At 64.1% G+C, this 56,636-nt stretch carries 63 protein-coding genes and 1 pseudogene (2 of these 64 cut by a window edge); 31 read left to right on the forward strand and 33 right to left on the reverse strand.

What is annotated here, in order from left to right; genetic code table 11:
• The 3 genes in view from K7711_RS38075 to K7711_RS38085 are tightly spaced (at most 43 nt apart) and all read left to right on the forward strand, a layout consistent with a single transcriptional unit that may run on beyond the window.
• Positions 1 to 656 carry the 3' portion of an AMP-binding protein gene (locus K7711_RS38075; protein WP_222976143.1) on the forward strand. The gene continues 892 nt to the left of window position 1, outside the view, so the window shows 656 of its 1,548 coding nt (coding positions 893-1,548); the start codon falls outside the window, past its left edge; its stop codon occupies positions 654 to 656.
• Between the two features lie 43 nt (positions 657 to 699).
• Positions 700 to 2,328, forward strand: coding sequence for an MFS transporter (locus tag K7711_RS38080; RefSeq protein ID WP_222976145.1), 1,629 nt, complete (start codon positions 700 to 702; stop codon positions 2,326 to 2,328).
• A complete protein-coding gene (locus tag K7711_RS38085) occupies positions 2,303 to 2,689 on the forward strand; it encodes a hypothetical protein (RefSeq protein WP_222976148.1) in 387 nt (128 codons plus the stop codon). The genes K7711_RS38080 and K7711_RS38085 overlap by 26 nt, the downstream gene beginning before the upstream one ends.
• A 166-nt stretch (positions 2,690 to 2,855) precedes the next feature.
• On the opposite strand, the gene K7711_RS38090 is transcribed toward K7711_RS38085, so the two are convergent.
• Genes K7711_RS38090 through K7711_RS38105 form a run of 4 tightly spaced genes read right to left on the reverse strand, consistent with a single transcriptional unit; the run spans position 2,856 to position 6,432 of the window.
• Positions 2,856 to 3,584, reverse strand: a complete 729-nt coding sequence (locus tag K7711_RS38090; protein WP_222976150.1) for a GntR family transcriptional regulator — start codon at positions 3,582 to 3,584, stop codon at positions 2,856 to 2,858.
• 10 nt (positions 3,585 to 3,594) lie between these two features.
• Positions 3,595 to 4,866, reverse strand: a complete 1,272-nt coding sequence (locus K7711_RS38095) for a CaiB/BaiF CoA transferase family protein (protein WP_308015131.1) — start codon at positions 4,864 to 4,866, stop codon at positions 3,595 to 3,597.
• 4 nt (positions 4,867 to 4,870) lie between these two features.
• Positions 4,871 to 6,052 carry a thiolase family protein gene (locus tag K7711_RS38100; protein WP_268929640.1) on the reverse strand — a complete coding sequence of 394 codons (1,182 nt, stop codon included), beginning with the start codon at positions 6,050 to 6,052 and terminating at the stop codon, positions 4,871 to 4,873.
• A complete protein-coding gene (locus K7711_RS38105; protein ID WP_222976154.1) occupies positions 6,013 to 6,432 on the reverse strand; it encodes a Zn-ribbon domain-containing OB-fold protein in 420 nt (139 codons plus the stop codon). Before K7711_RS38105 ends, K7711_RS38100 begins: the two co-directional genes overlap by 40 nt.
• A 229-nt stretch (positions 6,433 to 6,661) precedes the next feature.
• Here K7711_RS38105 and K7711_RS38110 point away from each other — a divergent pair, with 229 nt between their 5' ends.
• The 4 genes from K7711_RS38110 to K7711_RS38125 are packed head-to-tail and all read left to right on the forward strand — an operon-like array spanning position 6,662 to position 9,703.
• A complete protein-coding gene (locus K7711_RS38110; protein WP_222976156.1) occupies positions 6,662 to 7,213 on the forward strand; it encodes a type II 3-dehydroquinate dehydratase in 552 nt (183 codons plus the stop codon).
• Positions 7,214 to 7,224: 11 nt separating this feature from the next.
• On the forward strand, positions 7,225 to 8,547 hold the full coding sequence (locus tag K7711_RS38115; RefSeq protein ID WP_222976158.1) for an MFS transporter: 1,323 nt from the start codon (positions 7,225 to 7,227) through the stop codon (positions 8,545 to 8,547).
• Entirely contained in the window at positions 8,548 to 9,384 is an 837-nt protein-coding gene (locus tag K7711_RS38120; protein ID WP_222976159.1) for an alpha/beta fold hydrolase, read from the forward strand.
• Positions 9,371 to 9,703, forward strand: a complete 333-nt coding sequence (locus K7711_RS38125; protein WP_222976160.1) for a DUF4286 family protein — start codon at positions 9,371 to 9,373, stop codon at positions 9,701 to 9,703. Before K7711_RS38120 ends, K7711_RS38125 begins: the two co-directional genes overlap by 14 nt.
• Before the next feature lie 329 nt (positions 9,704 to 10,032).
• Here K7711_RS38125 and K7711_RS38130 read toward each other — a convergent pair whose 3' ends face one another.
• The 5 genes from K7711_RS38130 to leuC all read right to left on the reverse strand — a co-directional run bounded on the left by K7711_RS38130 (position 10,033) and on the right by leuC (position 16,786).
• Complete coding sequence (locus tag K7711_RS38130) at positions 10,033 to 10,263, reverse strand: hypothetical protein (protein WP_222976161.1); 231 nt, start codon at positions 10,261 to 10,263, stop codon at positions 10,033 to 10,035.
• Positions 10,264 to 10,457: 194 nt separating this feature from the next.
• Positions 10,458 to 13,967: an indolepyruvate ferredoxin oxidoreductase family protein gene (locus tag K7711_RS38135; RefSeq protein WP_222976387.1), complete on the reverse strand. Its 3,510-nt coding sequence runs from the start codon at positions 13,965 to 13,967 to the stop codon at positions 10,458 to 10,460.
• Between the two features lie 27 nt (positions 13,968 to 13,994).
• Positions 13,995 to 14,768, reverse strand: a complete 774-nt coding sequence (locus K7711_RS38140) for an RraA family protein (protein ID WP_222976162.1) — start codon at positions 14,766 to 14,768, stop codon at positions 13,995 to 13,997.
• Entirely contained in the window at positions 14,761 to 15,378 is a 618-nt protein-coding gene (gene leuD / locus K7711_RS38145; RefSeq protein WP_222976163.1) for a 3-isopropylmalate dehydratase small subunit, read from the reverse strand. Before leuD ends, K7711_RS38140 begins: the two co-directional genes overlap by 8 nt.
• Positions 15,379 to 15,382: 4 nt before the next feature.
• On the reverse strand, positions 15,383 to 16,786 hold the full coding sequence (gene leuC / locus K7711_RS38150; RefSeq protein ID WP_222976164.1) for a 3-isopropylmalate dehydratase large subunit: 1,404 nt from the start codon (positions 16,784 to 16,786) through the stop codon (positions 15,383 to 15,385).
• Positions 16,787 to 16,991: 205 nt separating this feature from the next.
• On the opposite strand from leuC, the gene K7711_RS38155 reads away from it, so the two are divergent.
• The 3 genes from K7711_RS38155 (at position 16,992) to K7711_RS38165 (ending at position 20,041) form a co-directional block, all read left to right on the forward strand.
• A complete protein-coding gene (locus tag K7711_RS38155; RefSeq protein ID WP_222976165.1) occupies positions 16,992 to 17,465 on the forward strand; it encodes an Lrp/AsnC family transcriptional regulator in 474 nt (157 codons plus the stop codon).
• A 340-nt stretch (positions 17,466 to 17,805) separates the two neighbouring features.
• On the forward strand, positions 17,806 to 19,257 hold the full coding sequence (locus tag K7711_RS38160; protein WP_222976166.1) for an MFS transporter: 1,452 nt from the start codon (positions 17,806 to 17,808) through the stop codon (positions 19,255 to 19,257).
• 85 nt (positions 19,258 to 19,342) lie between these two features.
• Positions 19,343 to 20,041, forward strand: coding sequence for a DUF8020 domain-containing protein (locus tag K7711_RS38165; RefSeq protein ID WP_222976167.1), 699 nt, complete (start codon positions 19,343 to 19,345; stop codon positions 20,039 to 20,041).
• Positions 20,042 to 20,305: 264 nt separating this feature from the next.
• Here K7711_RS38165 and K7711_RS48065 read toward each other — a convergent pair whose 3' ends face one another.
• A complete protein-coding gene (locus K7711_RS48065; RefSeq protein WP_222976169.1) occupies positions 20,306 to 20,734 on the reverse strand; it encodes a MarR family transcriptional regulator in 429 nt (142 codons plus the stop codon).
• A gap of 198 nt (positions 20,735 to 20,932) precedes the next feature.
• Here K7711_RS48065 and K7711_RS38175 point away from each other — a divergent pair, with 198 nt between their 5' ends.
• On the forward strand, positions 20,933 to 22,819 hold the full coding sequence (locus K7711_RS38175) for a hypothetical protein (RefSeq protein ID WP_222976171.1): 1,887 nt from the start codon (positions 20,933 to 20,935) through the stop codon (positions 22,817 to 22,819).
• Positions 22,820 to 22,933: 114 nt separating this feature from the next.
• Here K7711_RS38175 and K7711_RS38180 read toward each other — a convergent pair whose 3' ends face one another.
• From K7711_RS38180 to K7711_RS38190, 3 genes are all read right to left on the reverse strand, one after another.
• Positions 22,934 to 23,695, reverse strand: a complete 762-nt coding sequence (locus K7711_RS38180) for an SDR family NAD(P)-dependent oxidoreductase (protein ID WP_222976173.1) — start codon at positions 23,693 to 23,695, stop codon at positions 22,934 to 22,936.
• Positions 23,696 to 23,774: 79 nt separating this feature from the next.
• Positions 23,775 to 24,611 carry a mycofactocin-coupled SDR family oxidoreductase gene (locus tag K7711_RS38185; RefSeq protein ID WP_222976176.1) on the reverse strand — a complete coding sequence of 279 codons (837 nt, stop codon included), beginning with the start codon at positions 24,609 to 24,611 and terminating at the stop codon, positions 23,775 to 23,777.
• 70 nt (positions 24,612 to 24,681) lie between these two features.
• On the reverse strand, positions 24,682 to 25,509 hold the full coding sequence (locus tag K7711_RS38190; RefSeq protein WP_222976177.1) for an SDR family NAD(P)-dependent oxidoreductase: 828 nt from the start codon (positions 25,507 to 25,509) through the stop codon (positions 24,682 to 24,684).
• 402 nt (positions 25,510 to 25,911) lie between these two features.
• Between K7711_RS38190 and K7711_RS38195 the strand changes: the two genes are divergently transcribed.
• From K7711_RS38195 to K7711_RS38210, 4 genes are all read left to right on the forward strand, one after another.
• A complete protein-coding gene (locus tag K7711_RS38195; RefSeq protein ID WP_222976180.1) occupies positions 25,912 to 26,472 on the forward strand; it encodes a nuclear transport factor 2 family protein in 561 nt (186 codons plus the stop codon).
• Between the two features lie 24 nt (positions 26,473 to 26,496).
• Positions 26,497 to 27,267: an enoyl-CoA hydratase/isomerase family protein gene (locus K7711_RS38200; RefSeq protein ID WP_222976182.1), complete on the forward strand. Its 771-nt coding sequence runs from the start codon at positions 26,497 to 26,499 to the stop codon at positions 27,265 to 27,267.
• 10 nt (positions 27,268 to 27,277) lie between these two features.
• Positions 27,278 to 28,030, forward strand: a complete 753-nt coding sequence (gene fabG / locus K7711_RS38205; RefSeq protein WP_222976184.1) for a 3-oxoacyl-ACP reductase FabG — start codon at positions 27,278 to 27,280, stop codon at positions 28,028 to 28,030.
• A 69-nt stretch (positions 28,031 to 28,099) separates the two neighbouring features.
• Positions 28,100 to 29,137, forward strand: coding sequence for a phosphotransferase family protein (locus K7711_RS38210; protein ID WP_372460230.1), 1,038 nt, complete (start codon positions 28,100 to 28,102; stop codon positions 29,135 to 29,137).
• Between the two features lie 50 nt (positions 29,138 to 29,187).
• Here the strand turns inward: K7711_RS38210 and K7711_RS38215 are convergent, their stop codons facing one another.
• Positions 29,188 to 30,420: a CaiB/BaiF CoA transferase family protein gene (locus tag K7711_RS38215; protein WP_222976189.1), complete on the reverse strand. Its 1,233-nt coding sequence runs from the start codon at positions 30,418 to 30,420 to the stop codon at positions 29,188 to 29,190.
• Positions 30,421 to 30,938: 518 nt separating this feature from the next.
• On the opposite strand from K7711_RS38215, the gene K7711_RS38220 reads away from it, so the two are divergent.
• From K7711_RS38220 to K7711_RS38230, 3 genes are read left to right on the forward strand one after another with little or no spacing between them, the layout of a single operon-like run.
• Positions 30,939 to 32,651, forward strand: coding sequence for a tannase/feruloyl esterase family alpha/beta hydrolase (locus K7711_RS38220; protein WP_222976191.1), 1,713 nt, complete (start codon positions 30,939 to 30,941; stop codon positions 32,649 to 32,651).
• 36 nt (positions 32,652 to 32,687) lie between these two features.
• The gene (locus K7711_RS38225) at positions 32,688 to 34,034 is read left to right on the forward strand and encodes an alpha/beta hydrolase domain-containing protein (RefSeq protein ID WP_222976193.1); all 1,347 of its coding nucleotides are present in this window, start codon (positions 32,688 to 32,690) and stop codon (positions 34,032 to 34,034) included.
• A gap of 26 nt (positions 34,035 to 34,060) precedes the next feature.
• Complete coding sequence (locus K7711_RS38230) at positions 34,061 to 35,158, forward strand: phosphotriesterase family protein (RefSeq protein ID WP_222976195.1); 1,098 nt, start codon at positions 34,061 to 34,063, stop codon at positions 35,156 to 35,158.
• A gap of 533 nt (positions 35,159 to 35,691) precedes the next feature.
• Here K7711_RS38230 and K7711_RS38235 read toward each other — a convergent pair.
• Positions 35,692 to 36,318, reverse strand: coding sequence for a transposase (locus K7711_RS38235; protein WP_222976197.1), 627 nt, complete (start codon positions 36,316 to 36,318; stop codon positions 35,692 to 35,694).
• A gap of 64 nt (positions 36,319 to 36,382) precedes the next feature.
• A pseudogene (locus tag K7711_RS48070) lies at positions 36,383 to 36,577 on the reverse strand (transposase); the annotation flags it as partial.
• Here K7711_RS48070 and K7711_RS38240 point away from each other — a divergent pair.
• Complete coding sequence (locus tag K7711_RS38240; protein ID WP_222976200.1) at positions 36,485 to 36,679, forward strand: hypothetical protein; 195 nt, start codon at positions 36,485 to 36,487, stop codon at positions 36,677 to 36,679. The pseudogene K7711_RS48070 and the gene K7711_RS38240 sit on opposite strands and share 93 nt — an antisense overlap.
• 139 nt (positions 36,680 to 36,818) lie before the next feature.
• Here the strand turns inward: K7711_RS38240 and K7711_RS49425 are convergent, their stop codons facing one another.
• Both K7711_RS49425 and K7711_RS38250 read right to left on the reverse strand, forming a co-directional pair.
• Positions 36,819 to 37,298, reverse strand: coding sequence for a DoxX family protein (locus K7711_RS49425; RefSeq protein WP_222976202.1), 480 nt, complete (start codon positions 37,296 to 37,298; stop codon positions 36,819 to 36,821).
• Positions 37,299 to 37,350: 52 nt separating this feature from the next.
• Positions 37,351 to 38,019, reverse strand: coding sequence for an SDR family NAD(P)-dependent oxidoreductase (locus K7711_RS38250; protein ID WP_308015133.1), 669 nt, complete (start codon positions 38,017 to 38,019; stop codon positions 37,351 to 37,353).
• Positions 38,020 to 38,163: 144 nt separating this feature from the next.
• Between K7711_RS38250 and K7711_RS38255 the strand changes: the two genes are divergently transcribed.
• Positions 38,164 to 38,550, forward strand: coding sequence for a winged helix-turn-helix transcriptional regulator (locus K7711_RS38255; RefSeq protein ID WP_222976204.1), 387 nt, complete (start codon positions 38,164 to 38,166; stop codon positions 38,548 to 38,550).
• A gap of 175 nt (positions 38,551 to 38,725) precedes the next feature.
• On the opposite strand, the gene K7711_RS38260 is transcribed toward K7711_RS38255, so the two are convergent.
• Complete coding sequence (locus tag K7711_RS38260; protein WP_235748444.1) at positions 38,726 to 39,916, reverse strand: IS701 family transposase; 1,191 nt, start codon at positions 39,914 to 39,916, stop codon at positions 38,726 to 38,728.
• Between the two features lie 310 nt (positions 39,917 to 40,226).
• On the opposite strand from K7711_RS38260, the gene K7711_RS49430 reads away from it, so the two are divergent.
• Together K7711_RS49430 and K7711_RS38270 are read left to right on the forward strand one after the other, a co-directional pair.
• Positions 40,227 to 40,664: an effector-associated constant component EACC1 gene (locus K7711_RS49430; RefSeq protein WP_372460226.1), complete on the forward strand. Its 438-nt coding sequence runs from the start codon at positions 40,227 to 40,229 to the stop codon at positions 40,662 to 40,664.
• Positions 40,606 to 42,159, forward strand: coding sequence for an EAL domain-containing protein (locus tag K7711_RS38270; protein WP_222976207.1), 1,554 nt, complete (start codon positions 40,606 to 40,608; stop codon positions 42,157 to 42,159). The genes K7711_RS49430 and K7711_RS38270 overlap by 59 nt, the downstream gene beginning before the upstream one ends.
• Positions 42,160 to 42,168: 9 nt before the next feature.
• Here the strand turns inward: K7711_RS38270 and K7711_RS38275 are convergent, their stop codons facing one another.
• From K7711_RS38275 to K7711_RS38315, 9 genes are all read right to left on the reverse strand, one after another.
• Positions 42,169 to 42,558 (reverse strand): hypothetical protein, encoded by a 390-nt coding sequence (locus K7711_RS38275; protein ID WP_222976209.1) that lies wholly within the window; start codon positions 42,556 to 42,558, stop codon positions 42,169 to 42,171.
• A 170-nt stretch (positions 42,559 to 42,728) separates the two neighbouring features.
• Positions 42,729 to 43,061 carry a WhiB family transcriptional regulator gene (locus K7711_RS38280; protein ID WP_222976211.1) on the reverse strand — a complete coding sequence of 111 codons (333 nt, stop codon included), beginning with the start codon at positions 43,059 to 43,061 and terminating at the stop codon, positions 42,729 to 42,731.
• A 41-nt stretch (positions 43,062 to 43,102) separates the two neighbouring features.
• The gene (locus tag K7711_RS38285; RefSeq protein ID WP_222976213.1) at positions 43,103 to 43,984 is read right to left on the reverse strand and encodes a helix-turn-helix domain-containing protein; all 882 of its coding nucleotides are present in this window, start codon (positions 43,982 to 43,984) and stop codon (positions 43,103 to 43,105) included.
• Positions 43,985 to 44,136: 152 nt separating this feature from the next.
• Positions 44,137 to 44,871, reverse strand: coding sequence for a hypothetical protein (locus K7711_RS38290; protein WP_222976215.1), 735 nt, complete (start codon positions 44,869 to 44,871; stop codon positions 44,137 to 44,139).
• Complete coding sequence (locus K7711_RS38295) at positions 44,864 to 45,049, reverse strand: hypothetical protein (RefSeq protein ID WP_222976217.1); 186 nt, start codon at positions 45,047 to 45,049, stop codon at positions 44,864 to 44,866. Before K7711_RS38295 ends, K7711_RS38290 begins: the two co-directional genes overlap by 8 nt.
• Entirely contained in the window at positions 45,049 to 45,315 is a 267-nt protein-coding gene (locus K7711_RS49435) for a cold-shock protein (RefSeq protein WP_372460227.1), read from the reverse strand. Before K7711_RS49435 ends, K7711_RS38295 begins: the two co-directional genes overlap by 1 nt.
• Before the next feature lie 34 nt (positions 45,316 to 45,349).
• Complete coding sequence (locus tag K7711_RS38305; RefSeq protein ID WP_222976220.1) at positions 45,350 to 45,652, reverse strand: hypothetical protein; 303 nt, start codon at positions 45,650 to 45,652, stop codon at positions 45,350 to 45,352.
• Positions 45,653 to 45,684: 32 nt separating this feature from the next.
• Positions 45,685 to 45,930: a hypothetical protein gene (locus K7711_RS38310; protein WP_222976222.1), complete on the reverse strand. Its 246-nt coding sequence runs from the start codon at positions 45,928 to 45,930 to the stop codon at positions 45,685 to 45,687.
• A gap of 359 nt (positions 45,931 to 46,289) precedes the next feature.
• Positions 46,290 to 46,655: a hypothetical protein gene (locus K7711_RS38315; protein WP_222976224.1), complete on the reverse strand. Its 366-nt coding sequence runs from the start codon at positions 46,653 to 46,655 to the stop codon at positions 46,290 to 46,292.
• Positions 46,656 to 46,991: 336 nt separating this feature from the next.
• Between K7711_RS38315 and K7711_RS38320 the strand changes: the two genes are divergently transcribed.
• Positions 46,992 to 47,870, forward strand: a complete 879-nt coding sequence (locus K7711_RS38320) for a helix-turn-helix domain-containing protein (protein WP_222976225.1) — start codon at positions 46,992 to 46,994, stop codon at positions 47,868 to 47,870.
• A complete protein-coding gene (locus K7711_RS38325; protein ID WP_222976228.1) occupies positions 47,867 to 48,079 on the forward strand; it encodes a DUF397 domain-containing protein in 213 nt (70 codons plus the stop codon). The genes K7711_RS38320 and K7711_RS38325 overlap by 4 nt, the downstream gene beginning before the upstream one ends.
• Positions 48,080 to 48,244: 165 nt before the next feature.
• Here K7711_RS38325 and K7711_RS38330 read toward each other — a convergent pair whose 3' ends face one another.
• Both K7711_RS38330 and K7711_RS48675 read right to left on the reverse strand, forming a co-directional pair.
• Entirely contained in the window at positions 48,245 to 49,147 is a 903-nt protein-coding gene (locus K7711_RS38330) for an aKG-HExxH-type peptide beta-hydroxylase (RefSeq protein WP_222976230.1), read from the reverse strand.
• 77 nt (positions 49,148 to 49,224) lie between these two features.
• The gene (locus tag K7711_RS48675; protein ID WP_268929652.1) at positions 49,225 to 49,359 is read right to left on the reverse strand and encodes a hypothetical protein; all 135 of its coding nucleotides are present in this window, start codon (positions 49,357 to 49,359) and stop codon (positions 49,225 to 49,227) included.
• Between the two features lie 53 nt (positions 49,360 to 49,412).
• Between K7711_RS48675 and K7711_RS38335 the strand changes: the two genes are divergently transcribed.
• From K7711_RS38335 to K7711_RS38360, 6 genes are all read left to right on the forward strand, one after another.
• Positions 49,413 to 49,853 (forward strand): hypothetical protein, encoded by a 441-nt coding sequence (locus tag K7711_RS38335; protein ID WP_222976232.1) that lies wholly within the window; start codon positions 49,413 to 49,415, stop codon positions 49,851 to 49,853.
• Complete coding sequence (locus K7711_RS38340) at positions 49,850 to 50,329, forward strand: GNAT family N-acetyltransferase (protein WP_222976234.1); 480 nt, start codon at positions 49,850 to 49,852, stop codon at positions 50,327 to 50,329. The genes K7711_RS38335 and K7711_RS38340 overlap by 4 nt, the downstream gene beginning before the upstream one ends.
• 542 nt (positions 50,330 to 50,871) lie before the next feature.
• Positions 50,872 to 51,204: a WXG100 family type VII secretion target gene (locus K7711_RS38345; RefSeq protein ID WP_222976236.1), complete on the forward strand. Its 333-nt coding sequence runs from the start codon at positions 50,872 to 50,874 to the stop codon at positions 51,202 to 51,204.
• Positions 51,205 to 51,206: 2 nt separating this feature from the next.
• A complete protein-coding gene (locus K7711_RS38350) occupies positions 51,207 to 51,515 on the forward strand; it encodes a WXG100 family type VII secretion target (RefSeq protein WP_222976238.1) in 309 nt (102 codons plus the stop codon).
• 4 nt (positions 51,516 to 51,519) lie between these two features.
• Entirely contained in the window at positions 51,520 to 52,812 is a 1,293-nt protein-coding gene (locus tag K7711_RS38355; protein WP_222976240.1) for a hypothetical protein, read from the forward strand.
• An 18-nt stretch (positions 52,813 to 52,830) separates the two neighbouring features.
• Entirely contained in the window at positions 52,831 to 53,202 is a 372-nt protein-coding gene (locus K7711_RS38360; protein WP_235748415.1) for a hypothetical protein, read from the forward strand.
• A 103-nt stretch (positions 53,203 to 53,305) separates the two neighbouring features.
• Here K7711_RS38360 and K7711_RS38365 read toward each other — a convergent pair whose 3' ends face one another.
• Positions 53,306 to 55,099, reverse strand: coding sequence for a recombinase family protein (locus K7711_RS38365; protein WP_222976242.1), 1,794 nt, complete (start codon positions 55,097 to 55,099; stop codon positions 53,306 to 53,308).
• Between the two features lie 38 nt (positions 55,100 to 55,137).
• On the opposite strand from K7711_RS38365, the gene K7711_RS38370 reads away from it, so the two are divergent.
• Positions 55,138 to 55,275, forward strand: coding sequence for a hypothetical protein (locus K7711_RS38370; RefSeq protein ID WP_222976244.1), 138 nt, complete (start codon positions 55,138 to 55,140; stop codon positions 55,273 to 55,275).
• Positions 55,276 to 55,448: 173 nt separating this feature from the next.
• On the opposite strand, the gene K7711_RS38375 is transcribed toward K7711_RS38370, so the two are convergent.
• Complete coding sequence (locus K7711_RS38375) at positions 55,449 to 55,829, reverse strand: hypothetical protein (protein WP_222976246.1); 381 nt, start codon at positions 55,827 to 55,829, stop codon at positions 55,449 to 55,451.
• A gap of 254 nt (positions 55,830 to 56,083) precedes the next feature.
• Positions 56,084 to 56,636: the 3' portion of a hypothetical protein gene (locus K7711_RS38380; RefSeq protein ID WP_222976248.1), read on the reverse strand. 359 nt of this gene lie beyond the right edge of the window; only the last 553 of its 912 coding nucleotides appear in the window; its start codon lies off the right edge, out of view; it ends in the stop codon at positions 56,084 to 56,086.

Genomic DNA, 56,636 nt, shown 5'->3' on the forward strand with positions numbered 1-56,636 from the left:
TGGGCGGCGCCTCGGTACCGATCCCGGTCGTCGAACAGCTGACCGAGTTCGGCGTGATCGTCTACCGCTCCTACGGCAGCACCGAACACCCCTCCATCACGGGTTCCTACAGCACCGACCCGGCGGCCAAACGCCTCTACACCGACGGTCCGCCATTTCCCGGTGTCGAGATCCGTCTCACCGGAGACGGCGAAATCCTCAGTCGTGGACCAGATCTGTGCCTCGGATACACCGACGACGCGCTCACCGCGAAAGCCTTCGACGCCGAGGGCTGGTACCACACCGGCGACATCGGCGTCCTCGACGAGGACGGGTTCCTCACCATCACCGACCGCACGGCGGACCTGATCATCCGCGGTGGCGAGAACATCAGCGCGCTGGAGGTCGAGGAGGTACTGCTCACCATGTCCGGCATCGCCGAAGCTGTCGCCGTCGCCGCACCCGACCATCGGCTGGGCGAGCATGTCGCCGCCGTGGTGCGGCTGAAACCGAACGCCACCACTCCCACCCTGGAAGATTTGCGCGCGCACTTCGCCGAGTCGGGCCTGGCCAAGCAGAAGTGGCCCGAGGAGATCCATACCGTCGAGGAACTCCCGCGCACTCCCAGCGGCAAAGTACAGAAATACCGCATCCGCCAAGGCTTCTCCGAAGCGTGAGCAAGTCGTAGCTCTCTCCCCCGACCCTCGCGATGGAGTTCCCATGTCCACTACCGAACCCAGACCTACCCCGGACAGCCTCGACACCCCGGTCGACATCGACACCGGCAGACTGGATCACGCATCCCGCAGACGTGTCTTCGCGGTGCTAGCGATCATCATCCTCTACACCGAGACCGTCCCGCTGCAGTACGCCATGGTGGCCCCCGCGCTGCAGAAGATCTCCGGCACCTTCCCCACCGTCGGCGCCAACATCAGCTGGTCGATGATCATCCTCGGTCTCGTCGGCGCCGCCGCAACTCCACTGCTGGGCAAGGCCAGCGACATCTGGGGAAAGCGGCGTCTATTCCTGATCTGCGGGGTCCTGTTTCTTGCCGGCTGTGTCATAGACGCGCTCACCAGCAATTGGACCCTGTTCTTGATCGGCCGTGGCCTATCGGCCTTCTCGGTCGCCACCCAGGCGATCGCCTATGGCCTGATCCGAGACCTGATTCCCCGCAGATACATTCCCGTCGGCATCGCCATGGTCGGCGCCGGCTTCGGTTTCTCCGGCGGCATCGCCCCACTGCTCAGCGGCGTCCTGGTCGACCACTTCGGCTGGCGTTCGATGTTCTGGTTCCTGGCGATCTTCACGCTCGTCCTGACTCCATTGGTGCTGGCCGTGGTGCCGGAGACCAAGATTCGCGTGCGGGAACGAATCGATCCGCTCGGCGCGGTTCTCCTTTCGGCAGGCGCCTTGTTCACGCTGCTCTATCTCGACAACGGTGGGCATTGGGGCTGGACTCGACCCGCCACGCTCGCATGGCTCATCGTCGGACTGCTGCTGTTGGCACTGTTCTTCGTCGTCGAACTTCGTGTCAGCACACCCATCATGGACATGCGGCTGCTGCTCAACCCGAAAGTCAGCCTCGTACTGTTGATGACGCTCTTCGGCTGCGGATTCACCGGTGTGCAGCCGGTGGTAGTTGGTTACATGACTCAGACTCCCGATGCCGACAGTCTGCGCCAAAACATTGTCGCAAGCACCGTCGCCCACACCCAGCAGGCAAGCGGCACCGTCCTGCCCCCGCATCTCGTGCATGTGAGCTTCGACCCCGGCTACACGTACGGCAACGGATTCACACTGCTGCAGTTCGGCCTGCACATCGGCATATGGGTCGGTGTGATCGGCGCGATAACGGGCCTGCTGGGCGGCGCGCTCGCCCGCCGCATCGGCGCCCGCATCCCCGCCATCATCGCATTCGCGCTGCTCGTCCTCTCCGCGATCGGATACATTGCCGCCGAATATAGCTGGTCCACCTACCTCGTTCTCGCCCTCATCGGCAGCGCCGGGTTCGGCTTTTTCTACGCCGCCGTCCCCAATCTCATCGTCGAAGCCGTACCTCCCCAGCAACAAGGCGTCAGTGCGGGAATGCTCGGCGTCACCATGAGTCTGGGCACAGCCAGTGCCATCGCGATCACTTCCGCCATGCTGAACAGCCCGGTCGTCGCACATATCGAGGTAGCGGGCCACACCACCGCGCAAGCCCTCCCTCAGGTATTCACCGACTCCGGCTACACGCACGGCTTCATATACCTGCTGGTAACCGTCGCGATCGCTCTGACCATCGCCATTCTGATGCGCCATGGCCGAACACCGACCACAGGTGGATCCACGACCGGAAGTCCTTGATGTTCGTGTCGGATGTCGTTGCCGTGTCACCGACCACGAATCGTTGCGGGAGATCGGCCGCGACGATTCGTGGTCGCGGCCCTGCCCCGATCCCACCGGCGCCGCACTGGCCGGGTTGCTCGCCTTCCGCGCCAGCCGCGTGCGGAAACTGATCACGTTGCAGGTCACTCATATTCGCGACGGCCGCCTGCACCTGGCCGACCGCATCGTCCCTCTTGCGGAACCTGTCCGACAACGACGACCAGTATTTGACCTCCGGAAGCTCGACAAACTCAACCTCGCGCCCGCTCGCATCGAGGCCGTGGTCCTCGCTGTTTTTCAATATCAGGACCGGAGACGAGCACCACGAAATCGCCGTTGACCGCGGTGATCTCGGGCACCTCGACCACGTTGGGATTCTCGACGGAAGCGACGAACTCCGGAGAACGCGATACTCACGGGAGCTCAGTTCCGTCCGTAGCCGTCAAACCGAAGCGTTTGTGTAGCGGGTCAGGTTGGATACGAGGACGTGGGCTCTGCCGCTGGACTCAGATGAGGGAAGACTTCAGAGCGCGAAGCGAGCTGCGGACAAGAGATCTGGCCAAGGCGCCGGCGAGTTCGCTGTCCTCCTCACGGAATGCCCGGACAAGCCGGGCGTGATCCTGCGCCGAAAGCGTCAGCTGTCCCGGGAGGGCGAGCGTCAGGTAACGGAATCGCAGTACTCGCAGCCCGAGTGAGTCGACTGTTCGCTTCAGCAGGGGGTCGCGGGCCAGCTCACCGCACGTGTCATGAAAATCCACATTGGCCCAGAAGTACCTCGCGACGTCATCGTTGTCGGCCGCTTGTTGCATGACGGCCATATGTTCCGCGACGCGGTCGATGTCGATGGAGTCCGAGCAGTTGGCCACTCTCTCGGAGATCACGCCGTAAAGCTGGCCGAGTAGCAGATAGGCGGACTCGATCTGGGCGGTGTCGAGGCCGGCGACGCGAGGCCGACGACGAGCTGGGAGCTCGACGAGTCCTTCCCTCTCCAGCAGTCCGAGCGCTTCCCGTATCGGCGTGCGGCTCGTGGAGAATCGCGTGGACAGATCCACAGAGTTGAGATCTGATCCGGGAAGGCGCGTGCTGGTGATGATCTCCTGCGCGATCTGCTCGGCGATTTCGAGGACGAGCGAGTCCTGCCGTTCGCCGTTGTCCAGGAACCGGCGGAGAAGTCCGGGCGGTACCACGAGGCGCTCCGCCGCGGTGTGCTGGGCGGGTTCGGGCGCCAGAGTCATGAGGTGAACATTACCCATCGGACGCCGCCCCGCTGGCGATGGATGCGCCCGGTGAGCTGGGCTGTGGCGCGATCACGACGCCGTCCTCGGCGAGGCGGTCGATTTCCTCCGTAGACATACCGAGGACGCCGGTGAGGATGTCCCTGGTGTGCTCGCCGAGTGCGGGCGGGTACCGCATCGCGACGCGTTCTCGGCTACGGAACACGATGGGGGTTCCGAGAACCTCCACACTACGTCCGTCGGCGTGTGCCAGCTTCAGCACCATGCCCCGCCCGTCGCTTCGCGCATCGGCGAGTGCCTCGGGCACGGATTTGATCAGTGCGGCCGGGATGCCGCAGTCAGTGAGACGGACGAGCCATTGCTCAGCGGGTAGCGTCGCGAAGCGGGGTTCGATCTGGGCCCAGAGCGAGTCCCGATGCCTCAATCGTGCCCGTGGGTTGGCGTACCGCTCGTCGGCCGCGAGCTCGGGGAGCTCCAGAACGTCGCAGAGGTCACGCCACATCCGTTCAGTGTTCGCGGTGACGGCGATCTCGTGTCCGTCAGAGCCCGCGAAGGTCCGATAGGTGGGTATGGAGTCGTGGCGGCTGCCCTGTGGTGCGGGGGTGGTTCCGCTGATCAGGCTGTACACGGCCTGGTAGGACAGGAGAGCGAGCTGCCCGTCCAGCATCGATGCGTCGATCCAGTCACCGATGCCGGTGCGGTCCCGCTCGACGAGCGCGGCGAGCAGTCCGATCACGGCGTACAGCCCCGCGACGATGTCACCCGCGGGGACGCCGAGTCTGACGGGGCTTCTGCCAGGCTCACCGGTCAGGCTCATGACTCCCGAGAGTGCCTGCACGATCATGTCGTACGCCGGAAGACCTGACCGGGGGCCGTCCTGACCGAAGCCGCTGATGGACACCCAGATCAGCTCTGGACGGCGGGCTCGGCTGCGAGCAACGTCGAGTCCCAGCCTGCCCAGCGCTCCGGGTCGGAGGTTCTCGACGACTACGTCGACCTGGTCGATGAGGCGTTCAACGAGATCACGGCCCTTGACGTCTTTCATGTCAATGGCGACACCGCGTTTGTTCCGGTTGTTGGCGAGATAATAGGCGCTGTCGTCAGCGACGAAATGGGGTGGCAAGCCACGTGTCATATCACCGGAGAGGGGCTCGACCTTGATCACCTCGGCGCCGAGGTCACCGAGGAGCTGGGTCGCCGATGGGCCCGAGAGGAATGACGTCAGGTCCAGGACCGTGATCCCGGTCAGCGGACCCGCTGATCGGCTGCGTGCTGCGGACACCAGCTCATCCCTCGCCTTCGAAAACGTGGATGCAGCACGAGCCGTGGTCGAGCCCGGCGAGGCCGCCTCCCGTCACGTGTGTCATCGCCCAGTGGCTGTCGACAACTTGCCGTTGGCCGGCCTGCCCGGTCAGCTGCCAGAAGGTCTCGACGACCTGGGCGACGCCCGAGGCGCCGACCGGATGCCCACGCGAGAGCAGTCCTCCGCCCGGATTGACGACGACCTTGCCGCCGAGGGATGTCGCTCCGGACTGCAGGAACGCGACAGCCTCGTCGCCCTCGCACAGGCCGAGTGCTTCGTAGTAGACCAGCTCGGCAACAGTGAAGGCGTCGTGCATCTCGACCACATCGAGGTCATCGGACGTGATTTCGGCTTGCGAGAAGGCATCGCGGGCACTGTGCATCGTGATCTCCGGGCGGAGCATGTCCCGGAATCCTGTCGCCAACGTGCCGGAGTGCAGGACCGAAGCAGCGACACGCATCGAGGGGCCGGGCAAGGCGGCGCGGACATCGTCCGACACGACCAACACTGCGGCGGCGCCGTCACCGGTGGGGCAGCACTGGAGCAGCGTGAGCGGATCGGCGATCGGTCTCGACGAAAGGACCTCATCGATGGTGGTCTCGGTTTTGACCTGGGCGTACGGATTGAGTGCGCCGTGTCGACGCGCTTTAACGGCCACCTGCGCGAGATCCTCGACGCGCGCTCCACGCTCGTACATGTAGCGGCGGGCTCGCATCGCGTAAACGGCGGGCATCACAATCCCCGCCGCGGCCTCGACGTCTTCCTCGACGAGAGGGATAGCTCCTCCGCCGAACTGTGTCAGCTTGTCGACGCCGAGCACCAGGGCTATGCGCACGTCGCCTGCCGCGACGGCCGAGGTTGCGAGGTGTAGTGCGGTGGCACCGCCCGAGCAGGCATTCTCGACGTTGACCACGGGAAGCCCACCCATGCCGAGATCCCGGCTCACCCGCTGGCCGGTCAGCAGGCCACCGAAGCTGCTCGCGCAGTAGACCCGGTCGATCTCGCCGCGGTCGATCCCTGCGGATCCGAGTGCGGCCATGACAGCCGGTACTCCAAGCCCCGAGTGGCTACTTTCGCGATGACGGCCGAAGGGGATCATCCCGGCTCCGACGACGTTTACATTCGTCACTGCGCGTCCTCCTCGAGGATCGGTTGGAAGGTCCATCCGCCTGCGGCGTCCACCGCGAGGGCGACCGGGCAGTCGGGTTCGAGTGCGGTGAGTTCGCCACCGAGGGTCGTTAGCACGCGCACGTCGCCCGGAAGGTCGATGTAACCCACCGTGTAGGGGACCTGGCGCGTCGAGGAGACGTGAACCGTCGTCCACGAGTACAAGCGCCCAACCGGTCCGAATCGATGGTTGTCGATCTTGGTGGCGAGGCAGTTCGGACACACTGAGCGCGTCGGGAAGAAGGCCAGTGCGCAGTTGGTGCAGACGCCACCTTGCAGGAACGGGCCGGTCGCGGGATCCACGACAACTGTGTGTTCGCTCGCGTTGAGATCGCGCAGCGGGGGTGGTGGGTCGGCCGCCTGAGTGGGTCGCGTCATTGTCGATCCTCCGTAGATGGGTTGCGTTAGCGCCTGAGCACCGCAACGCTAGCAAGCCGCTTCGCATTCTGTCGACACTTTCTCCCTCTATAGATTTACTTGCAGCTTGTTTCAGGTCTCATTTCGACAATCTCGCACAAAGTGTCGACAGAAACTCTCCCGGTATGAGAAAGTTTCAGAGCTCCCGCGGTACGAGCCGCGGATCGCACACTCAATGAGGAGGAGTTCCATGACTGACTCGCACGAGGGCCTGCGCGAGTTGCGCGAACCCGGAGCGCGCCGACACCGGATCGCGTTGATAGACGGGCCGAACATGTCGAATCTGGGCGCGCGCAGCCGACGAATGTACGGTCCTATCGAGTCACTCGACGCCCTGCACAAGTACGTCACCAGCTGGGCGGACGTCCTCGGCGTCGAACTCGAGGTCTTCTCCTCGAACTACGAGGGCGCGATCCTCGAGTTCGTGCATGGTTCGGCGGCGTCCGTCGACGCCTACCTGATCAATCCTGCCGGGCTGACCATCCACGGCTCCGCGACCCGGCACGCCCTGCTCGAAACGCAGCGACCCTACGTCGAGGTGCATTTCGCCAACGCGCAGGGCAGCGCCACGTCAGATCGCGGCCCGGTCTTCGGACGTGCCGACTCGGTGTTCACCCCCACCGCGACCGGCCTGTGCATGGGCCTGCGGCAGTACAGCTACATCGGCGCCCTGGTCGGACTCGTCCTGTCGCTGGACGACGCTGACTTCCTCGCTCCCTCAGCCCATCTGCCCAAGCCCTAGGCAGGTATGCAATGGCAGTCAACTCCCCTGACCACCGAGCGCAGCGACGGGCTGCCGTCGCCGGCTTCGCGGCGAGCACCATCGAGCTGTACGATTTTCTGCTCTACAGCACGATGGCAGCCTTGGTCTTCAACCACGTCTTCTTTCCCGCCTATTCGTCTGGGACCGGCGTTCTCGCGTCGTTCGCGACGCTTGCCGTCGGATTCCTCGCCCGCCCCCTTGGGAGTGTGCTGCTTGGGAGGCTGGGAGACCGCATCGGGCGCCGCCGAACCCTCGCGATCTCATTGAGCCTCATGGCGGTGAGCAGCGTCGGCATCGGTGTTCTACCGACGTATAAAACCATCGGTTTCGCCGCTCCAGTGTTGCTCGTCCTGTTCCGGTTGATACAGGGGCTTGCTCTCGGTGGGGAATGGGCCGGCGCGGCCCTGACTCTCGTAGAGCACGCCCGTCCCGGCCGTCGCCATCTCATGGGCAGTGTCGTCCAGATGGGTGCCTTCGGGATCGTCCTTTCGACCCTGGCCACCAGCCTGAGCTCCACCATCTCCGGACCGGACTTCCTGGTCTGGGGCTGGCGACTACCGTTCCTGTTCAGCGTCGTGCTGTTCGGCCTCACGTTCTGGATCCGCTCCAGAATCGATGACAGCCCTGAGTACACCGCGGCAAAGAAGGCTGCCAGCTCTTCGTCGATCGGACTGCGGACCGTTCTGCGCACGCACTGGCGGCCGATCGCGCTGGCGACCGGGCTCGCCGCTGTCGGCAACGTCGTTTATTACACGATCTCGACGTTTGGGCTCAGCTTCGCAACAACGCAGGGCGGCATGGACCGCTCCGCCGTACTCGACGCGCTGCTCGTCGCTTCGGTGATCTACACGGCCTGCATCGGACTTGCGGGATGGCTCGCGGACCGGTGGGGCCCGCGACCGGTGTTCTTGGTCGGCGTCGTTTCCTGCGCGGTCATCTCGTTGTTCTTCTTCGACCTGTTGATGCGAGGCTCGGTACTCCTGGTCGGCGTTGCGTTCACCATCTACCTCTGCTTCGCCCACGCGACGGTTCAAGCTCCACAGGCGGCTGTGTTCGTCGCCCAGTTCCCTCCGCTTTCGCGCTACACCGGCGTGGCGCTGTCCCAGGCTCTGCCAACGACCCTCATCGGCGGAACCGCACCGTTCATCGCGCAGTTGCTTATGAATACGACTGGATCGACCTGGTCGATCTCCGCATACATCGTGGCCGTGTCAGCTGTCGCGTTCGGGTGTGCCATCGCGCTCACACGCCGGTCCGGGGCGACAGGCTGGGCATCCGAATCGGTGGCTGCTCCTGTAAGCGAGCCGGCCTAGATGGGCGGCTTCAACACAGTCCTCGGGGGTTTTCCTACCTGGGTACACTGCCACGGATCTGATGGTGAGGACGTCGTTGTCGCCCTACACTCACTCGGCCTCGACGGTGCATCATTCGACAGCGTGGCCAAGCGACTGCTCACACAACGACGACTCCTCGTACTGGCGCCCGACCTTCGCGGACATGGCCGATCGAGAGCGCCGGCCGCCTCGATCGATCTCGACGCCTTGGCCGACGACGTCGTCGAGCTGGCCCGCCGACAGCACCCTCGGCGTGTCCACCTCTTCGGAACCTCGATGGGCTCTGTAGTGGCCCGGCTTGCCGCGGCCCGTGATCCACGACTGTTGAAGAGCGTGACGCTCGCCGCGAGCCCACCGTACGCGGCTCCAGCCGTTGCTCGGCGCGGAGATGGCGTCCTCGTCGACGGGATGGCCTCCGTCATCAATGACACTCTCGCGCGGTGGTTCTCCCCGCACGTGCGCGAGATCGACGATCCCGGTGTGCGCTACGCAGCCAGGACCTTAATCGACATGGACCCTCGTGCATGGGCAGCAAGTTGGGAGGCGATGTCACGCTTCACCACGCCAGCAGCGCTATCGCACGTTCCGGTCGCCTGCATAGCCGGGGCGCTCGACGAGTCGACCCCGCCGGCCGCCGTACAACAGACCGCCGGCCTGGCCGGCCCGCACGCGAGCATGGTGGTGATTCCCGGTGCGGGCCATCAGATCAATCTGGAGCAGCCCGAGGCCGTCGCCGATGTGCTGTGCCAGGTCATCGAACGGTCCGAACAAATTTGCCATGATCGAGACGAAGGAGCCGATATTGGAAGCCATTGATCGCCCGCCCCCGCGCGGACTACTGCTCGCGTCCATGGACGTTGATCCCGCGAAGGAGGCCGAGTTCAACCGTTGGTACTGGGAGGAGCACTTCCCAGAGCGGCTCGCCTGCCCCGGATTTCAGTGGGGCGCCCGGTTCCGGGCCACCGATGGCCCACCTAGATACCTCGCCCTGTACCTGTTGGACAACCTCGAGGTGCTCGACGGACCCGCCTACGGCGCGATCGCAGGTCCGAGCGAGTGGACGCGCAGAATCCTGCCGCACACAACAGGTCTCGTGCGTAAGACTTACGAGTATCTGGAGCCCCCAACCGGTTGAGCAGCCGACACCTTGGTGGCTCTGTCCGCGAACTATGAACTCAGTCGTTCGCGAATGCCAACGGCAGAGCAGGTCAAGAACTCAGCCCAGCATGTCTCACCTGGAACGCGCAGTAGCCGATGAGGGGCACTCCAGCACGAGCATGCAGGGACTGTGACCGATACCAGCCAGCGTGCGAGGTTGCGAACCAGCTGAGCCCCATCTGGACACCAGATGGGGCTCAGAGGCTACTTGCGACACCGCCGAAGAATGGGGCTGCTGCACGGGGAGGTGACACTGTCACCCGATCGTGCAGCAGCCCCGGGCAGCGACAAGGCCGGGTACCTTCACTACCTGGGTGCCGCGACCGCCGCGGCGGTAGCCCGCTGGGCGTCGTGACGCACGACGAGTGCGAGATCCACGGTGCGCGTGATGGTTTCCTCGTCACGTCGGGCGGTGACGAGGAGCTTGCCTGCGATCGAACCGGTTTCGGCTCCAGTAGCGATCGTGCTGGTGAGGACCTCGACGCCGCGCGCCCGCCCGACAGCACCCCCTGGCTCGGTCCAGCTGACGGAAATCATGAGTCAGGTTGCGCAAGGCGCTCTCGCTGTCCACGAACAACGCCTTCTACCGCCTGACCGTGCCGTCAAGATTTGTGAACAACTGCCGTCGGCGATGACGAACAGAGCTACTTCAGTGAACATCGATATCTCGATCTTTGCATTTCACCAGGACGATGAAATCTCTTGGTCTACAGTCAAGTTCAGTAAGAATGTCACCGAATATCATGCATCCGGTCCGGCGTATGCAGGTACGCAGCGAGGCGGTCCGACATTGTGCGCTTGTAGGCGTCGACGTTGTCTAGCTTGATCTGTTCATAGCCGCGGATCTTGTCCGGGAGTTCGGCGACCTCCAAGGCAGCGGCCAGATTGTCCGGGCTGAGCGTGGCGAGCAGTAGTTCGATGGTTTCCCGATACTCAGTGATCAGTGCGCGTTCGGTGCGGCGGACGCGATGATAACCGAAGACATCGAAACGGGTGCCCCGGATACGGCGCAGCTGATATAGCATGCGCATGATTGGCATGGCCCATGGACCGATGCCGATTTTGTCTTTCAACCCCATGGCACGCAGGACCGGTGGGTGCAGCCGGATCGATCGCTTGGCGCCTTGACCGAAAGCCGCCTGCACTTCCGCATCGAAGGCGGGATCGAATATCAAGCGCGCCACCTCGTATTCGTCCTTATATGCCATCAACTTGTAAAGGTATTTGGCGACAGCTTCGGAGAGGGCTGTCGAATCGCCGATCGTTGCGGCCTCGCGCTCTCGGACCCGTTCGACGAACTCGGCGTATCGGCTTGCGTACGAGGCGTTCTGGTAGGCGATGAGGTCAGCGGCGCGAAGTTCGACCAGGCGGGCAAACTCCGAACCCGGCAACGCACGCACAGCCGATGCGATGCCTACTGCCCGCGAATCTCGCCGGACCGGGAGTACCACCGCGCTGCGAGCGGCCGCAATCGCACCCATGACGGCATCGGGATCGGCGAATGTGTGGCGCCCGCGGCGGAAAGCCTGGAGGTTGGTGGCGACCACAGCGCCATTGAGTTCGATTGCACGTTCGATCGCGTCGGCCGAAATCGGCAGTACGCCAGCCTGGAAGGCGCCCCCTACCAAGAGCATATTGGCGAACTGCTCGTCGCCGAACAGATCCCGAGATAGTTTTGCCGGGTCGAAGTAGATTGCGCGAGAAACAGTTTCGTCGATCGCAGTCCGAATCTGCGTCCGCTGCGGGAATTGCACGGTGGTATCGGCAACCATCGCGCCGGTGGGGACTTCGGTTGTCGACACCACAGCGACTGTGTGGACGGGGTCGGCGACCTTCAGGTTCGCCGGATCGGTCGCGACCAGCGAGTCGCATGCCAGATACAGCCCGCAGCGGCCCTGGCCGATTTTGGCCGCATGGTCCAAAGGTTCCCGACTGATCTTGAGGTCGGAGATGACGGCGCCGCCCTTTTGTGCGAGCCCGGTCTGATCCAGGCTGCGCACGAACTTGCCATCGAGAACTGCTGCGGTGGCCAGGATCTGCGCCACAGTAACGACGCCCGTGCCACCAATGCCCATGATCCGCATCCCGAATTCGCCGTCCAGCGCACCGGTTTCGGGACTGTCGAGGACATCGGCGGAAATATCGACAACCGCGGCTCGATGCCCACCGTCACTCGGGGTGACCGTCACGAAAGAGGGGCAGTCGCCTTTCAGGCAGGAGAAGTCGAGGTTGCACGAGGACTGGTGGATGGCTGTCTTGCGACCGAATTCAGTGTCGACGGGCTGCACGGATAGACAGTTGGATTTCTCACCGCAATCACCGCACCCTTCGCAGATCCGTTCGTTGATCATCACCCTGGTGGCCGGGGTCTCTGCAGTGCCCCGTTTACGTTTGCGGCGTTTCTCAGCCGCACATTCCTGATCGTGGATGAGCACGGTGACACCGGCGATCGCGGACAGTTCTCGCTGCACATCGATAATCTCGTCCCTGTCCCTCACAGCCACACCCGCGGGCAACCTCAATGCCTTCACCCGGTGGATATCCTCGGTCGTGACAACGACCTTCTGCACCCCTTCGCTGAGCAGAAGTCGTGTCAGCCGGTCCAGTGACATGGCGCCGACGGGGTCCTGACCTCCGGTCATGGCGACGGTGGCGTTGTAGAGCAGTTTGTAGGTGATGTTCTCTCCGGAGGCAACTGCCGCTCGCAGGGCCAGGCTGCCGGAGTGCGTGAAGGTGCCGTCGCCGATGTTCTGGACGAAATGGTTTTCGTTCAGGAACGGAGCCATCCCGAGCCATTGGGCACCTTCACCACCCATCTGAGTTAGCCCCAGGATGTCACCGACTTGCTTGTCGTCCATCATCAAAACCATGGCATGGCAACCAATTCCGCCACCGATAAGGCTGCCCGGCGCAACCTTGGTGGAGGAATTGTGCGGACAGCCGGAGCAGAAGTAAGGCGTGCGAGTGAGCAAAGGAAGCGCAATGCGGGATCGGCGAGGCCGCTGCTGCCACCGCTGGGCCGGCTCGATTCCGTATTCGCCGCCCAACCGCCGCGCCAGTGCACCGGCGACCTGGTCGACGTCGAGTTCGCCGAACGCGGGAAATAGCGGCTCTCCGCTGCTGTCGGTTTTGCCGACCACTCGCGGCGACCTCGGATGTCGGTAGAGAACCTCCTTCACCGCCGCCTCGAGAAACGGGCGCTTTTCCTCCACGACGATGATCTCGTCGAGGCCCTCGGCGAAGCGGGCGACGATCTCCGGATCCAGGGGATAAATCATCCCGAGTTTCAAGATCCGAATGCCGTACCGACGCAGGCCCGCATCATCGATCCCCATGACGGACAACGCCTCACGGAGATCGAGATAGGTCTTGCCCGCGGTGACGATGCCGATTCGGTCGTCGGGTCCGGATTGCACGATCCGGTTGAGCTGGTTGATGCGAGCGTAGTCGAGGGCACGAGGCAGTCGGTCAACGACTTGGCTGCGCTCCAACGTCAGCAGGTTGGCACCCACCAGTTTGGCACTCGGCGTGTAGACGCTCGGACCGAACTCGCCGAAATCGGGCAGATTTCGGTCGGGGTGCACGACTGCGGTTGATGCGCCGTCGGCAACGGCAGTGACGATCTTGAGCGCCGACCACAGACCGGTGAAACGGGACAGATAGGGCGCATGCAGCCCGAAATCGAGGACCTCCTGGGGGTCGGCCGGGTACAGGGTCGGGATCAGCAGATCGGCCAGGGCGAACTCGGAGGCTCCGGCGAGGCTGGACGACTTGGCGCCAGGATCGTCACCGACGAACGCGACCGCCCCGCCCTGGGGGTCTGTGCCGACAAGGTTGGCATGGCGGAGCGCGTCGGCCGCGCGATCGAGCCCGGGCGACTTCCCGTACCAATAGCCGGTCACGCCATCGGGCCGCATCCGCCCGTACTGCGGCGCCAACTGAGTACCGAGCACCGAGGTGGCGGCGAGCTCCTCGTTGACCGCCGGGCGATGCACGATGTCGAACCCATCGAGATGGCTTCTCCTGCGCGCAATTTCGATATCATAACCAGCCAAGGGTGAACCCTCGTAGCCGGAGACGAAAGATGCCGACGACACCCCCCGCCGGCGATCGAGGATGGCGCGGTCACGCAGGATCCGAACGAGTGCCTGGATCCCGCTCAGGTACACCGTCCCCTCTTCCCGCACATAGCGGTCATCGAGGCTGAATGCGGCTGCCGGGTCGTACAAGGTAGGCAAGATTGTTCCTTCGATCGAGGACCGTCCGGATTACGCAGGGCTGGTGCCCGCGCCGAGCCCGGCGACGAGATCTTCCAAAGATGTTGCAGCGGCGATCTTTTCGATGAATGCGACTTCAACGCGGTTAGCGTTCTCACAAAATTCGACGACTCGCGGCACCTCAGCGAACGGGATGACGCAGATCCCGTCGATATCGGCAACGATGTAGTCGCCGGGCCGGACCAGATGGCCGCACAGTGCTACCGGTCCGTTGAGTTCTACCGTCTCGTAACGGTATCGAGCCGCAGCGGGCCGGCGGACGGCGCTCCATACCGGCAGGCCGGTGTTCCGGATGGATGCGGTATCGCGGATGGCGCCGTCGATCACACATCCACCCAGCTCGGCTTTGGATGCCCAGCGAGCGGACAGCGCTCCCATCACGGCCCCCGTTCTTGATTGCGAGCAGTCCACCACGCCTACGTCCCCGGGATGAGCAAGACCGTAGAGATCCCGGTCGCCGAAGATCATTCCGGCCCCACTGGTGCGATTGCCTGTCACATCTCCGCCCAGCGGAATGTAACGCAGGGTGACGGCCGGCCCGCACAACCGGGAGGTGTCCTGGATCGGTTCGAGCTCTCGGGATCCGATCACGGCCCCGATGCCGAATTGGTCCAGCGCATCGGCCACCGCCGACGCGGTATCCGGTATCGCCAGCAGCCTGGCCGCGAAATCCCCATCATGCCGCGGTATTTCGGTATCGACGACGATCGATTCCGGTACCGCACCCAGCATGCGTCTGCTGGCTTTTCGATCGGTATCAGGCACGGCTCGGCTCCGCACGCTCGGCCCGCCGCGTGGTGGGCAGTGTGCAGCGTCTGGCCGCTTCGTACGCCCGGATATCAGCGATGCGCTCCAGGGTCAGACTGATATCGTCGAGCCCCTCGAGCAGCCGTCGACGGGCATCGTCATCGAATTCGAACGGGTAGGCGCGATCGCCTACGCGGACCTCGCGGTGCACCAAGTCCGCGGTGACCGGAATGCCGGGCCGGGCTTCTACGCTGGCCCACAGCAACTCGACGACACTGCGATCGAGCTCGATGGTCAGCAGTCCGTTCTGCAGAGAATTGCCGCGGAAGATATCGCCGAAACGGGGGGCGATGACCGCCTTTATCCCGTAGCCCTGCAGTGCCCAAACCGCCATCTCGCGCGACGAACCGGTGCCGAAGTTCTCGTCGGCGATCAGTATCGTCGCATCGCGGTAGGCGGGCTGGTTGAGGACGAAGTCCGGATCCGCCCGCCAGTCGTGCATCATTGCATCGCCATATCCGTCCTTGGTGACCAGTACGGCGAACCGGCCAGGGACGAGCTGATCGGTGTCGATGTTCGAAATCCGCAGCGGTGCTGCAACTCCCGTGTGCGAAGTGAAGATTTCCATGGCCTCAGCCCTCCAGATCGGCTGGTGCCGACAACCGGCCCGTGATCGCGGTGGCAGCGGCCACCGACGGTGAAACAAGATGTGTCCGAACACCGGGTCCCTGACGGCCCTCGAAGTTCCGGTTGTTGGTCGACGCGATGCGACGACCAGGACTCGAGCGGTCCTCGTTGAGTCCGATACACATCGAACAGCCGGAGTAGCGCAGCGGCGCCCCAGCAGCAGCGAAGATCTCGTCGAGTCCCTCGTTAATCGCCTGTCTGCGAACCGCTTCCGAGCCGGGCACGACCAATACCCGCACGCCTGACGCGATTCGACGTCCGCGCCACACGGCGGCCACCTCACGCAGATCCTCGATCCGGCCGTTGGTACACGATCCGATGAAGACCGCGTCTATGGCGATATCGCGTATGGCCGTACCGGGTACCAGGTCGATATATTTCAGCGCCCGCTCTGCGGCCGCTCGCACAACCGGGTCGCCGAAGGATTCCGCGCTGGGCACCGTCGCATCGATCGGAACCGATTGGGCCGGGTTCGTCCCCCAGGAAACACGAGGCGTGACCGTGGCGGCGTCGAGATGAATCTCCTTATCCCATAACGCATCCGAATCGGAATGAAAGGTCCGCCAGTACGCCGCCTCGGCGTCGAACGCCGCGCCATCCGGCACGTGCGGCCGGCCACGAAGATACTCGATCGTCGTCTCGTCGGGCGCGACCAGGCCGGCCCGCGCTCCGGCCTCGACGGACATATTGCACACCGTCATCCGAGCTTCCATCGACAGGGCGTCGATAGCCTCACCTTGATATTCGATGACGTGGCCCTGGGCTCCGTTCGCACCGATCCGCTCGATGATCGCGAGGATCAGATCCTTCGCGGTGGACCCGGCCGGCAGGCGGCCCTCCACTATCACGCGCATATTCTTCATCCGCTTCATGGGCAGGGTCTGGGTGGCCAGCACATGCTCCACCTGACTGGTGCCGATCCCGAAGGCGAGGACGCCGAACGCACCGTGGGTGGTGGTGTGCGAGTCGCAGCACACCAGTGTCATCCCGGGCTGAGTCAAACCCAACTCCGGGCCGATCACGTGCGCTATGCCACGCTCACGGTCCCCCAGGGAGTACAGCTCGATGCCGAAATCCCGGCAGTTGCGACGCATGTGGCCGAGCTGTTCGGCCGCACCCGGGCTGGTGATCTCACGCAGCACATCGTCCGTCGGAGTGTTGTGATCTTCGGTGCCCAGCGTCAGTTCCGGCCGCCGCACGGTGCGGCGCGACGCACGCAGACCTTCGAATGCGACCGGGGTGTTGACCTCGTGCAGCAGATGCATATCGATGTAGATCAAGTCCGGCTCGCCCTCGGCGGCCCGCACGATATGGCTGTTCCATATCTTCTCCGCAAGCGTGTAACCCATAGCCGCGGCGCTCCTTCCCATTCCCGTCCCGGCCGGTCTCGACGCGATTCCGCGTCGGATCGACTGTGATCCAGAACATAGACATGGCGCTACCATAGGTCGAACAAGTGCCAGGATTTTGGAGCCAAGTGCTCAATAGTGCAGCCGATATCCCCTACCAGTTGCGCAATCGGCCCAACGATTCCCAGTCTCGCAAGGAGCAGCCATGGAACACTTCGACAAGCTCGATCTCGACATCCTCCGCCTCATTGTGGAAGAACCTCGCGCGGGCGTTCGCGAGTACGCGCGCCGGCTGAACATCGCCAGGAACACCGCCCAGGCCCGGATCACCAAACTGGAAAACTCCGGCGTCATCGTCACTTGGCGGCCACAGATCAACCCCGCCCCGCTCGGCTACCCCGTCGCGGCCTATGTGCACGTCCACATCATGCAACGACAGTTCGACCAGACCATCGCGCGCCTCGAGACGATCCCCGAGCTTATCGAAGCCAATACCGTTGCCGGAGAAGGCGATCTACTATGCCGGTTCGTCGCACGCGACAACGGGCACCTCGAAGAGGTGCTGCGAGCCGTGCTCGAGACGCAGGGGGTCGTGCGGATCCGGTCGGAGATCGTCTTGAACCGGCGACTGTGGCCGCGCGTGATCCCGCTCATCGAAAAGCTCCGTCCGCACGCGTGATTCCACGATTCACACCCGGTACCGCAAACCATGCACCATGAACCAATCGATCCGGCGAAGCTGTGCCACTAAGCCATTGGTATACCGATCGGCACTGAGGATGTACCGGGTTGAGCAAATGGCCCCTTTCTACCTGCAACCATTGCTCGTGTGACAGCCGTCACCTTCAATAGCGGGACGTGGCGAGTCGTAGCCCCCGCCACCGGCACCGGCGAGTAGCGCCGCGTGCGGCCACCACCGCCGAAAGGCGCGTTGGGTGATGCCGAGCAACCGAAAGGGCAGAACTTCCGATGGTCCATTCCTCATCGTCCGCAACGCGTCTACGGCGGAGGTCCGTCCGATGAGCGCCCCGGTCTGCAGACCGCCGAACATCGCCGCGAGGCTCGATCGGCTCCCCATCTCCCGGTGGCATTGGAAACTTGTGGTGCTCGTGGGACTTGCGACGTTCTTCGATGTGTACGAGGTCTATATGAGTGGCGTCCTCGGCGGTGTCCTCGCCGAACCGTGGCGCCTCACATCATTCAGCAAGTCGATCGTTGTGGGCGCACCGTTCTTCGGGATGATCTTCGGCGCGATATTCCTCGGCATGGCCAGCGACCGCTTCGGCCGACGGCAGATGTTCATGTACAACCTCGCCGCCTACTCGTTGCTGTCGATCGCCTCGGCCTTCTCGACCGGTGTGCAGATGCTGGTCACGTTCCGATTCCTCTCGGGCATATTCCTGGCCGCGGAACTTGTTCTCGTCGACACCTACTTGAGTGAGTTTCTCCCGAGGCGAGCCCGGGGCCGTCTGATATCGGTCGCCTACGCTATAGGCTTCCTCGCCGCACCCATCGTCGCCGGCCTCGGCGGATTACTAGTCGTCAAAACACATTTCGTCATCGAGGGCTGGCGCTGGATGCTGCTCGGCGGCGGCCTGGGGGCCCTGGTGGTGTTCTGGCTGCGCCGCAACCTTCCGGAGTCTCCACGGTGGCTCGCCGAACGCAACCGTCCGCAGGACGCGGATGCGGTTGTCTCGCACGTGGAGCGAGAGATCGAGCGGCAGACCGGCCGGACGCTGCCCGACGTCGGCCGCGGCGCTTATCAACCGGTGCGGAATATTCCATTCAGCTCGATGTTCCGGCCGCCTTATCTCAGGCGCACCGTCATGATGTGGATCTTCCAAATCACTCAGACCGTGGGCCAATACGGCTTTGCAACGCTCGGCACACTCATCCTGGTGAGCAAGGGATACACCGTTTCCTCCTCGCTGCTCTACACCGCGCTGTCGTTCATCGGTGCGCCGGTCGGTGCACTCCTGGCTGTACCGCTGGTCGAGCGACTGGAAAGAAAGATCCTAATCATCGGAGGCATGGCCATCATCGGTGTCGCCGGCATCGTCTTCGGCAACTCGACCGATCCGACAATCATCGTTATCGCCGGCTTCGCAATCACCGTATGCAACAGCGTCGTCAGCAGCGGCTGGCACGTCTACCAGGCCGAACTGTTCCCCACGCAGGTGCGCAGCACCGCAGGCGGCGTGGCCTACTCGCTGTCCCGCCTCACGGCGGGACTACTCCCATTCCTCGCACTGCCGATCCTCGACCATTTCGGTCCGGCCGAGGTCTTTATCGCCTGCGGCGCGATCATCGCGATCACCTGCCTCGACCTGGCAATCCTCGGACCACGAACGAACGGCCGCAGCCTCGAGGACGTGACCGAGAACAGCCACCACCCGACATCCGACTCGGCGCTGCAGTTCGCAGTCGACGCGAGCAGCACAGCACCTGACGCGAAGCCATTGTCCACCTGACCATTTTTCCTCGCGGACCCGGCACAGACACCGCCCGGCAGCGGCGCTGCACTGCACTAACCCTGACGACGAAAAGGTATACCCGATGAAAATCAACAAGTTCGCCGTTTCCACCGCCCTCGTGTCGGCAGCCCTCGGCGTCACCAGCGGAACGGCTCAGGCCGCCCCTGCGACTGACGCCATCAATTACAAGGCGACCACGACCGAAAAATCCACGATCATCTCGACCGATGCCGGGTCGATGGATGTGGAGGACGGTGTATTCAAGATCAAAGCAGCCAACGGCACCACGCTGGCCGGGGCAGATCTGAAGTTCCGCGTCGATAACTTCGAGTTCCCGATCACCGCAGATATCGCCGGGCACACCGCGACGCTGACTCCGCAGTTCGATCTGCAGCATGCGGTCTACAAGCCGGTCGACCTGCCATACCAGGAAACCGCGCCGTGGAAGACACCCTACGACCGTGAACAGGCGGCCTGGAACCGGATGCGTGACACGATTGGCTCCGGAGCCACCATCGGCACCCTGGTCGGCGGACTCGCCGGCGGCGCTGTGGGTTGCGTGCTCGGCGGTATCGCCGGTGCCACTGTGTCGGCGGCCGCCATCGTCGGCCTGTTCGGCGCCTTCATTCCGGCCGCGGCCATCGGCTGTCTCGGCGGCATCATCGCTGTCGGCGCGCTCGGAACCCTCGCAGGTCAGCTTCTGGTGACCGCGCCAGTCGCGGTCCTGGCCGCCATCCAGTACTTCACCACCATCAACCAGCCGTTCACTCCGGCCAAGTAAAGCGACGTCAATCACGTCCAGCTACGTCGACCTGTCCTGGAAGCCGGAATACGTCTCGCGTGTCGCCGAGAAGCTCACCGAGTTCTTCATCAAGAATCTCTAGCTAGGTCAGCACGCTGGCCCCGTCCGTCGAGATCCGGCCGAAAGGGCTATCCACCTCATGCCGCTGTGAGCGGATAATTCTCTACGTACAAGAATATCGTCGATGAAACCAGAGAGTGCTGCTCCAGCGCGGACGCGCTGGTCCTGTCGGCCGTTGCGCGGTCAGGACCGGTCGGGGAGCAGCAGATCGGCTAGCTCGGTCAACAGCGCCCGCACCCGCCGAACTGCGGCAGGATCTCCGAGCGCGGCCACCAGAGCATCGTTCAGACGCGGTGGCGTGCGGCGCGCGATGGCCTTGAAGAGTGCATCGGTCGGGTAGACGAGGGTGCGCCGGCGATCCCTCGGGTCGCGGTCGGTGGCCAGCATCGCGCTGTCGACCAACCGTGCGACGCAATCGGAAACATGCGACTGGGCGAACCCGGTCCGCATGGTGATCTCGCCGACCGAACTTCCCGGGTGGTCGATCACGTCGTCGAGTACGGCGATCTCCCCCTCCGGGGGCAACTCGTCGGCGTCGACGGAGTCGAGACCGGCCTGCCGGGCCAGCTCGATCAGGTGCCTGCCCAGCCGATGCAGCTCTCTTCCGTCCACAGCACTCCAGGCTAGCCCCAGCACCCCTGCCCCGGTCACCGCAATATCTATCAGTAGCGATAGATTGTCTTATACATATCGCTACTGATAGATATTAGGGAAAACCGTTAAGGATCAGTCATCTCGTCTATTGTCCTTCGAGACCTCAGTTCTAGGTGTCGGGAACCGGCATTTCATAGGTAGGTGTTCATGAGTCGTGTGACCTCAGTTCGTCACAACCGGTCACGCCGAGGGCGATGGCAGATCGCCGTCGCCGCGCTCTCGGTGATGGCGGCATGTCTGTCTTGGCAACCCGCGTGGGCGCAGCCATCCGCCACGAACGTGGTGACCGTCAACCCGCCCGACCAGCTGCATATAAGGCCCGACATCGAGGAGCTGCCGGTGCCGCCGACAGCGCCGTCCACCGCTGCCGGATCGTGCACGGCCGCAGTCAATCCGCACGGCACCGGCTGCCTCAGCGCCGCCTGGGGCGCCCTGGGCGCGGTCGGCACGTACTACCCATCCAGCGACTACGTGATGGTGGGCGCGGTATTAGCCGGCGCACCCACCACTGGGGCCACCGCGATCTACAGCGGCCCGCAAGCACTGCTGGTGCACACCGACGGCAAGACCTTCCCCAACGGCGACGCCTGGAAATGCCTGACTTGCGGTGTGGCCTATCCGACGAACTCCAGCGCCAACAATAACAACTTCACCTATCCGATCAACGGTTTCCACGACGGTAAACGTGCCCTGGCGGGCGCGGCCGTCATAGACTGCGGGCACTACAAGTTCTCCGATGACATGTGCACCCCGGCACAGATGCATGCCTATCCGCTGTACTGGGACAACGGCACCGGCAAGGTCGGCCAGCTGCGCGAACCACGCCTGAACCCCGACGACACACATATCGGCTTCAGCTACATGCCCCCGTCCACTACGGTCCTGGCCGAGTACGCCTTCGCCGGCGCCTTGGCGTTCGACCAGGCGAACAACCGCTATGACATCGACAACGTGCGCACGATGTACAACCCCATCCCCGCATTCGCGCCGTACGTTGTCCGGGGCAGCACTCTGAAGTTCAACCCCGCCGGGATGATCGGCGAATTCCGCGGCTGGACCGCCGACGGCCGCTCCGCCCTCGGCATCGAAGACTACGACTCCGACAGCATCGACCTGTGGGCCACCGACAACACCACCGGCGCCTCTCACCCACTCACCCACCACGCCGAATACACCGACCCGAACTTCCCCTCCCCCAACGGCAAATACCTGCTCTCGGAACAGGTACTCGGTTCCGGCCGACTGGATTTCGTCTCCGGCCTGCAGGGCATCCCGCCACTCACCGATCAGCTGTCGACCATCGGTTACGTCTCCGGTATCCGCAACAACGGCCAACGTCGATTCTTCCTACCGTGGCTGGTCGACCTCGGCTCCGGGCACAGCGAACAGGTCAATGCCGGTGCCGACCCGAACTGGAACGCCGCCGCCGACCCGGCCTGGCTGTCCGATAGCACCGCCGCGGTCTGGGCGGAGAACCTGGTCACCACCCCCGCCTGCGGTGGCAGCAACCCTCTGCCCTGCCCAACCTCCGCCGAACCCGGCGGCCGCCATAGCCGGGTCATGATCGCGCGGTTCGACGGCCTCGCCCCAACCTCGGCACCGCAGATCCCCAGGGCGCCGGACATCACCTGGGGTCTGGCTTACCATCCCGGCGACCAGCTCCCGATACCGAAGCCACTGCCCAGCGGGACTTACACGGTCGACGGCACCAAGGGGGGCGAGGCCAAGGTGGTGATCACCGACGACGCAACCAACGCGCTGATCACCGAGATCCAGGTCGCCTACACCGACTTCCGCAACGACGCCGGAATGACGGTCAACGGCACCGAGAGCGTCGCGCGTCGGTCGGACAGCGAGCTCTCGGCGGTCACCTTCCATGAGAATCTGAAGATGTCCGGTGCTCACCACGGCACCAAGGTCACCAGTGAACCCGGCGGCTTCACCCTGTCACCGGCCGTGATGGAGAACAACTTTCAAGCCACCGGCACCATGACGACGACCATCGACGGGAAGACCTACATACAGCCGGGCAACGGCGACTGATCCGAAACAGCACGGCGGCTCCGGCAATGCGCGCACGGTCGCGCTGCCGGAGCCGCTCGGTGACCAGAGGTTTGGTGGAGCAGTTCCAAACAAAGAAGGGCCCCTGGCAGCAGCTCAGCGGGCGACGTATCCGCCGTCCACCGGTATCGCGGTCCCGGTGATGAACGAGGACTCGTCGCTGGCCAGGAACAAGGCGGCTGCGGCCAATTCTTCTGGCATACCCCACCGGTTCAAGGGTTGCGGCGGAATCAAGTCCGCCGGCGGCGTCGGGCTCTCGCTCGCCCCGGCCAACCCGGTCCAGGCCATTCCCGGGCAGATCGCGTTGACTCGCACTCCTTTCTTGGCGAAATCGAGCGCGGCCGCCTTGGTGATCTGCACGACGCCGCCCTTCGACGCCGAGTAGGCCGCCAGTCCCTTCCAACCGACCAACCCGGACGCCGATGCCGTGTTGATCACCGATCCCCCGCCTCCTGCCAGCATCGCCGCGATTCCGTATTTCATGCCGAGAAAAACGCCCTTGAGGTTCACCGCGACAACACTGTCGAAGTTGGCCTCGTCGATCTCCGTGATCGGACCACGCTGGCCACTGAAGCCGGCGTTGTTGAAGAGCACGTCCAGCCGCCCGAACGATGTCACGGCGGTCCTGATCATGCGTTGCACGTCACCGGAATTCGACACATCGACGTGCACGCTCACCGCATTCTCGCCGATCTCCGCAGCCGTCTTATCCTCCTGGCCGCTGATGTCCGCGCACACCACTCTGGCCCCCTCGGAAGCGAACAGGACCGCGCTGGCGCGGCCTATACCGGAACCGGCTCCCGTGATGACCGCGACCTTCCCTGCGAGCCGACCACCGCCCTTCGACGCCTCGTTCATCGGGCAATACCTCTTTCTGTCATGGCGAGTGGTGCCCGGCGCAATACCCACGCTGCCCCGGTGATCCATTGCGTCGTAGTCACTTCAGCATCCCTCCAGCATCGACCGGCAATGCGACGCCCGTGATGTAGCGCGCCTCGTCGGAAGCGAGGAACAGCGCCGCATTGGCGATGTCCTCCGGCTCCAGCCACGGCGTCGGCAACACATGGGTCTGCTGAGAAGCACTGGCGAAGTCATCGATGGTGGGGTTCTCCAGATCGGGACGGAACATCCGGAAGGTGGGCTCGTTGAGCGTCATCGGCGTACCCACCTGACTTGGGCAGATGGCGTTGACCCGGATATTCTTCGAGCCCATCTCCAGGGCCAAGGTCCGCATCAACCCGATCACACCGTGCTTCGCAGCGATGTAATGACCGATGTGCTCGGCACCCCTCAGGCCGCCACAGGAACTGGTCAGGATGACCGAACCGCCGCGTTTGCCTACGATGATGTGACCGATCGCCACCCGCACGGACACCCAGACCCCGGTCAGATTCACGTCGATCATGTCACGCCAGGTCTTCTCGTCCATGCGGTCCAACCGGGTGCCATCACTGGCGAGCCCGGCGTTGGCCACGATGATATCCAGCCGCCCAAGCTGTTTCACCCCGTCGTCGACTACAGCCTGCATGGTGCCGAAGTCGCGCACGTCGGCCTCCACGGCGACGATGCGGCGGCCGTACGCCTGGACCTGTGCGACAGTTTCAGCCAAATCATCCGGTGTCGACATCGGAATCTTGACGCCGTCGAGCTGTTTGCACACGTCCACCGCGATGATGTCGGCGCCCTCCTGCGCCATGCGCACCGCATGCGCGCGCCCCTGCCCGCGGGCCGCACCTGTAATGAAGGCGACTTTGCCTTCGAGTTTTGCGGTCATCTGACTACTCGCTTCCTGATCCACAGATCGGTATCAGCCGACGACGGTGCGTCGACGTTGATGTGAAAGGTCATGACCGAGCGCCAGGACTGGCGACACGCTGGGCGTCCTCGCGGAATCCGGCGCTCATCATGTCCCGGCTGCGGCGACGCCGGTCCAGCCATTTTTCGTTGACGGCCCGATTCTGTTCTCCAACGATGAACACCGGACCGGCGTCGAGGTTCGCGATGATCTCCCGGGCCGCCGTCTCGGAGGAAATCATTGTCCGGGAATCGAATTCGATGCCGCGCCGACGGTTGGCCGGCGTATCGGTATATCCGAGGATGGCACATGCGACGTCCACGCCGTGGGGCTGCAACTCCGCCCACATGCTTTCGGCGAAATTGACCTGGAATATCTTCTCGGCCGAATAGACGGCCACCGTGGGAGCGCCGACGATGCAGGCCAGCGAACCAACGACAACGATCCCGCCTCGGCCTCGATCGCGCATCGCCGGCGCGAATTCGTACACCATGGACAGCGGGCCAATGCAATTGAGCCGGACCTGGTTGTGCCAGTACTCGTAGGGCTGCTCGAGTAGCGGAACGGGATGACTGGCCGCCCCGGCGTTGTAGATCACTAGCCCAACCTCGAGTCCGGCTGTCGACTCCGCGATCGTCCTGCCGATCACGGGATCCGCCGTGAGATCGAGCGGCAACTCCCGCACCTGGACACCGTGGCGGTCGCGGACACCCTCTGCAATCTGTTGCAGCAGAGCTGCATTACGGGCGATCAGGACAAGATTCACGCCCGCCGCACCCAGTTGGTCCGCCAGGCTCGCGCCGACGCCCTCCGAGGCTCCGGCGATGATCGCCCACGGACCGTATCGCCGCGCCAATGTAGACGCCGATGTGCTCAAGATCCTGACCTCCAGCTGGTGAGAAACCTGTTGTCGCCAGTCCGCTGATCCACGCGGCGATGACCGTGGCGGCGCTGATGCACCGGTCGCGATGCGCCGACATCGGGCCAGCAGATGCTGAACTATCGACCAACTATTGCGTAAACATGCTTAACACCGCAGTCCAGAAACGGTCAAGGGCAGATGACTCTAACCAGGTGGTGAGCGGTACTAGAGTGCTGGATCGCACCAGACACTCTTGACCCTCAAGTCGAAGCAATGCTAAGCATACGGTCAACAACACTTCGAACGATTCGATCGGCAACCGCCGGAAAACGTCGGTCCGGGGAAGACGATCACACTGCGACCACTACCCCGCAGGCTGTCGACCTCGGACCTGGGCGACCAGAAGAGGAGATCACAATGACCAACGATGACGACCTGGCACAGCTGCGCCGCGACGTTCGATATCTGATGGACCGCACGGCCATCCTCGATTGCATCGCCAACAACGCCCGTGGCTGCGACCGTCACGATGTCGAGTTGCTCACCAGCTCGTATCACGCCGACGGCTGGGACGTGCACGGTAACGCCGTGCGATCCGGCCCGGACTACGCCGACTTCATGAACCCGATACACGACGGCGCCGGCCAAGCGCACACGCACAACATCACCACCCATGCCTGCGAGATCGATGGGGATACCGCGCACGCCGAGAGTTATGTGCTGGTCTTCCTGCTCGATCACGAGGGTGCGACCACCACCACACTCGGCGGGCGCTATCTCGATCGGCTGGAGCGGCGCGACGGGGCCTGGCGAATCGCGGTGCGACGGTGCACCGTCGAGTGGGTGCTCACCGGCGACGCCTCGCTGCTGGCGGCGGAGGGATTCAAGAAGCAGGAGTACTCGAGGGGCTCGCAGAACACCAGCGACCTCGCCTACCAGCGGCCGCTGGAGGTCGACACGCCCAGCGAGATCTGGTGATACCGACTACTTCTGGAGTTTGCCATGTATGACATGCCCGATGAAATCCGCGTCGACGCCGATGGCCCGCTGCGGATCATCACACTGAATCGTCCCGATAATCTCAACGCGGTCAACGACGATCTGCACCATGGGCTGGCCAGGCTGTGGCCGCAGCTGTCGGCAGATCGTTCGGCTCGGGTCGCCGTACTTACCGGCGCCGGCAAAGCCTTCTCCGCCGGTGGCGATTTCGCCTACCTCGAAGAGCTCCGTCAGGATTCCGAGCTGCGGACGCGCAGCATCGCCGACGGCCGAGACCTGGTGCTGGGCATGGCCCGATGCCGAATCCCGGTGATCGCAGCCGTCAACGGCCCGGCCGTGGGTCTGGGCTGCAGCTTGGTCGCACTGAGCGACCTCGTCTATATCGCCGAGACCGCACACCTGGCCGACCCGCACGTGCGGGTGGGGCTCGTCGCCGCAGACGGCGGCGCGCTGGTCTGGCCGCTGCACACCAGCCTGATGCTGGCCAAGGAATACGCGCTCACCGGCGCGCGCATCTCGCCGGCCCAGGCCCGCGAGATGGGTCTGGTCAATCATGTCGTCACCGATCCGCTGACGGAGGCATTGGCCTGCGCCAAGCGGATTCTGGACCTGCCCCAGCAGGCGGTGGAGAACACCAAGCGACTGATGAACCTGCAACTGGAACGGGCAGTGCTCGCCGCCCTCGACTTCGCACTCACCGCCGAGGATCTGTCGTTCCAGACCGAGGACTTCCGCACGATCGTCGCCGGGCTCACCGCCGCCCAGAAAGCCTGAGGAAAGTCCTGTGCCCCAACGAGTTGCGATAGTCTCCGGGGCCGCGCGCGGAATCGGCGCGGCCATCGCCACACGACTGGCCGCGGATGGTTTGCGGGTCGGCGTTCTGGATCTGACCGCCGACCACTGTGCCGACACCGTTCGGACCATCACCGCGGCCGGGGGGCAGGCGGTGGCCCTCGGTGCGGACGTCTCCGACGAGGCGTCGGTAGCCGCGGCCGTCGACCTGCTGGATCAAGAACTCGGCGCTCCCACCGTCGTGGTCAACAACGCCGGTATCACGCGCGACAATCTGCTGTTCAAGATGAGTGTCGAGGACTGGGACGCGGTCCTGGGCGTACACCTGCGCGGCGCGTTTCTCCTGACCCGCGCGGTGCAGGGGCACATGATCGACGCTGGATGGGGTCGCATCGTGAACCTGTCGAGTATCTCGGCGCTCGGCAACCGCGGCCAGACCAACTACTCCGCGGCCAAGGCCGGTATCCAAGGCTTCACCAAGACACTGGCAATCGAGCTGGGCAAGTTCGGCATCACGGCCAACGCCATCGCGCCCGGATTCATTGCCACTGACATGACGGCAGCGACCGCCGAGCGCATCGGCATCCCCTTCGAGGACTACCAGGCCGCGGCCGCAGCCGAAATTCCGGTGCAACGAGTCGGCCGCCCCGAAGACATCGCGCACACTGCATCGTTCCTGGTGAGCGAAGGCGCCGGATTCGTCTCCGGGCAGGTCGTCTATGTCGCCGGTGGGCCGAAGAATTGAAATATGTTGGACAACAATATAATTGGGCCAGGCACCGATACACCGGTGCCGGAGCAGCGGCGCACCTCGATCATCGACCCGACAACAGACCCGATAGCACCTGAGGTCGATCAGGGAGCACTATCCGATTGGCTCGACGCGCTCGGGTCCGACCACCGGCAACCCTTCCGCGCCAACAGGATCGGGCTGGGCCAATCGAATCTGACGTACTTGGTCACCGATGCCGACGGCCGTCGCTGGGTATTACGGCGGCCGCCGCTCGGCCAGTTGCTCGCCTCCGCGCACGACGTGGCGCGCGAGGCTCGTATCCTGACCGCGCTCGCAGGCACCGACGTGCCGGTCCCTCGCATTCTCGGCGTCCGTCACGCCGACGGGGCGCCGATGGTACTCATGGAATTTGTCGACGGCCTGGTCGTCGATCGTATGGAGATCGCGGAGTCACTGTCACAGGATCGGCGACGCGCGATCGGAATTGCGTTACCGCGCACGCTCGCTCGCATCCACGCCGCAGATCTGAGCGCCATCGGACTGGCCGATCTGGCCAGTCACAAACCTTATGCCGAGCGCCAGCTCAAACGCTGGTCGACGCAGTGGGAACGATCGAAGACCCGGGATTTTCCGCAGCTGGACCGACTCACCGAGCGGCTGCGCGCGGCAACCCCGCAACAGCGTGAAACCGCTTTGGTGCACGGCGATTTCCACCTGCGCAACGTGATCACCGCACCGGAGACGGGGGCGATCACCGCTGTATTGGACTGGGAGTTGTGCACGCTCGGCGATCCTCTGGCCGATATCGGGAGTTTGCTGGCTTATTGGCCGGAGCCCGGCGAGCGGGGGGCAGGTAGCTTCGCCATGTGTACCCTGCCCGGCTTCCCGTCCCGTGCCGAGATCGCCGCGGAGTATCTAGCGGCGACGGGCAGAGATGCTGCGGCACTGAGCTTCTGGCATGTGCTCGGGCTATGGAAGATCGCCGTTATTCGTGAGGGCGTGTTACGCCGGGGACTCGACGACCCGCGTAACCGAGCGTCCGCCGCGACCCCGACCCGGGACGTTATCGACGCGATGATCGAGACGGCGGATCGGATTGCCACTGCGGCCGGATTCTGAGTACTACGCCCCCGCCGGATACGGTCCATTCCGTATCCGGCGGGGGCGTCTCAGCTCTTCGAGGAGTCATCGTGCTCGTCGCCCGGCCGGTACGCCGGTCCGAGCGCACCCGATCCTCGCAGTACCGCCACTTCTGTTGCGGCAAGGCCCAATTCGCTGAGCACAGCGTCGGTATGCTCCCCCAGCCCGGGCACCGCGCCCATCGTCGGCACGACCCCGCTGATGACCGGCGCCGGCAGCAACGACTGAACAACACCGGCCGGACTGTCGATCTCGCGCCAGCGATCCCGCTCCCGGAGCTGTGGGTGCTCGACCACCTCGGTGGCGCGGTTGTAACGCGAGTTGCCGATCCCGGCGTCGTCGGCAGCCTTTTGAATGTGTGCGAGATCGTGCCGGGCACACCATGCTCCGATCTCGGCGTCCAGCACCTGCCGGTGCAGGCAGCGATCGGGGTTCGTGCGAAACCGCTCGTCCTGTGCGAGGTCCGGGCGCTGCAACATGAGGCGGGCCAGTCGCTGCCATTCACGATCATTGGTGGTGCCGAGCACTACGGTCTGCTCGTCCGCCGTGCGGTAGGACCCGTAAGGGGCCACCGCGGGCGAGCCCACACCCAACGGCTGTTGATCGACTCCGGTATACCGAGCATGGGTGAGGTGATAGCCCATCATGTCGGCCATGGTGTCGAACAGACTCACCGCCACCTGCGCACCCTCGGGTCGGCCGCGCTCACGGGCGCACAGCAACGCCAGAATCGACAGTGCCGCATGCAGTCCCGTGGTGACGTCGGCAACAGGTGGCCCGGGCTTGGCCGGTGCACCCGGATACCCTGTGACCGCACAGGCACCGATCTCCGCCTGCACCAGAAGGTCGTAGGCACGCTTGTTCGACAACGGGCCCCCCACGCCGAAACCATCTATTTCGACAGAGATCAGGCCCGGGTGCCGGTTGGCCAGATCGTCCGGAGCCAGTCCGAGTCGTGCAGTGGCTCCCGGGGCAAGGTTCGACACCAGGACGTCAGCACGGTCCAGCAGCCGGTGCAGCAGATCCAGGCCGTCCGGCGATTTCAGGTCCAGTGTCACCGACTGCTTGCCGCGGTTGCACCAGACGAAGTGCGCCGCCTGCCCGTTGACTACATCGTCGTACCACCGGGCGAAGTCGCCACCGTCAGGATTCTCCACCTTGATCACCCGGGCACCGAAGTCGGCCAGCACCCGGGTACACATCGGCGCTGCGACCGCTTGCTCCAGGGCCACCACGGTGATGCCTTCGAGTAGGCCGCTCATGACCAACCTCCTTGAGGAACCCGGCCAGCCCCGAGCGGGCCCCGCCGAACGAACGGTGGCGTACGCCCGCCACCCTCACACCACCCGGACACGTATCGAAATATGGGCGAGTGCCTAACATCTGAATCGGATCATGGATAACATCGGACCGGGTCGGCAGTCAAGGATGCCAGCTTCTCAACGGGGCGCAAAGCTGCCATTTACATGCAATTTTCTTGGAAAGCAGCCCGACTCTGGCACAGTGTCGGAAGATGGACGCCATCCCGGCATGTTAGGCGATCGCCGAACTTCGTTGCCCGAGAAGACGGAGAACACATGGACGCCCTCGACACCGAGCGCAACTGCTCCACAGCAAGGCCCAGGTGATCTCGCCCGGGAGGCGCCAGGTAGTCGACAACGGGACTGCCATGGATACCACTGCCGACATGGAGGCTCGACGCGAAGATGTGCGTGCGGTACGTTATCGGGTACTTAATGGTCCACTTAAGTACCCTCAGTCATCGTGAATTAGGTGAGTTATGGAAATCGCGGAGCTGCAGGACTGTGCAGAACGAGTGTTCGCCGACGACGACCAGACGACGGTTCTGCTCGTGACCGCATTCAAAACCGGCGACCCTCTGGTGCTGACCGAGGAGCCAGCGGCCTATACGCCGTCGGCGCCGAGCGATCTGTTCCTGGTGAAGCTCGTCGTCGGACCGGGGAATCCCGGCCCGGCCGACGCACCTTCGACCTCGCCGGGTATCGGGATCGAGATATGGCTGCCCCCGAAATCGGCATGGAACGGTCGCCTGCACAACATCGGTGGACTCGGTGGCAACGACGGTGGGGCCCATTCGCTGCCTTCACAGGTCGGCTGGTTCTACGCGGCCCTCGTCGCCGGCCACGAGGGCGCGGTTTCGGCCAGCACGGACTCCGGTCACACTCCGACGAACGGCGCCTGGGGCATGAGCCCGGACGGCACGCCCGCGACGCAGTTGTGGATCGATTTCGCGCATCGAGCCATGCACGAGATGGCTGTCAAGACAAAGGCATTGGCGACGGCGTTCTATGGCGCTCCGCCCCGATATTGCTACTACGAGGGCTCATCCACCGGCGGTCGCCACGGCTACCGTCTCGCCCAGCAGTACCCCGAGGACTACGACGGGATCATCGCCAACCTGCCGACGGTCGACTTCACTCGCTGGTACCTCGCGCACCTCTACCGAGAACTCGTCATCGAACGTGACCTGGGCGGCGTCCCACTGACCGAAGAACAGCTCGACCTCGTGTCGAATGCGGCGATCCGGAGCGGGGACGTTGTCGGTGGCGAGCACCTCGGCTACATCCTCGATAACGAGGCGAGCCGATATGACCCGACGCGAGATCCGGACGTTCTGTGCACGAGCGATGGTGGCAACAACAGCTCGCAGCACTGCGTGACCAAGGCTCAGGCCGAAGCCGTCAACAAACTGTGGTACGGCGTCACCTCGGACGGGTCGGTACCGAATCCGGAGGTCGACGCCGGCGTCGGGGTCACTCTGAACGACCGCCTGTGGTACGGACTGACTCGTGGTACTTCGCTGTACGTAGCGTATTTCACCAAACGAGACCCCCGCATGCGCGAGATCTTGCGCGCGAATAAGGACAGCGGAGACTCGCCCAGTGCCGACTTCGCGGCACTCGTACTTCAAGATCCGACGATCGCTGGACCCTCCTTCCTCAACGCGACAGGCAACGGCCAGTCCCGATGGCGAGGCATGTCCTACGCGGACATGGCGGAACTGTACAAACGCGGCGCCGACATGGAATCGGCCTTCGCCGGTATATCCAGTGACAACCCGGACTTGTCGGCATTCCAGGCGCGGGGTGGAAAGCTGTTGAGCTGGCACGGCTGGAACGACGAGTCCATCCCCGTCCAGACCTCGATGCGGTACTACGACCGCGTCGTCGAGGCTATGGGAGGCCTGCAGCCCGTGCAGAGCTTCTACAAGCTCTACCTCGTTCCCGGCGGGGGGCACATGTCTCCCCACGGCACGTCGAACGAGTCCGCGAATCCCCCGATCCTGACGCCGAGTCAGCTTTACGAGCACCTCGTGGACTGGGTCGAGCATGGCATCGAGCCCGAGCGAATCGAAGTCACCTCCCCTGCCCCGACGCCCGACTCGATCACACACCCGATCTACCCATATCCGCGCAAAGCGGTGTACGTGGGCGGTGACCCACGGATCGCTGCCAGTTACACCAGCTCGTAGTACTGCAGTTTTGAAAAGCACCCGAGGAGAAGCGTCATGGACGCCGTTATCCCAGCCGAGCTCCGTCGATCACCCGACGATGGAGCGTCGTTCGTCCCGTACGGGACCGAAGCGCCTCCGCTTCAGGACTTCGACTACATCCAGGAAGAGTGGATCGCCACTGGCGATGCAGTGGGAGAGCCCTATGTGACGACCGTGCGCGTACGCCGCCCGCGCGACGCCGGGCGTTTCAGCGGGACGGTGATCGCCGAGGCTCCGCATGTCTCCGGTATCGCGCCGGTGTGGATGTACACGGCCCCCTATATCCTGCGGTCGGGACATGTCTGGGTGGAGATCACCGCGCAGAAGACCACCCTCGATATACACGTCAAGCCCTCGAATCCCGGACGCTACGAGGCCATGACCATCCCGGGACCGGACTCCGCGGACTTCGACCCGGTTCCTCGTCTCGGCAACATCGACACCGCGACGCACTTCTGGTCGGAGCTCGAACGCCGGAACCATGCCGCGAACTCGGTCCTCGCCCAGGTCGGCGCTGCGCTGCGCGCCGCGCAGGAACCATTCGGCGGCCGGTTGCTCGACCGGATCCTGCTCACCGGGCACTCACAGACCGGCAGCGTAACGCTGTACTACCTACGTGATGCCCACGAGCAGCAGCGCCTGGCCGACGGCTCGGCCGTCTACGACGGATACTTCCCGTCCGGCATGCCGTTCGATGCCGTCCGCGATATCGACGTACCGATCGTGCAGGTGATGAGCGAGGGCGATATCTCGCGTCCGGACTTCTCGTTCATTCCCGGTTACGAGGGTCGCCCGTACCGGCGCGCCGACAGTGACGAGCCCAGCGACCGTTACCGCCTATATGAAATCGCCGGAATCTCCCATATGGGAACCCGCTACGCGCCCTATAACGACGTGGCGCTATGGAAACAGCAACACTCCGATGCCGACGTGACGTTCGGCCCGCGTATCAACCGCATGCCTCACGGTGAGCTGTTCGCCATGGCACTGCACCACCTTGTCCAGTGGACGGCTACTGGCAGCGTGCCACCTCGGGCCGAGCGTCTCGAGGTCGGTTCCGACGGTTTTCTCGCCACCGATGAGTTCGGCAACGCCCTGGGCGGGGTGCGCTGCGCGCTGCTGGACGTCCCGCATTCCCGGTACCGAGCCAATGCGCCCTTTGCGGATGGCTCTCCTAGCTGGGTCTCGGTCGGCAATGAAGAACCCTTCGACCCCAACAAACTCCGGCGGCTCTATGGCGACTCGTCCGGCTACCTGGAACGTTTCAACGATCGACTCGACGAACTGATCGAAGCGGGTTGGTTCCTTGCCAACGACGCAGACGAGCTGCGGCACGAGGCCGAGCACATCGCAATTCCGTAATCCCACAGCCATAAGGAAAGACGAAGATGGCAAAGAGTATTACCACCGTGCGGGGCGAGATCGCACCCGAGCAACTCGGCATGACCACGATGCACGAGCACCTCAACTCCGACATGACGCCACTGAGGATCATCGCCGAGCAGTACAGCGTCCAGACTCCGCCACCAGCGATGCTGACCCTCACCAACGAGAACATGGCCTTCTTACGCAGCGGGGCAGCGATCTTCTCCGAAGAGAGCATGACCATCGGCGATATTGACTACACCGCCGCGGAGCTGGGGCACTTCCGCAAGGTCGGCGGGCAGGCGGTGGTGGACGCCTCACCGATCGGGCTCCGTGGCGACGTGACGCAGCTGCGGGCTGCATCAGAACTCGCGGACGTGCACGTCATCTGCGCGACTGGTCTCTACACCGCGACGACCCGACCACCCGCCTTCCAGGGATGGTCCGAGAAGCAGCAGGTGGCGCACTTCACCCGCGAGGCCCTCGACGGTATCGAAGGGTCTGACGTACGAGCGGGAATCCTCAAGTGCGCCCTCAGCGCGCAGACGCCGAACGACTCACTCAGCGAGATCGAACTCACCACCTTGCGCGCATGCGCCCAGGCCTCCCTGGAGACCGGACTGTCGGTACACGTGCACAGCGCATTCCCGATGACCGACGAACACGTGCTGGAAGGGGTTAGGGTCCTGCTCGACGACGTGGGGCTGCCCCCGGATCGCCTCCACATGATGCACATGGACTCCTTCCTACGTCCTTGGGACTCCCGCGAAAAGTACCTCCAGTCAATAGATTCAGTGAAGTCCGTCCGCACCGATTTGCTGGAGCGGGTGCTCGACCGGGGAGTCACGATAGGCTTCGACTCATGGGGGTCGAGCGTCGAGATACTGCCGCAAGATGATGATCGGCTCAAGGGCCTCATCCACCTGATCCGGAAGGGATATGACGCGCGGATCGTGCTCGGCCACGACGTGACGCAGAAGCCCGAGGGTGTGAGCTTCGGAGGCAAAGGCTTCAACCATTTCGCCCAGCTGGTTCCTCGCAGCCTCGCGCAGGCCGGTATATCGGAAGAGACCTACCATCGACTTACGGTCGACACTCCTGCGCGCATCCTCGCGCACTGACCACGAAGTCCTCACGTCATGATGGTGGGCAACCTCGAGAGCAATGACCTCGATCACTAGCTTGAGTTTTAACCTGTGCGGCGTGGTCGCGGTCCGGCTGGTTTTGATGCGCGGGTGTTGCTGGCGGTCTTGATGTGCACGTCGTAGCGTGGTGCCGGGTGTTGGTTGCGGTGCCCGGGCGGCCTGCCCGGTCCGGGTCGGGAGGGTTTCGGTGCACTGGCGGGACAGGCGATGTTCGGGCGTAGGTGCCGAAAACCTCGTCGGACACGGGCTGGTGTAAGTCGTTGCGGGGCAGCGGGTTTCTCCCACGGCCTTCTCAGGTCGGCAGCCAGGGGGCGGGCCAGGCGGAGCTGTGTGTAGGCGGCCAGCAGTAGCCAGGTCCACCGGTCGGCCGCTGCCGGGTCGCGGAGTTTCGGGCTGGTCCAGCCGAGGGTCTGTTTGAGCATGCGGAAGGTGTGCTCGATATCGAACCGGCGAAGAAACGCCTGCAATAACAGATCGACCTCGGCGGCATCCAGGTCGACGACCGAATGTCACAGCCACACCGGTTTCGGGATCGCACCGCTGGGCAGTCGTTCGACGTCCAGACGAATCACGGTGCCCTCGATCACCGGTAGCTTCCCGAGTTCGGTGACCCAGGACGAGCGGTGAGTCAGCCTGGGATGCAGGCTATTCCACGACCTGGCCACGGCCGGTCCGTAGAGTCTGGTGTCGGTGGTGGTGTAGGTGTCGGCCTCACCCCAGGTCGCCGGGTCGCCGAAGACGAACTCTCCGCCGTGGCGAGGCGGACGGCCGGTTGTGCCGGGCAGCCAGGGTGGAGCGGATCGACGCAGGACAGGGTCCGAGCGCATCCGGCCCAGCACCTGCACGGGCAGGTCGGATAGAAGGAACGCCAGCCGGGGTGCGTCGTAGCCGGCGTCCGCGACGATCCAGATGTCGGGGTCACCGGCACGCTGTTGCCCGTGGGCGATCAGGTTGCCGATCACGGCCCGCAGCTGGGCGGCGGTGACGGTGGCTGCGTCGTCCCCAGGGGCCAAGCGGACCATGTCCAACGGCGCGGTCCACGAGCTGCGACCGGTTTCCAGCGCGCATACCACCGAATACGGCCAGCCCGGAATCATCTGATGGGTGTTCTTGGCCCGGCCATAAGTGTGACACAAGATCCGTTCCGGGCAGGTATGCGCCTTCGGGCCGCAACCAGCACGTGATGTCCACCGCCGGCACCAGCCGCCGATCAGCCGCCCTGGGCAGCGGCACGCTCGCCAGCGCCCGCCGCAGCCGGTCCACATCGATCCGGCCACGGTCCAGGGCCACATTCACGCTGCCATGTCCCCGGCGATGCTCGCCGACCAGCGACAACTCCGGCAGCGACCGCACCGGCCCATCCGCGCACAACACCGCATCGACCAGATCGAACACGGCATCGGCCCGCGCGGTCACGCACCGATACAACTCCTGCCGCAACGCCGACAGGTCCCCGAACGCACCAGCACCGCCGGTGTCGTGCACACTATTCACTGAAGCCCCTGGAGTGAGTTTCCTTCTGTCGCAAGAAGAATCATCACCCAAGGGCTTCTTTCAAGATCAAACCATGGGCCATTCAGACCGGCCCCGAGGTTAAAGCTCAAGCTAGGGCATGTCCGTTAATTCTTGGCCCAGGTCAGGACCGCCGCGAGGACCGCAGCCGAGCGGTAGATGATGGCCAGTTTGTCGAACCTCGTGGCCAGTCCACGCCACTGCTTGAGCAGGTTGAAGGACCGTTCGACGACGTTTCGCCCCTTGTAGGACTCGGCGTCGAAGGCGGGCGGACGCCCGCCCGCAGAACCACGAGATTGACGACGATCGCCGTGGGGTCCTTGCACCGGGCATGGATGACGATGGTCAGGACCATGATCACGGTCAGACCGGCCGCAGCGATCGGGGTGAGTACCGACGCGATCCCCGTCCACACCGGCAGGATCAGACCGAGCGCGCCGAGCATCTCGGCCACGCCGATCAGCCGCAGCGTGCCGGTGGAGACGTCTTCTACCCACGGCAGCTTCTCGGCGAGCTCGTCCCTGGGCTGGGTGGTTTTCATCACCCCGGCAGCTGCGAACACGACGGCCAGGACCCCGGCCAAGATCCACAAGGCGACATTCACTGGGCAACTTCTTCATCCAGGTACCGGACGTGACGGCCCGAGGGGGTGTCGGTCAGGGAGTGAAGATTTTCTCGGCCTGGTCACGCTGGACATACAGGTCCCAGTACAGCGGGGAGATCTGATCCGCGGACGCGCTCGGCGTACCTTCAGGCGCGCGGTCACCGATCCACGCCCCGATGGCAACATGCGCGGCCTGAATGCCCTCGAGCACGAGTTCCTTGTGCAAGTTCAGCACCCACGAACGCAGGGCCGCACCCGCGGTGTTGATGTCACCGAGCATCGGGGTGGGATCGATCGACCCGGCTCCGGTGGTGAACAGCAACGTGCCGGCACCGGCCTTCCGCATCGCCGGCAACACCACTCCGGTGGCGGCGATCGCACCATAGACCAGGTACCGCATCTGCAGATCCACATGCGCAGCGGTGACCCTGGTGGGTGTGAGGAACTCCGGCTCGGGGCCGCTTGGGGAGTATTCGAGGACCTCGATTCCGCCGAAGTATTGTGCGGCGGCCTCGAGTGCGCCGGTCAGGGAATCGGTGTCCAAAACGTCGGCCGCAAAGCCCTTGGCGGAAATGCCTTCCGAGGAAAGAGTCGCGGCGTGTGCGTCGAGGTTGGCCTGGCTGCGGGACAACAGCGCCACGTCGAATCCGTGGGAGCCGAAGGTGCGGGCGATGGCCAGGCCCATACCGGGTCCGGCGCCAACGACTGCGATAGTAGGCACGAAGAGAACTCCTTCAGAAACGGCCTCTTCCCTGGGTGAGACGAGAAGCCAAGTAGTTACCAATGGTTCCTTGGTAACTTTGGATAACCACCCAGGGGTGGTCAAGAAGGCACTTTCGAGTGCCGTGGTTCTCTGGAGGTAACCATGCAGGTCAACGACGATACGGACCCAATCTGCGGGGAAGGTGGAACCCGGGCGAGGGAGGTCCTGGACCTGGTTTCGGACAAGTGGTCGCTCTACGTCGTGGCCGCTCTGGGGCAAGGCCCACTGCGGTTCAGTCAGGCCCGGCGGGTCGTGGCCGGGATCAGCCAGCGCATGCTCACCGTCACCCTGCGCCGACTCGTGCGCGACGGCCTTGTCTCACGCACGGTGACCCCCACGGTGCCGCCGCAGGTCACCTACTCGTTGACCGAGGCCGGGCACAGTCTGCGCAGGGCCGTTCAGCCGTTGATCGAGTGGGCTTTCACCACCGTCGACGACATCGACGCCGCGCGGGCAGCCTACGACGCCCACGTCGACGAGCAGGCATGACCACGACCCCGTGGGATTTGTCGGGAATCAACGGACACGCCCTAACACGACAGTTGTATTTCGTTGTCTCATAATCGTTTTTGCTGGTGGCGGAGTTGTCGAGCGTGTGCTTGGTGGTGTCGACGCCAGTGGCAGGCGGCGAGTGCGTGGGTGAGGGTGCGGGCGGGGTGGAGCACTATCGCCAGGAGACGGCGGATGTCGGCGACTGTGATTCGGCCCAGCCCGCGTGGGCTTTTGGGTCGGTGGCGGCGGTGACGGCGAGGAAGGCGTGGGCGAGCATGGCCAGGGTGATGTGCCGGTACCAGGGATACCATTTGCGGACTTGGTAGTGGTCCAGGCCGCATTGGTCTTTGGCGGCCTGGAAGCATTCCTCGACCGCCCACCTGGCGCCGGCGACGGCCACGACCTGTTCCCGCTCGATCGTGGCGGGGTGAAAACACAGGTAGTAGGCGATATCGGCGGGGTTGTCGAGGGATCGGCGGGCCAGCAGGGTCCTGGCGTATCCGGCGGGGAGATCGCCGAAATTCGGGAGGGTGGCCCAAGCCCAGTCGTATTCACGTTCACCACGTTCACCGAGCCCGGCCGAAACCCGGTGCCACGCCTTATCAGGCGCTCGGGCGACGAGCGTGTCGACGCGGCGGCGGCCGTCGAGATCAGCCACGGTGTGCCGGACCGGCACCTCGAGAACGTAGGACAGGCGACGGGCCTCGCAGAATGCACGGAACCTGCCGTCGCGGCCGTAGGCAGCGTCCGCGGCCACCCACCCCGCGGCCACCCCGGCATCCAGGGTCCGGGCGATCATCATCTCCGCAAGCCTGGGCTTCGTCAGAAGACCTGAACTGCAACGACTTTCAGGAATACCTGCTTCGGCGCAGCGGTCACGATCCCCGATCCACGACTCGGGCAGATAAAGCTCCCTGTCGATCAGCGCCCGACCCGAGCGCCCAGCGTAGGCCAGGAACACCCCGAGCTGGGAAATCTCCACACGCCCAGCCGTTCCGGAGTACTGGCGTTGCACACACGCCGACTTCACTCCCTTCTTCACAAACCCGGTGTCATCCGGGACCAGGACACCATCCGGGCCCGCCAGCGCCTCGACGACATACGAGCGCAGACAATCGCGCAGCTCATCAGCATCCCACCGCGACCGATTCAGGAAATGCTGCAACCGGCCCGGATCCACCTCCCCAGCAGCCTCGGACAACTGCCCGGCGTTCTTGCGCTCCACCGGCGCCAGCAACCCCGTCAGATACGACCGCGCCCACCGCCGCGGCTCCGCCCGATAGAACACCCCCGCCACCCGAGCGAACACCTCATCGAAACTCGCACGCCACGCCGAAACATCCTCTGCGGCAACATCACCCAGCACCGGCCGGCAAGCTACCGCACGACCAGACCGACCGCAAAACAACGAAATACAACTGTCGTGCTAGTCCAACGTCATCCAGCCCGTCTCCCTGCCCATGCTGATGGTCGGCACCGCACGCGTCAGCGCACAGACCGGACAACCGACCAACGATGTGCGTGATAAGCGATGAATACCGCGACGGTCCGACCAGGCCCGTGCCCACCTACCACCGGATGTTCCCAGGTTCGTAAAACGATACCTCCCTTGAGTTTTCGCGGTATCCTGCAAACGTTTGGGTTGTGCATCAGCGGAGCCGGGCGGGTGAACCTTGGGAACAGAACTCACGCTGTCGGCGACCGGAGCGGACGGTACACACTTGACACGGGAGTTGATCGGCTGGTTACGCCGGGAACCCGAGCTGCGTGGCACGGTGACACCGCTCGACGTGGTCCCCACTCTCGGCGAGATGGGTTCACTGGTTGGGCTGGCGACCGTCGCGGTGGGAAGCGGTGGGGTGTTGTCGGTTCTGGCGACGTCGTTGAGGGCATGGTTCGCGCAGCCACGACGGTCCGATGTCCGGATCGAAATCCGTAGCCCTGATGGGAAATCCGTGATCGTCGACGCGGAGCGGGTGCGGGACGTATCGGCAATCCTGCAGTCCGTGGTCGATCTGACGGGTGATCCGAAGGCAGATGTGGGGGGCCGGGATGCGTCTACCGGATCGGGATACCTCACGAGCGATCCTCATCGGGATCGACCGGTATAAGTATCTGCCTGACCTGCCGGGAGTACACGCCGGCGCGGTCGAACTGCGTGATGTGCTCACCGACGCGGTCCGTGGTTCGCTCGATCCCGAGCACTGCACGGTGTTGCCGGCCACAGCATCACCGGCAGCGATAGGCGCGGCCGTCGCAGCAGCAGCCGACCGGGCGCGCGATCTGCTGCTGATTTATTTCGCCGGGCACGGGGTACTGGGCCCGCGGCGCGGGGAGTTGCATCTGGCGGCGGCCGACACGCACCCGAATCGTCCTGGAATAGGCGGGATTCCGTTCGACGCCTTCCGTGACCTGTACGTGGACAGTCCCGCTCGGGCCAGAGTCGTAATTCTCGACTGCTGCTACTCCGGGCGTGCACTCGGTCTCGACCAATCAGCAAGCGACCGCAGCGTGTTGAACGAGGTCGTCACCGAGGGAACGGCGGTTCTGACCTCCGCTCCCCCGAACGGAATCTCGAAGAAACTCGACGCCGAGACCTACCCTGCCTACACCGGTCGGCTCATCCGCCTTCTTCGCGATGGCGTGGAAGGGGACTTCGAACTGCTGACTCTGCCAGTACTGCACCGTCAGCTGTGCCGCGAGCTGACCGCAGTGGGACTGCGCCAGCCTCAAGCCGACCTCAACCCACTACTCGACCATCTCGGCTTGATCCGCAACCGCTCACAGTCGACAGAACCATCCACCGAACAGCAGTTACACACCGGCATCCGATCCGGGCAACTGGAACTGCATTATCTACCCGAGCTCGATTTACACACCGGCGCCCTGGTGACGATCGAGGCATTGGTTCGATGGGCCCATCCTGAACGGGGCCTGCTGTTCCCCGCATCTTTCATACGTACAGCGGAAAAGGCCGGTCTTGCAACAGAACTCGGACGCTGGGTTCTCCACGCAGCCTGCACCCAATTCGCCCAATGGCACACCGAAGGACTCGCCAGGGACCTGTTGCTGCGCATCAACGTCGCGCCCTCGTTACTCGCCCGCCCCGACTTCGTCACCAGCGTCGAGGACACCGTCCTGCGGATCGACGTCGACCCCACCACGATATCGATAGAGCTGGCCGCAGACGAAGACACCGACCTCGAAAAGACCACAGAGATCGTACGGGGACTGAAGCGCCTCGGAATCAAAGTAGGCATAGGAGGATTCGGTACCTATAACGGGTCCATCGCCATGCTCCGCCGCCTACCCGTGGACTACATCGAGATACACCACTCGTTCGTACAGCACCTGCTCCCGAACAACGAGGACGCGGCCGTAGTCCGAGCGATCCTGGGACTAGCCTCCGCCTTCGGCCTCGAGGTCTCAGCAGCAGGAATCGAAACCCCCGAAGCAGCACGAACCCTCATCGAACTCGGCTGCACCCGCGGACAGGGCTACCTTTTCACCGAACCCATGACCAGAACAGCCGCTCGTAGCCTCATCGAAGGCAGAGGTTTCGTCGACACTTTCTCCCAGATCATTCAACCTGCTGAACCTTCATGACAGTGAAGGTCATTCGGCACGAAACGCCCGCACGGCGGCAACCAGAAGCGCATGAATCGGGTTCTCGTTGTTGTCGGCGAGAGCAGGAATTTGTTGCTGACCGTCGAGCGGATTACCATGCGGCCGCGTCGGATACGAGCGTAGTGGAGGGTGTTGATAGCTAAGAAGGTCATCGTCGAGTTGGTCGACGACTTCGACGGCAAGTCCCCGGCCAACGAACGACCGCGATGCCACCAGCGCGATCCGCCACAGCCGCAGCAGCGAGGGCCACCGGCGGACCTGGCGCACCTGCGCGGGCGCTGCCCGCACATGCAGCTCGGCGTGCCCGGCCGCACAGCAATATACCTCCGGGATGATCCACCACGGCGTCGGCGGATCCGTGACCCGCCACACCGTCACCGGAACCCCCTGGCCCTCGGGCGTACTCGCGTAGGTACAGGTAGCGCACGGCTGGTACGTATCGGTTCGGGCCGCGACCAGACGATAGCCCGATCCCGTCCCGCCCTGGCGGGGCAGTGTGAAGGCACGGACCGCACGCAACGCGTACAGCCCAGCACTGGGTGTCCAGGTCATCGGCTGCTCCTTCGATCGGAAGATTCCGGTGGCTCGGGGTAGTCGTCGAGTTCGGTCGGGGTGGCCGCGGAGCCGCGTAGCGCCTTCCTGGCTTGTTTGAGGCGACCACGTCGTCCGTCGCTCAGGTCCACACCGCCCCAGATTCCGTGGCGCGCACCGTCGTCGAGTGCTTGCTGGGCGCAGCGTGGCCGGACCGGACACTCGCTCCAGCAGATCTCGATCACCGGAGCAACCACCCGGACACGCAACCGCCCGCGTTGCTCGGGCCACCACAACTCCGGTGGATACTTGCGGCACGCCGCACGGGTCCGCCATTCACGCTGGCTCACCACGCCGTCTTTTCCCGGCCGGGGTTGCTGTGCGTGTGGGTTCACGTTTGGTAGTCCGAGGCGATCTCGCGGATGCGTGTGCGAGAGGTGTCCTGCGGCAGCGCAATTCGGCTCAGGCCCGCCACCGCGTCCCGGTAGCGGTCGGCCTGGCCGTCCTGATCCAGGCACAAGTCCTGCGGAAGGCCCGGCAAGAACACGATCGGCGGTTCGGGCTGGCCACCGGACAGCAGGGCATCGAACTCGACCAGCACGAGATTGCCCAGATGCAATCCGATATGGCTGCCTGCCTCTGGCCCGACGATCCGGATCGAGATGTTCGGTAGTTCGCCGAGCTCGGCCAGGTAGGTGAGCTGATCGGCCATCACCTCCGACCCGCCCAGCGGCTGCCGCAACGCGGATTCCAGGAGGTACACCTCGAGCCGGGTGTCATTGTCTCGCAGGCTTTTCCAGCGATGCTCGGTGATCTCGGCCCGCCGAGCGATGTCCGCGACCGTGTCCTGCGGGTACAGGGCTCGCGCGGTGGCGCGCTGGTAGTCCGCGGTGCGCAGCAGCTCGGGAACCAGCGTCGCGCCACACAAGCTCATCGACCGCGCCTCGGTTTCCAGCTCGATCCGCTCGATCTCCTCCGGCGACAGCGAGGCCGCGAACGCGTCCCACCATCGCGGCCGTGCCTTGCGGGCCTGACGCACCAACTGCACCACCGCGAGAATGCTCTCGCGTTGCTCCTCATCCCCGACCCCATACCGATCCAACAGCGCTTTGATGTGGATAGTCCCGACCCGTGTCGGCAGTCCACGTTCCATACGGACGATGACGCTCTGAGACACCTCCGCCGCACTTGCCGCTATTCCCTGACGCACACCGGCTTCCTCGCGCAGTACCCGCAACCGTCGACCCACACTGCGCCGAGCGAGATACGACATTCCCTCAATCCTCCTGTAGCACTCGGGTTTTGAAACAATCCAGTCCACGTTCGGGCCCGATCGAACCGGGAAATCCACGCCGACCCGCACGCCAGCTCTCGCACGCGGACCGCATCCCCCGGGGCGGCGAGACGGGTACAGGCCCGTGGCCGTCACCGGCCGCGCCGACCCGGCGGGGCGACGGAACTCAGGTTGGGCACGAGACGGCGGACATCCGCCATACCCAACCCGAATCCGATGATCATGGACAGCGGCACCGTGCCGTCCTCGGGAAGTCCTTGGACGAACAGAGCATCGCGATGACGGCGGGCGAATCCGGAATTCGCTGCTGCGGTGAGCAGTGCTGAGGGCGCCTCACACCCTCCCGCGTGCAGGGCGTGCGTGGCGTCCTCGAGCGCGATATCAGCGGCCATCACCCGCTCCACCGCGCGGACGATCCGGTCCTCGGGCACCCGACACTCGGGCACCGAAAGCTGTTCGGTGCCTGTAATCGCTTGCTGCCCAAGCTGTTTGACTCGACACCTGCGGGTATCGCAGCAGCGGTGCAGGTCCACGAGCTTCCGGCCGGCGGACTCGGTGACCGGGCCGGGACCCACACCACAGTAGGCATCGGGCCTGTCGAGCCTGGACGCGACCACCCAGGCGTTGACCCGGGAGGCGTGAATGTTGTAGGCGCCGTTGAGACACTGACGCGGCGCGCTATCCAGGTCGAAACCGAAGGCGTCGAGTACTTCTCGTGCTCTGGCGTGTGTCCAGCACTCGTCCGGATCGCAACGGCGGGTGAGATCGGCCCACGCTACCGCGATCAGTAACGACCCGATCGGGCGCGGATCATCAGCGCAGTCGTGATCGCAGTCGTAGGCGAACCCGCCCACACCACTACCCACAGCACACCTCCGTCTGCACCATGACCGCTCGCAGCACCGCGCACTCCTCAAGGAGGTGGCCGTGATGGATCCGCGCCAACTCCCCCGCACGGCCGGGAGACACCGAGCCATACAACTCCACTGCGCACAGGTCTTCGGCGAAGTAACTGGTGGCGGTGACAAACATGTGATCAGCCATCACCGCTCCAGCGGCGCGGAAGCCTCCGCGGACGGTGACGGTTCCGAGCTTCGCGGCGAGAAGACGCGGGCGTTGACCGCTTTGGGCCCATGCCTTCCCTCACCGAGATCGAAACTGACCGCATCCCCAGGATCCGGACGCCTCGCCCCTCGATCGACCAAACCCGAGAAATGCAGAAACACATCCGCCTTACGCCCAGGGCGACCGATGAATCCGTACCCCAGGCGCGGGTTGTACCACTTCACAATCCCTCTCTCCACCAACACAACCTCTCTTCCATAAACGAACAAACTGACACGCTCAGTCGCGCCAACAGGTTCCCTGGCCCGCAGAGATACTGCGGCGCAGCAGGTTTCGGTACATGCCCAGCCCGTCGTCGGTGAGCCAGTACACCGGCTCGCGGTGCCGTCCGGCCGTGGGCGAGGTTCCCGTGGCCACGTACCTGATCTCCAGCAGCCAGCGCAGCGCGGCGATAGTCGGCCCGAGGCTGAAACTTCCCGCGAGACTGCGGGCCGAGATCGGCTTGCCGATCAACCCCAGCGCCCGGATAGTGCGTGTCAGGCTGCGCGAGAACTCCACACGCTCACCGGCAGGACTCGACACCCGATCCGCCTCACCTGCTGGGGGTCGATGGTTCAGCATGAATTCTCTTGGGCTGTAAAGACTTCTGCCCAGTACTCGCCACGGATCGCGTCCCACAGCTCCGAGAGCTTCGGGTACTGCTCACGCATCTCCGCCAAGTCCGGGGCGGCAGCGGGCACGGCCGCCGAAAACAAAGGGTCTACCTCGGAATCATTGCGCACCAGCAGTATTCGTACGCAGTGGTGGTCCAGTCTCCAACGCGCCACCCAACCCACCGCTTCGGTACAACGCTCACTCATACCGGCTCCTCGAGAAGGTTAATGATCGCCTTCGCCGCCAGATGTCCTCGCAGTCACAGCAGGTGACGGGCTCAACTCCGAAAGCTTGCTCAGCACATCGCGGATCGTCTGTACCGAAGGCTCGCTGTGTGCGCCCGGTTCACCGGGAAGCAGTGGGAACTTCAGCCCTCGCGCGTCGGCGCGCTCGCGCGGGCTCCACCTCGGCGGCACGAGGCGGCCTGCATCGACCAACGTCCGATACGCCGCCGCTTTCCACGCGCACCGATCAACCCGACAGGCGAGATGGTGCCGCATCTGCTCATGCGCCAATGCGACATCAGCACGATCACACACCTGCGGCGACGCCACCGCCGCGCCCCTCACGCCGCACCCGATTCGATCGGTGCTGGCTGCGCGGCCCGCGCCCAGGTCTCCGGTGGGCAAACGGTTTCCAGATCGAAGTCGTCACAGACCAACTCCGGCTGGTTGTCGACCTGCGCCAGGTCGTATACCACGACCGCCACCGCATCGAGCCCGGCCGCGATGCCCAGCGCGTACGCAATCGGATCGAGAGCATCCCGAGGGGGCCGCACGGTGTACAGGTACCGATACCCCAACCTGGTCGCGTGACGCTCGACCTCGAGCGCGTGGCGCGGCGCATCGAGTCCCGACACCTCACCACGCACCATGCCGATCGCCGTCGGGCAGCCTCCGGATGAATCCGGCTGCGCTGCTTGTTCATTCATCACTTCGATGCCTCCGATTGATGAGGTAGATTTGCCAGTTGACGCCAGGGCGCGCAACTTCCGCGCCATCAATGAGCCGCTGCGCAGGGTGTACCCGGAGGAGTCCCGGGACGACCTGCTCGTCGCTCTCCAGTTCGTGTTGCAGTTCCGATGACTACCGAGATCCGGCCTGCGGTTTCCCGTCTGTCAACGCCCAGCACAGCGGATCGGCAGACAAGGGACAACCGAAAATGGATAATCCATTGGGATTGGTCAGAAAACCTAGGACAATATCCACAGACTCCGTGACGGTCATCCACGAAATTGGACGACCGAATCCAAGGAAGGAGGTTCACGATGGCGGATATCAGTGCCACCATCCCGCGCCGTCAGCTTGGGCGATTGCTGCGGGACCTGCGTCAGGGGGCCGGAATGACGATTGCCGAACTTGCGCGCCGCATCGAGCGAGGCGCGACCACCGTGCAGCGGTTGGAAACAGGCAGCGCCGACCGGATCCGCCTGTGGGACATCGAGGCGATCTGTCAGGTGTGTGGAGCCGATGAAACCACCACCGCAGCACTCAAAGGACTTGCACAGGAAGGCAATACCCAGAATTGGTGGCATCAGTATGGTGACCTGATCCCGATGAACTTCGATGTGTACATGGGACTCGAGGCAGGAGCAGCGCGGTTGACCTCGTTCCAGGAACTGGTGCCCGGCCTGCTGCAAACGCCCGAATATGCACGGACACTAACCCAGCTTGCGCATCCGTCTGAGCAGGAGGGCGAGATCGCGCGGCGTGTTGATGTGCGGATACGGCGTCAGACCTTGTTGACCAGGAAGAGGAAGCCGGTGCCTCTGGACGTCATCCTCGACCAGTCCGCACTGGACAGGGTCATCGGTGGCCGTCGAATAATGGATGTGCAGCTACGACACCTCGCCGACACCGGGACTCGGCCGAACATCACGATCAGGGTTCTGCCGTTCGGTGCCGGTGTGCCGTTGGGCGACCTGACCGGGCCATTCACCATCCTGGACTTTCCACAGTCCAAACATGACATGCCTATCGAGCCGTCGATGGTGTACGCCGAGGGGTTTGCCGGGGCGATGTACTTCGAAGATCTGAACGTTGTGGAACGGTATCGCCAAGCGCACGCCGACCTTGGGCAGGTAGCGTTGAGCGAGCAAGACAGCAGGCAACTGCTTCGTGATAAGGCAAGGGAGTACGCAGAGTGAGCGTTGATCTGTCCAAAGCTCGCTGGTTCAAGAGCAGCCGAAGCGGTGGCAGCCAGGACTGTGTCGAGGTAGCGTTCCTCGACGAAGGCATGATCGGCGTTCGGGACTCGAAGAACCCCAACGGTCCCGCGCTGGTTTTCGCTCCGAGCGAGTGGGATGCATTCGCCGCGGACGTGCAGAGCGGAGAATTCAACCGACCGAGGGCGTAGTTTTCCTCGACTGCGTACCGCACAAGTCAAGCGGCCTCATTCCGAACCCGATGTCGGAGTGGGGCCACTTGGCTTTGTCCTTGGATGGTCCGAATCTGCTCGGCTAAAGACGTCATGCCGAAGTCGATGTGATCGAAAGTGTGTGTCCGGAAGCGGTTGATCGAGTCATCCGCGTTGAGCCAGTGCGTGGACCATGCGGAGACGTTCGCGTAGCTCTATGTCGGTGATCGCCGCGAGCGCGCAGTCATGGTCGGCGTCGGTGGTGGCCAGTTTCTGGCGGTGCTGGGCAAGGTAGGTGGCCAGCACTTCGGGGACTCGGCCGATGGCTCGGGCGGCGAACAGCATGGTGAGGGGAAATGCCCAGCAGGAGTGAAGGAATCCGAATGTGGGTCGGTGCGTGTTCTTCCAGGGCGAGTTCCAGGTTTTCCCGTCGTCGAGGCCGATGCCGGCTGCAGCGAGGGCGTCGTTGAGCCAGTTGTGGCCTGCTTCGTGGACCAAGTCGCGGGCGAGGATCGTTGGATCGCCGACATGGTCGAGAAAGACGGTGCCGGGCAGCCGGGAGATGGCCCAGCTGTTGAGCGGCTCATCGAGTCTTCGCTCGATCAGCAGGCACACGATCGGCGAATGATTGGCGATCAGGTCACCGAACCCGTGTTCGGCCGCGATATCGAATGCCGTGGCGACCAGCTCGGCCGCGCGGGACGACGCGGGCTCAGTACTTGGGCCGAGCAGATGGTAAGGCGTGTCGGCAAGCGGGGACCGGAGCAGCGTCGTGGGGTCGGGGCATTGCACGATCGTGGGGCCGATCGGGGTCGGGGTGAACCAATGTGGCGGAATCGATGTCGGATGGGTGCGATACCAGCTCAAGGTGTCTCCGTCACCGCTGCGAGCGGCGAGTTCTACACCTTCGAGGAAGTGGTGGGCCAGCGCGTAATCCATTGCACTGGTGGCAGTTTCGCTTCTGTCACGGGCATCGAGGCCGGACAGGACCGTGCAGATTGAGCGGGCGCGGGCCCGGTGCAGGTCGGTTGTCCGCTGGTATCGGAATATCCCGGTCAGCTCGTCCACGACGGTGCCTTTCGCTCGTTTCGGTGGCGGGGCTGAGGTGGGCTGCGACAACATCGGCGCAGCCCACACTGGCGTGACTACATCTCGACGCTCGGCCAGCCGGCGGCGATGATGCTCGACGTGTGTGCTGTGGTGCGGACAGCGCCCTCGTCGTCGCGCAACTTCTCGACCGCTGCGAGGAAGTCGGTGATCTCGTCGGTGGTGTCGATCATGATGGAATCCCTTCTGTTGGAATCACTTTCGCTGTTCTTTTCGAATCTGGTGCGTGCGTGGTGTCGGCTGTGTTCCCTTCCTTCGAGTGGTTCATGGCGTGGCGGCCGCGGCCTCGCGCAGACTGGTGCGCAATTCCGGCATCATGGGCCGGGAATCAGGATTGCTGGCCAGTCCAGCGCTGATCTGCTCGGCCACGCGGTCGGGCAGGCCCCATGGAACGCACCGGAATCGACGGCTTCGTCGTCACCACCAACATCGATCTCGGCATCGCAAGCAACCACCCCTCGCCACCGCCAGGACAATTCGCAACCGCAGCCAACTCCCCGTTGCGGTCTCCGGCGGATTCAGCGCCACCGACGACGAACTCACCGGCAGCCCCGACTGGGATATCGCGATCATCGGCCGAAGCATCGCCGACATGGTCACACCAGCGGACCTCACATATCAACTGACCAGCATCGTACGAAAAATCCACACACAGGAGCGCCTATGAACGTCACTCCCCTCAGCGTCGAGCACATCAACGAAGTTCACGACCTCATGGAACTCGGCGAACCTTTCATCCGCGCCCGCGGACTGTCCGACTACTGGCTCTACGCCGAACTGTTCTCCTCGACCTGCCCCGTCATGATCGACGAGGACAACACCCTCACCGGCGCGGTGATCGCGTTCCGCAGCCAGGACAACCCGACCGAGGTCTACATCCAGGACGTCATGATCCACCCCGACCATCGGCAGCAAGGCATCGCTCGCGCCTTGCTGCACAGCGTGCACTCTCAAGCCGAAAAATGGGACTGCACAAGGATTTACCTGACGTCCGAACCGGAAAATCAAGCCGCACACTCCACGTGGACCACTCTCGGCTACGTCAATATCCCCGGCGACCACCAGATCGACGGCGTATCGGTCATCACCGACTACAAAGGACCGGGTCGCAGCCGCGCGGTCTACGAATTCAGCCTGGGATGACAGCTGTGAGGGCAGGGCGTCACCGGCCCCAGCGAGCTGGACATATCGCCTGAGCACCTTCGCCGGGCCGCGCCATGGGCATGCCGGTTCACTGGGGTCACGACACCGGGCGCGGGTGCCCGGCCAGCCGATTCACCGTCACAGAGATCGCTTCATTCTCGCGTTCACGTGAATCGAAGCCGTTGTCCGAGCCGAGCACCTTATGCAGCAGGGTGTTCGGCCGAACTGTCGCGGCTTCGGAAGGTATTTGGTACGACACTGTGGTGTCCTGGTCACCGTGCACGACCAGCGCGGGTACATCAGCAGCCAGGAACTCTTCCAGCGGCCGGTACCTGGCGAACTCGTCGAACAGCAGCCCCCAGCGCCCGGCCAGCTTTTCTGCGGGTATCTCAGTGGCGAGTTGGAACAGTGCGATCCAGCGAGCGGCGCTCTGTATTCGTCAAGTCAGACTGAGCGCGGAGTCATGCAGCGAATCCTCTGCTCGGTAGAGGGTGATCTTGATGTGCAGAGCGACTGTGGTCGGCCCCTGCTACTGTTCGGGCATGACATCGGACGGGGGAACTTCAGACCTCTCGGTTGTGCCCGCTGAGGTCGCCGCGGTGGGCAAGTACGCCTACGACCTGGCTGATGTGCTGCATGCGGCGTTGGTGAGCGCGGGCCGCGAAGTGGACATCCTGACGAAAGGGTCGTGGCGGAGCACCGCATCCGACAGTTTCGCCAAAGGCTGGTTCGAATGCCAGGACAGCGGCCAGAAGATCTTCGCAGCGCTCACGACCATGGCTTCGACTCTCGGTGCGACCGCGAAATCCTATGACGCACAAGACAACCAGTTCGCCGCGCAGGTGTCGAGTTTGGATCTCCCACCGATAGGGTGACCATGAGCAGCAGCGACGAATTCACCGTCAACCTTGACGAGCTCGATAACCTGGTCACCCGGCTGACAAGCCTTGTCGACTTCCTCACCGATCACTTGTCCGTCCTCGATCAGAAGGTCGCCACCCTGCACGCCGACGGCGCCTGGCAGGGCATCGCTGCCGACGCCCACCAGAAGGCGCACGCTGAATGGGCGGTCGCTGCGCAAGAATTCGTCGACGGAGTCGCAGACCTGAGTACCGCGGCCCGGAACGCGCACAGCCAGCACAGCACAGCGATCACCGCCAACACCCGTATGTTCAGGCACAGGTGAGCCTGTGGTCACCGTCGATCCCCAGGTCTTCTACGACGGCGCGAAAAAGCTGACCGACATCGGTAGCAGTATCGAAACCGCGACAACCAAGCTCGTCCAATCCCTTTCCAGCACAGGCTCGATGGCCGGATCCACTGCCGCCGCCAGCACGTGGGCCACCAGCTACAACAATCGCGCCGCCGATGCCGTGAACTGTGCACACCGGCTGGCCCAAACGCTGCCATACCTCGCGGGACTGATCGCTCTGGCTGGCTACAACCACGCCATGGCCAACTACAACGCCGACATCAACCCCAACAAAGGCCGCGCTCCGAGCAAACCCGCCACCGTCCCGACCCCGATACCGCTCTGCTGGCGCGGTGCACCGTCCGCGGGTGGTCCCGGCAACGGACTGGTCTCGATGGCTGCGTTGATGGAGAAAATTCACGTCCACATCCCCGACGGCGACACCGACAAATTCAGCACCGCGTCAAAAGCATGGAGCGACTTCATCGGCACCGAGGCGGTCGCGCACGCCGCCTACGAGATCAGCGGGGTCAACAACACACTCGGCCAGATTGACTCCCCGGAAATCGGGGACCTCATGGATCACCTGGCAACCGCCCGCAGATCAGCACACAAGGTGTACGACGGCGGAGACCAACTGGCCACCGAATGCGACAGCCACAAGACGGCGCTGGACACACTGCGCAAACAGATCAACGACGTACTGCTCGCGCTCGACGAAGCACTCGCGGTGAATCTGTTCGTGACCATCTTCGCGGACACCATCACCGCGGGCGTCGGAGTCATACTCGACGGCGCTGCCCTACTCAAGGCCGGCAGAGACATCGACGTCGCCGCCACCGGGATCACCGAAGCCGTCAACGCCGCCCAGATCGACGAAAAGCTGACCGCCGCCGCGAGGGCAGAGGACAAACTCGCCAACGTCAGCAACGACCTCGACCAGATCGACGCCCTGGAACCCGAGGACATCGGAGATCTGGCCGAACAGGAAGCCGCAGAAGACACCTCAGTGGCTTCGGGATCGAACCTGCAGGCATCGAAGACCTACGCCCATCAGCAACAGCAGATGGACCACGTCTTCGTGCCGAAACACAAGCTCGATGACCTAGTCACCTCATGCGGCGGACAAGACGCGGCGATGGACCAGATGATCGACAGCGTCCAAGGCGTCCCCAATGGCATCTACGGAAAGGCCAACCCGCTGGTTCGGACGATCAACGGGCAGGAAGTTACCATTCGAGGCGCAATGATCAACGGCGTGTTCAAGATCAGCACAGCCTTCATTCCCTGAACCGGAAGGTGAACGACGTTGGGTGTAGTACCGATACCCCCCCGACCGCTGACCGGTCGAGAGACCGAGATCTTGAACAGCCTGCTCTCGGCGGATTTCGATGGGGCACAACAGCTCCGGGAGCAGGTGCCCCACACTGAGGTCGTCGCGACTTGGGGAGAAGGGTCTCCCAGCGTCGACCTGAGAGTCGCCCCGGCAGGCACGCGGGCAGACATCGCAGACGGCGAGGTCCCCGTCGACGCTCAGGTCCACGACACACAGGGCGATTACACAGGCGAGATCACAGTGTGGGTCACCGACGGCTACCTCTCCGGCATCGAGTACGCCTGGATCACCGACGACCGGCCACAAGAGCTGCCGCCACCCTCGCAAATCACATTGGTCGTGTAACCATGGAGGGGGCACGCAGTGACCAAGGGACCCGCTGCGCGGTGGGACTGCGCACTGGTCAATGGTGTTGGTGATCCCTTCGGCTTCAGGCGATGTCGCATCGTTAGTCGGCGGGCAGTGTGATGGTGATGGTCACGTAGTCGCTGTTGTCGCGCAATCGGACTGCGACCTGGGTGATCTCGAATAACCGGCGTACCAACGGTTCCGGTGCCGTGGTGAGGTTGCGCATCAGGTACGGCAGGGCCTCCAGGAGCGCGGCGCCGGAGCGGCTGGGTCCAGATTCACCGGTGGCGTCGAGCTGGGCGATGCTGGACAGTGCGGCGGTTTTCTCGGCATCGAGGTCGTTGTAGGTGCTGCGTAAGGCTGTAGCGAACGGGTCATCGCGATCGCCGTTCTGAGCTTGTCGCAGGACTGAGCTCTGGCGTCGGGTCACGTCCGCGACGACTCGCTGGAGTCGTTCCCGTTCGAATCGGCGCTCCCGTTCGGTGCGGTCGTCGATGCCGTCGAGATCGGCGGCCACGATGTCATCGCGGTGGGGGCCGAATACCCGGTCGACGAAGAACCGCGTGATTGCCTCCAGAATGGCGTCCTCGCGCAGATACACAGCCTTGGAGTGGCCGGCGTGCCTGTCCGGCTGGCCTCGGTTGTTACTGCGGGGCCAGCACGAGTAGTAGGTGATGTTGTGGCGGTGGGTGCCGAACATCCGGCGTCCGCATCCGCAGAACACCATCCCGCGCAGCACGTAGGTGCGGCGCGTGGCCGGGTGGATGTTGGGGCTGTTGCCGTCGCGCGACCCGCGCCGGGCTTGTCGGCGTGCGGTGAGTTCGTCGTACATCCATTTCGGGACCAGCGGCTCATGAGCGGGTTCGGTGGACCACACCCATTTCACCGGGTCGTTGACCTTACCGTGCCGGGATCGCGAGGCACGTCTGTTGAATACCTGGTAGCCGGTGTATTTGGGGTTCCTGAGCACTTCGAACACGCTGGTCTTGCCCCACGCCCCGCGGGCGCGCTCCCGATTGGGCGGTTCGGGCGGCGGGTACTTGAAGGGGTCGGCGTTGAGCCGGTCGGCGATGGTGTCGTACCCGATGCCTTCGTGGTAGCGCCACAACGCGATCTGTGTGACCGTCTCGGCGCGTACCCCGTCCGGTTCCAAGCGGGTCTTGCTCTGGCCCTTGGCCGCCTTGGTCGGGTTCGGGTGCCGGTACGTTGTGGCCTTGTATCCGTACGGGGGTTTGCTGATGTTCCAGCCCTCGCGCACGTGCGTGCACAGTCCGCCCCAGGATTGTTCGAGGGTGTTGAGGACTTCGTATTCGGCGACGGATTGGTTGATCCGGCGTTGCAGGATTCGCTGGGCGCGGCTGCCGGACAACGTGATTGGCTCGTTGGCGGCGAACAGTGATGTCTTGGAGCGCTCCAACTCACGTTCGATCGATAGCCCCTCGAAGGTACGCCGCGCCACACGGGACACCGACTCGCAGATCACCACATCGAACCGACGCCCCGGATGCGCCACCTCGTCCAGCAGATCCGCGACGCCGCCGTCGCGCGCGATCGGGATGTCGAACCGCTCATAGCCGGTCTTCTGGCCGCGTGCTTCCACTTCCATGCGGCCGGACTCGACATCGTAGAAGTGCGCCACGATCACCCACGACACGGGGATCGCGGTCTTGCAGTTCCCCAACTGCCGCATCATCGACTGGCGCGGATCCTGCTGATCCTCAGTGGAGGTGCGGCCCAGGAACGCCACGCGGACCTCGTCACGCAGCACAGCGGCCGGCACACCCAGCGGGGACACGGCGTAGTCGGACAATCCCGATGGCCCGGACACTGGCACGGTCACCGACAGCGACGCGGACCGACCGGGCACTACCGGCGCGGGCGGATTGACAGTCATGTCGTCGGGGATCACGTGGCGGCACCATCCTCAGCCGAGTGATCGCCGCACTGTTGTTTCGCGGCCCAATCCAGAAGCTCCCCGACTACGTCGGCGAGTTCGCCACGCGAGCGTTCGGCCTGCGGACCGTGAAGGAATCTGACGAGACCGGAGAATTGCCGTTCGCTCCGGCGTAACCTGCCCTGGCTGTAGCTCCAAATACGCTGGGTAGGGCCAGCTTCTGGGACATTTTCGATGTTATTGCGTAGGAGATTCTCGGCGTCCATGCCCACAACCATGCAGTCTCCCCCAGATGACGACTCAACCCGACAGGGCGACCGGCAGCCCCCACCCCAACGGCGCATCAGTGTCACCCGTACGCGCCCTTGAACGCAGGCGCATCGAAACGCGCAGTCGCAGGCGGAGATTGAGTCTGATTACCAGGCTTCGGATCGTAGTGCGAACCGTTGTCGGCATTGGCATGGTGGACACAGGTGACCTGCAGCAGGCCGTTCAGCTTCCCCAGCGAGGGGACCACGGCAGTGGCGGTGGCGACCGCGTTGGCCGCGGCGGGATCGTACTTGTCGCACCACTTGTGCCCGGAATCATCGGTCCCGCCGCAACCCCAGTGCGAATCCAGCGCTTTCGCCAGCGGCCGCACCACCGACGCCGCCGCATTGTGGTTGGCCCCATACAACTTGCCCGCTGCGGCGAACGCGCCCGGCACGACACTGATCGTCGAACCGGTCACGGCTCTCAATTCTCATTGTCAACGCGTGTCAGGAACATGTGGTCGCTAGAGGACGAGAGCTGCATCGTGCCAAGGGTAATCGAGCGCGCGCTAACGCCCCAGATTCTGGCGGCTTCGCCGGGCTGTAGATAGCGGGAACACGCTGCATACGGCGGCTACCGCACATTACGTCTGGCACAGTCGAAGATGGTGGTGTTCGGGAGGCGCTGCGGTTGTTCGGAGGTGGGGGTCAGCTGGTTTGGTGGGCGGTGAGTTCAGCGTCCTTTGCGGATGAGGGCGGTGAGCTGTTGGCCTTCGGTGAGGGTGAGCGGGCCGACGCGGTCGGGTTCGGCGGCGCCCAGGGCGGTTGCGAGACTGCGGGCGTGCAGGTCGAGTGCGGCTTCGGATACGGCGGCCAGGTCGGTGACCGCAGCTCGGGCGTGCACCCATCCGGTGACCCCGATACCGATGCCGATGACGGCGGCGGGCCACCATAGAGCGCCGAGCAGCAGGTAGGGCCAGGCCCATGTACCGGTGGCTACCGCGGCGGCGAAAGCGGCGTTCGCGGTAGTGATTTCGGTGCGCGTAATATCCGGGAGCACGAGCCACAGACGTGGCCAGGCGAAGGTCAGGTCGAGCCCGTAGCGGTCCAGGGCGACGGCTTCGAGGGCGTGGATGCGGTCACCCATCCAGGTCGGCCGTCCGGGTTCGGCCAGGGCGAGCCGGTTGACCCGGGCGGCGGCGGTGTCGATCTCGTGTTGCTGGCCGGGTGTACGGGACTCTGATGGATAGGTCTGTTGCAACAGGCGCCGCTGGTCGACCCGCGCG

This window comes from Nocardia coffeae, assembly GCF_019890715.1.
GTDB lineage: Bacteria > Actinomycetota > Actinomycetes > Mycobacteriales > Mycobacteriaceae > Nocardia > Nocardia jiangxiensis.

Excerpts from the sequence above, each read along its gene's own strand:
- K7711_RS38215 (WP_222976189.1), bottom strand. The coding sequence starts at position 30,420 with ATGAGCGGCCTACTCGAAGGCATCACCGTGGTGGCCCTGGAGCAAGCG.
- K7711_RS38295 (WP_222976217.1), bottom strand. The coding sequence starts at position 45,049 with ATGGCTGATCACATGTTTGTCACCGCCACCAGTTACTTCGCCGAAGAC.
- K7711_RS38160 (WP_222976166.1), top strand. The coding sequence starts at position 17,806 with ATGAGCGCCCCGGTCTGCAGACCGCCGAACATCGCCGCGAGGCTCGAT.
- K7711_RS38270 (WP_222976207.1), top strand. The coding sequence starts at position 40,606 with ATGCGTCTACCGGATCGGGATACCTCACGAGCGATCCTCATCGGGATC.
- K7711_RS38080 (WP_222976145.1), top strand. The coding sequence starts at position 700 with ATGTCCACTACCGAACCCAGACCTACCCCGGACAGCCTCGACACCCCG.
- K7711_RS38255 (WP_222976204.1), top strand. The coding sequence starts at position 38,164 with ATGCAGGTCAACGACGATACGGACCCAATCTGCGGGGAAGGTGGAACC.
- K7711_RS38240 (WP_222976200.1), top strand. The coding sequence starts at position 36,485 with ATGTCCCCGGCGATGCTCGCCGACCAGCGACAACTCCGGCAGCGACCG.
- K7711_RS38195 (WP_222976180.1), top strand. The coding sequence starts at position 25,912 with ATGACCAACGATGACGACCTGGCACAGCTGCGCCGCGACGTTCGATAT.
- K7711_RS38130 (WP_222976161.1), bottom strand. The coding sequence starts at position 10,263 with ATGATTTCCGTCAGCTGGACCGAGCCAGGGGGTGCTGTCGGGCGGGCG.
- K7711_RS38165 (WP_222976167.1), top strand. The coding sequence starts at position 19,343 with ATGAAAATCAACAAGTTCGCCGTTTCCACCGCCCTCGTGTCGGCAGCC.
- K7711_RS38320 (WP_222976225.1), top strand. The coding sequence starts at position 46,992 with ATGGCGGATATCAGTGCCACCATCCCGCGCCGTCAGCTTGGGCGATTG.
- K7711_RS38110 (WP_222976156.1), top strand. The coding sequence starts at position 6,662 with ATGACTGACTCGCACGAGGGCCTGCGCGAGTTGCGCGAACCCGGAGCG.
- K7711_RS38185 (WP_222976176.1), bottom strand. The coding sequence starts at position 24,611 with ATGACCGCAAAACTCGAAGGCAAAGTCGCCTTCATTACAGGTGCGGCC.
- K7711_RS38285 (WP_222976213.1), bottom strand. The coding sequence starts at position 43,984 with ATGTCGTATCTCGCTCGGCGCAGTGTGGGTCGACGGTTGCGGGTACTG.
- K7711_RS38225 (WP_222976193.1), top strand. The coding sequence starts at position 32,688 with ATGGACGCCGTTATCCCAGCCGAGCTCCGTCGATCACCCGACGATGGA.
- K7711_RS38340 (WP_222976234.1), top strand. The coding sequence starts at position 49,850 with ATGAACGTCACTCCCCTCAGCGTCGAGCACATCAACGAAGTTCACGAC.
- K7711_RS38100 (WP_268929640.1), bottom strand. The coding sequence starts at position 6,052 with ATGGACCTTCCAACCGATCCTCGAGGAGGACGCGCAGTGACGAATGTA.
- K7711_RS38310 (WP_222976222.1), bottom strand. The coding sequence starts at position 45,930 with ATGAGTGAGCGTTGTACCGAAGCGGTGGGTTGGGTGGCGCGTTGGAGA.
- K7711_RS38155 (WP_222976165.1), top strand. The coding sequence starts at position 16,992 with ATGGAACACTTCGACAAGCTCGATCTCGACATCCTCCGCCTCATTGTG.
- K7711_RS38345 (WP_222976236.1), top strand. The coding sequence starts at position 50,872 with ATGACATCGGACGGGGGAACTTCAGACCTCTCGGTTGTGCCCGCTGAG.
- K7711_RS38315 (WP_222976224.1), bottom strand. The coding sequence starts at position 46,655 with ATGAATGAACAAGCAGCGCAGCCGGATTCATCCGGAGGCTGCCCGACG.
- K7711_RS38090 (WP_222976150.1), bottom strand. The coding sequence starts at position 3,584 with ATGACTCTGGCGCCCGAACCCGCCCAGCACACCGCGGCGGAGCGCCTC.
- leuD (WP_222976163.1), bottom strand. The coding sequence starts at position 15,378 with ATGGAAATCTTCACTTCGCACACGGGAGTTGCAGCACCGCTGCGGATT.
- K7711_RS38105 (WP_222976154.1), bottom strand. The coding sequence starts at position 6,432 with ATGACGCGACCCACTCAGGCGGCCGACCCACCACCCCCGCTGCGCGAT.
- K7711_RS38350 (WP_222976238.1), top strand. The coding sequence starts at position 51,207 with ATGAGCAGCAGCGACGAATTCACCGTCAACCTTGACGAGCTCGATAAC.
- K7711_RS38120 (WP_222976159.1), top strand. The coding sequence starts at position 8,548 with ATGGGCGGCTTCAACACAGTCCTCGGGGGTTTTCCTACCTGGGTACAC.
- K7711_RS38220 (WP_222976191.1), top strand. The coding sequence starts at position 30,939 with ATGGAAATCGCGGAGCTGCAGGACTGTGCAGAACGAGTGTTCGCCGAC.
- K7711_RS38200 (WP_222976182.1), top strand. The coding sequence starts at position 26,497 with ATGTATGACATGCCCGATGAAATCCGCGTCGACGCCGATGGCCCGCTG.
- K7711_RS48675 (WP_268929652.1), bottom strand. The coding sequence starts at position 49,359 with ATGATCGACACCACCGACGAGATCACCGACTTCCTCGCAGCGGTCGAG.
- K7711_RS38115 (WP_222976158.1), top strand. The coding sequence starts at position 7,225 with ATGGCAGTCAACTCCCCTGACCACCGAGCGCAGCGACGGGCTGCCGTC.
- K7711_RS38180 (WP_222976173.1), bottom strand. The coding sequence starts at position 23,695 with ATGAACGAGGCGTCGAAGGGCGGTGGTCGGCTCGCAGGGAAGGTCGCG.
- K7711_RS38230 (WP_222976195.1), top strand. The coding sequence starts at position 34,061 with ATGGCAAAGAGTATTACCACCGTGCGGGGCGAGATCGCACCCGAGCAA.
- leuC (WP_222976164.1), bottom strand. The coding sequence starts at position 16,786 with ATGGGTTACACGCTTGCGGAGAAGATATGGAACAGCCATATCGTGCGG.
- K7711_RS38365 (WP_222976242.1), bottom strand. The coding sequence starts at position 55,099 with ATGACTGTCAATCCGCCCGCGCCGGTAGTGCCCGGTCGGTCCGCGTCG.